Below are 56,533 nucleotides of genomic sequence, written 5' to 3' on the forward strand. Positions count from 1 at the left end.
ACAAGCAGGGGGCGGAAGTGGGCCAAGACTTGATAAGCGACCCGGACGCGGTCGCCGCGCTCGAGCGTGCGGACGCGCTGCACACGGCGCTCTCGCACATCGTGCTGGAGGGCGGCGACCTCGACGCGATCGCCGAGTCGGTGGGCGCCGCGCTCGGGTGCGGCGTCGTCTTCACCTCGACCGACGGACGGGAGCGCGCGGCGCACCTCGACGAGGCGCAGCGCGCCGCGCTCGGCGCGGCCGAGCTGCTCGACCCGACCGGTCGCCTGCGCGTGGAGCGGATCGACCCGGACGGCACCAGGGTCGGCGACGGGGAGGCACTGGTGCGCCGCGTCGTCGCGGCCGGTGTCGACCTGGCCCGCATTATCGCGGTCCGCCCGGACGGCAGGATCCACTCCTCCGACGTGCACGCGCTGGAGCGCGCGGCGATCGTCGCCGCGCTGCTCGTGACCCGCGTCGAGGCGATCACGGCCGTGGAGAACAAGTACCGCGGCGACTTCCTGCGTGACGTGTTCCTCGGCCGCGCCGGGGAGCAGGACTACGTCTCGGAGCACGCGCAGGCCTTCGGCTGGCAGCTCGACCGTCCGGTGCTGGTGGTCGTGGCGGTGCTCGACCCCGAGGCGATGGCCGCGCTCGAGCCCGACCCGGAGGACCGTCGCGCCTGGCAGGACCGGTTCGCCCACGCGTGGCGACAGGTGTCCGCGGCCGCCGACGGCTCGATCGCCTCCGTGGCGTTCAGCCGGGAGGTGGTCACGCTCGTCCCCGTCGATCCCGCGGCGCCGCCGACCGACGCCCACCTGGCGGTCGACCGCATCATCGACGGCGTGCGCGGCGACCGTGGCGGCGGCCGGATCGCGTTCTCCGCCGGGGTGAGCCGGGTCGCGCAAGGTCTCGTGGAGCTGCCCGAGGCGTTCCGCCAGGCGCAGCGCGCGGTCGAGATCGGACGTCGGGTCCACGGCGGGGGATCGGTGACGAGGTTCGACCAGCTCGGCCTGCACCGCCTGCTCGCGCTCGTGCCCGACGGGTCCGAGCTGACGGCGTTCGCCGCCGACGTGCTCGGCCCGCTCGCGGAGCGGACGCCCGAGGCCGCCGACCTGCGCGAGACGCTGCAGGTGCTGCTCGACACCAACTTCAACGTCGCGGAGGCCGCCCGCGCGCAGTTCTTCCACTACAACACGATGCGCTACCGCGTCGGCAAGCTGCAGCGGATCCTCGGCCCGGTCGCCACCGACCCGCACCTTCGCCTCGACGTGGCCGTGGCGCTGCGGGCGCTGGAGATCGTGGGCTGACGGGTGCCGGGCTGGCGTACGGCCGGGCGCGGTTCACCCCCGGGCCCTCCGGGTCACCGTGGCCTCCTGCCGGGTAGTCCAGTGACGGATGGTTGCCCGACTGCGGTAGTCCAGTGGCGAATGGCTGTGCGACGGGCCGCAGGACAACCGTTCGTCACTGGACTATCCCGACGGGGCGCACCCCGAACCACTGCTCGGCCCCGAACTCCTCGAAGCGCTCGACCTCGGCGAACCCCAGCCGCCCGGCGAGGGCGACCGAGCGCGCGTTGGCGACCTGGGTGCACAGGACCGCCGGCTCGCCGAGGTGCTCGTCGGACCATGCCAGCAGCGCGGCGCAGGACTCGCGGGCGTACCCGTGCCCCCACGCGCTGACGGGGAGCAGGTAGCTGAGCTCGAGGGCCGGGCCGTCCACCGGTGACCGACCCGGCCGACCGGGCTCGCGCCGGCTGAGGCCGACCCAGCCCACGAACCGCCCGTCGAGGTCGGCGACCAGCTGTCCGGGCTGGTCGGCCGGGACCTGCGGCATGGTCCGCGCCATCTCGTCCCGGTCGCGCGCCCCGCCGAGGTGGCGGTTGACGTCGGGGTCGGCCGCGAGGTCGAGGAAGGACTCCCGATCCGCAGCCGTCGGCGGCCGCAGGACCAGGCGCTCGGTGCGGAGGGGAGGGGGCGGCCAGCCGTCGACGATGAGAGGCAGACCCATGCACCCAAGGCTAGTGACGGCGCGAACGCGCCCAAGAACTTGTCATCGAACCCGGCGTTCCTTCGGCAAGTGTCGCCAGTGAGGGTGTGAGATGGGCCGCACTAGTTTGAGGCATCTCGGGTACTCACCCCCCTTGCGAATCTGGAGGCCTGGTCATGTCGATGTTCAAGTGGGAAGTGGTCGATCCCGGACCGGGTGAGGCCGTCGCGCCGCAGCAGCGGCTGGCCTGGGGCAAGACCGTGGGCCTCGGCGCGCAGCACGTCGTGGCCATGTTCGGCGCCACCTTCGTCTTCCCGATCGTCATGGGGTTGAACGCCAACCTCGCGATCATGATGAGCGGCATCGCGACGATCTGCTTCCTCCTGATCGTCAAGGGCAAGGTCCCCAGCTACCTCGGCACCAGCGCCTCGTTCGTCGGCGGCGCGGCCGCGATCTACGCGCAGGGCGGCGGCCCGGCCGACGTCACCGGCGCGATCATGGTGTCCGGCATCGTCCTCGCCCTCGTCGGTGTGGCGATCCACTTCGCCGGTCCCGGCTTCGTCAACAGCCTGCTGCCGCCCGTCGTCACCGGCGGTGTGGTGCTCCTCATCGGCTTCAACCTCGCCCGCGTGGCGACCGGCATCTACATGCCGGCCGACCGCTGGGTCGCCCTCATCACGATGTTCGCCGTGATCCTGATGGCCGTCGGCCTGAAGGGCTTCCTGGGCCGGATCGCGATCTTCCTCGGCCTCGTCTTCGGCTTCGTCCTCTCGCTCCTCTTCGACGCCATCGGCGTCGGTGGTGTCGAGGGCGACCGCGTCGACTGGACCAACGTCAAGGCCGCCGACTGGTTCGGCTTCCCGCCGCACACCGCCGAGGGCCTCGTCGGCAACCAGAGCCCGTTCGGCGGGGCCAACAACCTCGCCGAGGTGGGCTGGCACCTGCCCAACCTCTCCCTCACCTTCACCCTGCTCGCCCTGCCCGCCGTGATCGCGCTGGTCGCAGAGAACATGGGCCACGTCAAGGCGGTGTCCGGCATGACCGGCCAGGACCTCGACCCCGTGATGGGCAAGGCGGTCGCGGCCGACGGTGTCGGCACCACCATCGCGTCGTTCGTCGGCGGCTCGCCGACCACCACCTACGCGGAGAACATCGGCGTCATGGCGGCGACGCGGGTCTACTCCACCGCGGCCTACTTCGTGGCGGCGATCGTGGCGATCCTGTTCGGCTTCGTGCCCAAGTTCGGCGCGCTCGTCGCGACCACGCCCAGTGGCGTGCTGGGCGGCATCACGCTCGTGCTCTACGGCATGATCGGCCTGCTCGGCGCGAAGATCTGGGTCGAGAACCAGGTCAACTTCGCCAACCCCGTCAACCTGGTCCCGGTGGCGGCCGGCCTGACGATGGGCATCGGCCTCGCCGACAACGCGTTCTTCAACGTGACCTCAGACTTCCCGCTCGGCGGCATCGCCATGGGCACGCTGATCATCGTCGTGGGCTACCACCTGGCGCGTACGGTCGCTCGTGCCGCCGGCACCGACCACGACGGCGGTGCGGTGCTCGCCGTCGGCGACGAGGGCGCCCACCGGACGACAGACGAGACGAAGTAGCCCCATGAAGCCAGCACCCTTCGCCTACCTGCGACCGTCCACCCTCGAGGAAGCACTCGCGGCGCTCGCGGACACGCAGGGGGCGAAGGTGCTGGCCGGCGGCCAGTCGCTCGTCCCGCTGCTCTCGATGCGCCTGGCCGCACCGTCGACCCTCGTCGACATCAACGGGCTCCCCGACCTCGACGGCATCGCCGCTGACGCCGCCGGGGTCCGGATCGGGGCCCTCGCCCGCCACGCCGACGTGCTCGCCTCGGCCGAGGCGTCCGCCTCCCAGCCGCTCATCGGGATGGCCCTGAGCCACGTCGCGCACCCGACGATCCGCAACCGGGGCACCACCGTCGGCTCGATCGTCCACGCCGACGCCGCGGCCGAGATGCCGATGGTGCTCCGCCTGCTCGACGGCACGGTCGACGTCGCGTCGGTGCGCGGGCGCCGCACGGTCCCCGCCGCCGACCTCTTCGCCGGCCCGCTCGAGTCGACGCTGGCCCACGACGAGGTGGCCGTCGAGGCGTTCTTCCCGGCGCTCGCGCCCGGCGGCGGCGTCGCCTTCTCCGAGGTCGCCCGCCGCCACGGCGACTACGCCCTCGTCGGCGTCGCCGCCCTCGTCGACACCGAGGGGGGAGAGGTCACCCGCGCGCGGATCGGCTTCGTGTCGGTCAGCGACGTCCCGACGGTCGTCGACGTCTCCGACGCGCTCGACGACCCCGCCGGAGCGGCGCTCGCCGAGCTCGAGCCGGCCGACGACATTCACGCGACCGCCGCCTACCGCGCGCACCTGGTCAAGGTGCTCACCCCGCGGGTGCTGGCCGACGCGATCCACCACGCCCGCGAGAGGACAGGTGCATGATCACGCAGCCCGAGGAGCTCCACGACGTCCGCCTGCAGGTCAACGGCTCGGTCCACGAGGTACGCGTGCCCGCCCGCCGCCTGCTGTCCGACGCGCTGCGCCACGACTGCGGGCTCACCGGCACGCACGTCGGCTGCGAGCACGGCGTGTGCGGCGCCTGCACCGTCCTGGTGGACGGCAGGCCGGTGCGCTCGTGCCTGATGTTCGCGGTCTCGGCCGTCGAGTCCGAGATCACCACGGTCGAGGGGCTGACCGAGGACGACGGGACCCTGTCGCCGGTGCAGCAGGCGTTCTCCGACTGCCACGGCCTGCAGTGCGGCTTCTGCACGCCCGGCTTCCTCACCACCATCACCGCCGGCCTGCGCGAGAACCCCGAGCCGTCCGAGGACGAGGCGCGGGAGATGATCGCCGGCAACCTCTGCCGCTGCACGGGCTACCAGAACATCGTGAAGTCGGTGCTGCGCGCCGCCGAGATCGAGCGAGAGATCGAGCGCGAGAGCGGGGAGCAGGTCCAGTGACCACCAAGATGTTCGGCGCCAAGGTCCCGCGCGTGGAGGACCAGCGGTTCCTGCGTGGCCAGGGCCGCTACGTCGACGACCTCCTCACCGACGACCCACGGCTGCTGCACTCCGCCGTGCTGCGCTCGCCGCACGCGCACGCCCGCATCCTCGACATCGACGTCTCCGACGTGCTCGACGTCGAGGGTGTCGTCGCCGTCTGGACGTGGGACGACCTCACCGGCCCGATGGCCGAGCCGCTGCCGCTGCTCATCCCGCACCCGACGCTCACCCACGGCCGCACGCAGTACGCCCTCGCCAAGGGCGAGGTGAACTACGTCGGCGAGGCGATCGCGTTCGTGGTCGCCGTCGACCGCTACGTCGCCGAGGACGCCGTCTCGCGGATCCGCGTCGACTACGAGTACCTCGAGCCCGTCGTCGGGATCCCGGCCGCCCGCGCGGCCAGGACCGCGGTGCACCCCGACGTGCCCGACAACGTCGGCGCCCGGATGACGCAGGAGAACGGCGACGCCCGTGCCGCCATCGCGGCGGCGCCGCACACCCTCAGCCTCGACCTCGACATCGAGCGTTCGGCCTGCACGCCGATGGAGGGCCGGGGCACCGTCGCACGGTGGGACCCCGACACCTCGCGGCTCACGGTGTGGAGCTCGACGCAGACGAGCACCGGCGTCCGCGGATGCGTGGCCGCCAAGCTCGGCCTCGACCTCGCCAAGGTCGACGTGATCACCCCCGACGTCGGTGGTGGGTTCGGCGTCAAGGTCGTCCACCCGTGGCCCGAGGAGCTGCTGGTCCCGCTGGCGTCGATGACGCTCGGCCGGCCGGTGAAGTTCACCGAGGACCGGCGCGAGCACTTCATCTCCTCGGCGCACGAGCGCGCCCAGGAGCACCACGTGGAGGTCGGCTTCGACGACGACGGCCGGGTGCTCGGCCTCGACGTGGAGTTCTGGCACGACCACGGGGCCTACACGCCCTACGGCCTGATCGTCCCGATCATCACCTCGACCCAGCTGCTCGGCCCCTACAAGCCGCAGAGCTACCGGGTCACGTTCGAGTCGGTCTACACCAACACCGTCATCGTCACGCCCTACCGCGGCGCCGGTCGTCCGCAGGGCTGCTTCGTCATGGAGCGCACGATGGACGCGATCGCGGCCTACCTCGGCAAGGACCGCACCGAGGTCCGCTCCGCCAACTTCATCCAGCCCGACGAGTTCCCCTACGAGCACGGACTGGTCTTCCAGGACGGCCGCGAGCTGACCTACGACTCGGGCGACTACCCCGCCTCGCTCGCCAAGCTCAAGGAGCTGGTCGGCTGGGACGAGTTCGAGGACTTCCGCGCCGAGATGGCCGCCCAGGGGCGCCGGGTCGGCATCGGCCTGGCCTGCTACGTCGAGGGCACCGGCGTCGGTCCCTACGAGGGCGCCCACGTGCACATCGAGACGTCCGGCAAGGTCAAGGCCTCGATCGGCCTCACCACCCAGGGCCAGGGCCACCAGACGGCGTTCGCGCAGATCGTCGCCGACACCCTCGGGGTGCGGTTCGAGGACGTCGAGGTGGTCACCGGCGACACCCGGAAGATGCCCTACTCCGTCGGTACGTTCGCCTCCCGCGCCGCGGTCATGAGCGGCTCGGCCGTCCACCTCGCCGCGCTGCGGGCGAAGGAGAAGGCGCTGCGCATCGCGGCCGAGGCCCTCGAGGCGGCCGAGGACGACCTGGAGATCGCGGACGGGGTGGTGTCGGTCAAGGGCACCGACGCCTCGATCGACCTCGGCACGGTCGCGGTGCTCTCCAACCCGCTGCGCTACGCCTTCGACGAGGCGTCCAAGGCGGCCACCCAGTTCCGCGTCGGCGACCCCGGCAAGCCGCCGGTCGCCGAGGGCGACGAGCCGGGGCTCGAGGGCAAGGACTTCTACTCCCCGCCCCGCTCGACCTTCGCCAACGGCATGCACGCCGTGATCGTCGAGACCGACCCCGACACCGCCGAGATCACGATCCTCAAGTACGCCGTCGTCCACGACTGCGGCCACCTCATCAACCCGATGATCGTCGAGGGCCAGATCCACGGCGGTGTCGCGCAGGGCGTCGGCGGCGCGCTCTACGAGCGGATGGCCTACGACGAGTCGGGCCAGCTGCTCAACGCGTCGTTCATGGACTTCCTGATGCCCTACGTCACCGAGGTGCCGACGACCATCGACATCGACCACCTCGAGACGCCGTCGCCGCTCAACCCGCTCGGCATCAAGGGCGCCGGCGAGGCGGGCGTGATCCCGTCGGCCGCCGTCTTCGCCGCCGCGATCGAGGACGCCGAGGGCTTCCCGATCACCGCGATGCCCATCTCGCCGTCGGAGCTCTTCGCCCTGCGCCTCGAGCACGCCGACCTCCCCGCCGAAGCCCTGTCTGAGGAGACCCGATGAAGTTCACCGGAGACAACGTCCTGGCCGCCCCCGTCGAGAAGGCCTGGGACGCCCTGCTGGACCCGGCCGTCCTGGTCCGCACCATCCCCGGGTGCGAGCGGCTCGAGGCGACCGGCGAGAACGCGTACGCCATGACCGTCACCGCGGGAGTCGCCTCGATCAAGGGGACGTACGCCGGCTCCTGCGTGCTGACCGACCTGGTCGAGCACGAGTCGCTGGTGATGAAGCTCGACGGCGCCGGCGCCCCCGGCACCATCGGTGCGACGGTCCACGTGCGCTTCACGCCCGAGGGCGACTCGACGCGGGTCTCCTACGACGCCGACGCGGTCGTCGGCGGGATGATCGGCGGCGTCGGCCAGCGCATGCTGACCAGCGTCTCGCGCCGGATGGCCGGCGAGTTCTTCGGCAACGTCGACGCCGCGATCGCGGGCGGCGGGGCGGCCGCGCCGGCTCCCGCCGGCGCACCGGCGCCCGCGTCCACCTCCGAGCCCGGCGCCCCGGCGAGCCCGGGCCAGGTCTTCACCGCGCCCGCCAGGCAGGCCGCGACCGGGCCGGGCCAGGACTTCCTCGTCGGCATCGCCGTGGGCGCCGGCCTCGTCGCGCTCGGCGTGCTGCTCGGTCGCCGCCGGTGAGCGACCTGACGGTCGACTCCACCGCTCGCGCGCAGGCTGCGGCTGTCCGTTCCGGCGAGATCTCGGCGACCGAGCTGCTCGAGCTGCACCTCGACCGGATCGAGGAGCGCAACCCCGAGCTCAACGCGATCGTCTCGCTCGACCCCGAGCGGGCCCGTGCGTGGGCAGCGGTCGCCGACCAGGCCCAGGCCTCCGGCGAGGACACCGGTCCGCTGCACGGTCTGCCGTTCGCGGTCAAGGACACCCACGCCTTGAAGGGCTGGCCGCACACCTTCGGCTCGCCGGTCTTCGCCGACCACGTCGCCGACCACGACGAGCTGCTCGTCGAACGGCTGCGGGCCTCAGGCGTCGTGTTCGTCGGCAAGACCAACGTGCCGGAGTTCGCCGCCGGCTCCCACACGTTCAACAAGGTCTTCGGGGTCACCCGCAACCCGGTCGACCCGTCCCGCTCGGCCGGCGGGTCGAGCGGGGGAGCGGCGTGCGCGCTGGCCTCCGGGATGGTGCCGCTGGCCGACGGCTCCGACATGGGTGGCTCGCTGCGCAACCCCGCGTCCTTCTGCGGCGTGGTCGGCATGCGTCCCTCGCTGGGCCGGGTGCCGGAGTGGCCGCTGTACAACCAGTGGGAGACGACCTCGGTCGGGGGCCCCATGGCCCGCAACGTCGGCGACCTGGCGCTGCTCCTGTCCGTGCTCGCGGGGCCCGACCCCCGCGCGCCCCACGCGCTCGGCGACCCGGGGTCGACCTTCGCCGGCCCGCTCGCGCCCGCACCCCTGGCCGGCCTCCGGATCGCCTGCTCGGTCGACCTCGGGGGCGCCCTCGTGGTCGACCACGAGGTGGCGGACGTCGTACGCACCACGGTTGCGCGCCTGTCCGACGCGGGTGCGGCGGTGGCGGAGGCGGCGCCCGACCTCTCGCTGGCCGACGACACCTTCCGCACGCTCCGCGCGTGGCACTTCCAGGCCAAGCTGGGCAGGCTGCTCGCCGAGCACCCGACGTCGTTCAAGCCCTCGCTCGAGGCCAACATCCGTGCGGGCGAGTCCCTCACCGGTGCCGACGTGGCGCGGGCCTACACGCAGCGGACCTCGCTGTCGGAGACGATGCGGTTGTTCTTCGCCGACCACGACGTCCTGCTCCTGCCGACCTCGCAGGTGCCGCCCTTCCCGGTCGAGCAGGAGTTCCCCGAGACCATCAACGGCCAGGAGATGCCCGACTACCTGGCCTGGATGCGCTCGGCGTACTTCATCACCGTCACCGGCTGTCCCGCGATCTCGGTCCCGGCGGGCCGGACCGCCGACGGCCTGCCCGCCGGGGTCCAGCTGGTCGCGCGGCACGGCGCGGACCGTCAGCTGCTCGAGGTGGCCGCCGCGGTGGAGGAGCTGCTTGCGCGCTGACGAGGCTGACGGGGGCTGTCAGAGCTGCCAGCGCAAGGGCTTGCGGTTGCTCGCCGTCACGTGGTCGGAGACCGGATCGCCACCGCTGAGGTCCATGGACCGCGCAGTCCACCGGAGCACGGTCGCGTCCTCCTCGATCCGGGCGAGGCCCACCGCCGCGCGGTAGCTCGTCTCGCCGACCTGCGCCACAGGCGCCCTGCGGCACGCCCGAGGGCCGCGGAAGTCGTCCGTGGTGTCGCTGCAGATCGAGCCCCGCAGCCTGCCGTCGATGGTGGAGATCGTGACGACGCGCGAGGTCCGCCGGCCCGTGACGAAGTGCACCGACAGGCCGCCCGGCCCGACCAGGCTGGCGGGCACGTTCCGGACGGTCCTGGAGATGGTCACGCGCGCCACTGTAAGAGGTCCGACCGTGGTGCCCAGCGATCCCCGCAGCTCCCGGTCCTGGTCTCGCCGGAAGGATCCCGGATCGGTGGGACGGGCGCGCTCGCTAGTCTCCGCGGCATGGGGGAGAAGCAGGAACGTGAGGCGTTCGACCGGCGGCACGCGGCCGAGGTCGTCGAGATCACCGTCCTCACCGGCACCACCGTCGGCGGTGCCGGCAAGGCGGGTGGCGACCTGCTGTGGACGCCCTCGGCCGACGTGATCGCCCATGTGGACGAACGCGGTGAGCTGCAGGTGGCACAGGGCCGGCTCAGCTGGCTCGCCACGGACGACCAGCGCGTCGGCTGGATCCACGACCTCCGCGCCCACACCCAGTACGTCGTCCGCGTCCGCCGCGCCGCCCCGGACCCCACCGAGTACGTGAGGTACGGACAGCCCGTTCCCGACCTGACCGGGCACTTCGCGCTCGACGAGGTGGTCGCGCGCGACGTCCACGTCCCCGAGCTCGACGAGCGCCTGGCCCGCTGGCTGACGCCGGTCGTCGTCCGTACCGACCTCGGCGAGCTCGGGCTCGAGCGCGCGTACGGCCACTACTCCGGTGAGGTCGACTGGGCCGGCACACCGGTCCAGGTGCTCCTCGACGTCGACGAGAGCGTGAGCGAGGGTGAGGAGACCTGCGCGGCCGCCCTGGCCCGGCTGACGTCGTACGCCGTCGACGCAGCGGGCACCGACGCGCGCTGGCGGGCGTACGCAGCGAGCACCCTCGTCGACCTCGCGAACGACTGGCAGCGCGACGGGGACGACGCGCCCGACGGGCCGGTGACGCCCGAGTCGTTCGTGCGGCGCATCGAGCTCAGGGAGCTCAGCATCGCGTCGGACGGGTCCGCGACCGCCTACTACGCGGACGGCGACCTCTTCTGGGGACACGTCATCCTCGTGGAGGTCGAGACCGACGGGTCGACGACCGACGCCTACATCGCCGGCTGAGCAGCCGGGCCCGGCACCCGGGTGCGGCGCGGGTGCTTCGGGTGTGGCCGACACGGTGCCACGATGCGGCCGTGACCACGGAACCGTCGTACCCGCCGTCGACCGCTCCCGGGCACGCGGTGCTGCCCGGCGCGATCTGGGCGTTCGGTGCGTCCTTCGTCGCGGAGGGCGTGCTGCACGTGCTCCTGCGCGGCGTGAAGGACGACCCGGTCTCCCTCGCGGGATCCGTCGTGCTGAGCGTGCTCGTCGTCACGTGGTTCGCGCACGGGGTGGTACGCGCCCGGGCGGTGCGCTTCTGGATCGTGGTCGTGCTCGTCGGACTCGGCCTGGTGCTCGGCACGGTCGGACTGATCGCCGAGCCGACGCCCGACGGGGTGGTCACCACCGCCTTCTCGGCGGCGCAGGCGGTCCTGCTGTGGCGGTACGCGCACTCGCCGTGGTTCGCCTGGCAGCGCTCGCGGCCGACAGGAGGGCCGCCGCTCGCCGGGATCCTCGCCCTGGCCGCGCTCGCCGGCGCGATGGGCGGCGTCACCGCGACGCCGGCAGCCACCGCGGAGCTCACGGTGCGGGTCGCGCCACCTCCGACGGCACCCTGACGTCGAACGCTGCTCGCGGGCAGGGTTTGCCGATGAATGAGCGTCTCGTCGGCAATCTCTGCCGTGGTCGCTGCTCGTGTCGACCAGTTGAATCGTCCCCATGACGCAGCGGCGGATCAGGATCGGCATCGACACCGGCGGCACCTTCACCGACGTGGTCGCCTTCGACGAGGACTCGGGCGAGCTCGTCACCACGAAGACGCCCAGCACGCCCGGCAACCCGGCCGACGGCTTCATCGCCGGCATCGAGAAGATCCTCGACATCGTCGGCGCCGAGGGGCGCGACATCAGTGCCGTCTCGCACGGCACGACCGTCGCCACCAACAAGCTGCTCGAGGGCAAGGTCGAGGCACTCGGCTTCATCACGACCGAGGGCTACGAGTTCATGCTCGAGATCGCCCGCCAGTCCGTGCCCGACGGCTACGGCAACTCCTACTTCTGGGTCAAGCCCGACCGGATCGTCCCGGCCGACCGGGTCCGCACCGTCGGCGGGCGCCTGGACTTCACCGGCGCCGAGATCCGGCCCTTCGACGAGGACGCCGCGGTCGCGGCCGCCCGGTGGTTCCGCGACCAGGGGATCTCCACGATCGGTGTCTGCCTGCTCCACGCCTACGCCAACGACGAGCACGAGCTGCGGATGCGCGAGATCCTCCGCCGCGAGCACCCCGACGCGGTCGTGTCCATCTCGAGCGAGGTGCTGCGCGAGTACCGCGAGTACGAGCGCTCCATGACGACGCTCGTCGATGCGGCCGTGAAGCCCAACGTGAGCCGCTACGTCACCAACATCTCCGACCGGCTGGTCAGCTTCACCGGCAGCGCCATCCCGTTCTACGTGATGAAGTCCAACGGCGGCGTGCTGTCGGCCGACGAGGTCGTCCACCAGCCGATCACCACCGTGTTGTCCGGACCGGCCGCGGGCGCGCTCGGTGCCGCGCTGATCGCCAAGGTCGCCGGCTTCCCGAAGATCCTCACCTGCGATGGGGGAGGAACCTCGACCGACGTCTCCGTCGTCCTCGACGGCGAGCCGACCCTCACCACCGAGGGCACGGTCGGCGCCTACCCGAGCAAGATCCCGATGATCGACGTGGTCACCGTGGGCGCGGGCGGGGGCTCCATCGCCTGGCTCTCGCCCGAGGGCACGCTCAAGGTCGGCCCGCACTCGGCCGGCGCCGACCCGGGCCCGCTCTGCTACGCCAAGGGCGGCACGCAGCCGACGATCACCGACGCCCACGTCACCCTGGGCCGGATCCCGCCCCACCTGCTCGGGGGCGAGATCCCGCTCGACGTCGACGCCGCGCGCGCGGGCATCGAGGACCTGGCCGGCAAGCTCGGCCTCGACTTCGAGCACTGCGCCACCGGCATCCTCGAGATCTCGGCGTGGAACCAGGCCAACGCCCTGCGCCAGGTCAGCGTCAAGCGGGGCCTGGACGTCCGCGACTTCATGCTCACCACGTTCGGCGGCTCCGGCTCGCTGCTGGCCTGCCGCCTCGTCGACATCCTCGACCTCGCCGGCGTGGTCGTGCCGCCCAACCCCGGCAACGTGAGCGCCTTCGGCCTGCTGACCGTCGACGTGAAGAACGACTACGTCCAGACCCACGTCGCCAAGCAGTCGGCCCTCGACCACGGCGTCGTCACCGGGATCTTCGACGACCTCACCGCGAAGGCTCGCGAGGCGCTGGCCAAGGAGGGCTTCGCCCCCGACGACCACCGCTTCCAGCGGACCATCGACGTGCGCTACGTCGGCCAGGCGTTCGAGGTGCGGGTCGCCGCCCCCGAGGGCGCGGTCGACGACGCCTACGTCGCGCAGGTCGCCGAGACCTTCCACGGCGAGCACCGCCAGCTCTACGGCTACGACTTCCGCGGCGACGCCACCCAGCAGGTGGAGTGGGTCAACCTCCGCGTGACCGGCATCGGCCCCATCACGCGTCCGGAGATCCAGACGCTCGGCACGGCCGACGGCGATGTCGAGCAGCGCGCCGTCCGCGGCACCCGCCCGGTCTGCTTCGACCCGGAGGTCGGCTACGTCGACACGCCCGTCATCTGGCGCCCGGACCTCGGGGCGGGCGACACCTTCGCCGGCCCCGTGATCGTCGAGGAGTTCGGCTCCACCATCCCCGTCCACCCCGGCTTCGAGGTCGTCGTCGACGACTGGGCCAACCTCGTGATCCGGAAGGAGTCGGCCCGATGAGCACCACGACCACCTCGACGACCGACGTCAGCACCCGCGCCGTCGACCCCGCCTACGTCACGGCCAGGCCGGTCAACCCGGCGGGCCTGCCCACGGCGTACGAGCACGGCGGCCGCCTCACGCCCGAGGGCACGAGCGTCGACCCGATCCTCGTCGAGATCGTCCAGGGCACCCTGGCGAGCGTCGAGATGGAGGTCGAGACGGCGATCGGACGCACGTCGCGCAGCCCGATGATCCGCGACGCGCACGACTTCCGTGCGGGCATCCACGACCGCCAGCTGCGCAAGCTCACGGGTCGCTCCTACAGCGCGCTCGTGCACCCGATCGTGCGCGACTACCCGATCGAGGAGATGCGCGAGGGCGACGTCTTCTTCCACAACGACGTCTACGAGTCCGAGGGCGGCATCGGCCACCTGCCCGACCTGTGCGTCACCGTGCCGGTCTTCCACGACGGCGAGGTGGTCGCCTTCGTGCAGGCCTTCGGCCACCACGACGACATCGGCGGCGCGGTGCCCGGCTCGATGCCCAGCAACGCGACGACCGTCTACGAGGAGGGGCTCGCCGTCCCGCCGATCAAGCTCTGGGACGCGGGCGTGCCCAACCGGTCGGCGCTGCGGATCATGACCCGCAACTCGCGCATGCCCGACAGCCTGGCCGCCGACCTCGACGCCGAGTGCTCCGCCTGCCTGATGGGAGCCCGCCGCCTCGGCGAGCTCTTCGAGCGCTACGGCCGCGACGCGATCGAGGCGTCGTTCGACGCGATCCTCGACGCCACGACCGAGACCTACCGTCGCGAGATCCTGTCCAAGATCCCCGACGGCACCTACGTCTGGGAGGACTACGCCGAGCACGACGGCGTCGACGACCCGCAGCTCCACACCCAGCGGATCACGCTGACCAAGGTGAGCGACGCCCCGGCCGACCCCGAGAACGGCCGTCCCGCCGGGCCCCGGCTGATCATCGACTTCACCGGCACCAGCGCGCAGGCCAAGGGCCCGATCAACCACTGCGGCGACTACGTCGGCGGCAACTTCCTCAAGAAGTGGCTCGCCCCCATCCTGCGCAACCTCGCCGACACCCCCGAGCGGATGGCCGAGCTCGACGTCAACGAGGGCATCGTGCCGCTCATCGAGATGCGCTTCCCCGAGAAGGGCACGCTCCTCACCCCGATCCACCCCGGGCCGACCAACGCCCGCACGTTCGTCATCCTGCGGCTCCTCGGCGTGCTCGCCGGCGTCGTGGCCAAGGCCGTCGACGGCAAGATGCCCGCCGACCAGGAGACCATCCGCTACACCGGTGTCTACGGCAAGGACCTCGACGGCAACGACTACCTCATGCGCGAGGTGCTCGGCGGGGGCTCCGGCGGCCGCTACTACGCCGACGGCGAGGACACCATCCACGTCGTCCCGGACTCGCGGAACCTGCCGACCGAGTTCACCGAGTCCCGCTTCCCGTTCATCGTCGAGCGCCTCGGCCTCGCCGTCGACTCCGGCGGCGCGGGGGAGTTCCGCGGCGGCCTCGGCTACGAGAAGCACATCCGGATGCTCAAGGACGCCCACTTCATGTCCATCGCCGACCGCTCGATCCTGGCCTGCTGGGGCGTGCGCGGCGGCAAGGCGGGCTCGCCCTTCGAGGTCGTCATCGACCCGGGCGGCCCCGACGAGCGCGAGGTCGACGCCCTCGCCGACGCCGAGGTCGTCAAGGCCGGCCAGGTGGTGCGCATCCGGACGACAGGTGGCGGCGGCTGGGGCGACCCGCTCGCCCGCGACCCCCGCAGCGTCGTGCGCGACGTGGTGTGGGGCAAGGTCTCGAGCGCCGCCGCGCTGCGCGACTACGGCGTGGTGCTCACCGGCTCGACCGAGACCGGCGACCTGGACTTCGACGCGGACGCGACCACCGCCGAGCGCGGCTCGCGTGCGGCCTGGAGCAAGGACGACGACCCGTTCTTCGACCGCGGTCCCGGCTACGCCAGCCTCGCGGACGGCGCGCCGTCCGCCGAGGTCGACCGGGTCTGACGGGGGCGACGACGGTGCGGGTCGCGGTGCTGGGAGGGCACGGCAAGACCGGCCGCGCCGTCGTCGGGGGTCTCGCCGCTCGGGGCACGGAGGCACTGCCGCTCGGCCGAGCCGACTGGCCCCGGCTGACGAGGACCGTGCGCGGGTGCGATGCGGCGTACGTCATCGCGCCCAACCTCCACCCCGACGAGCCGTCGTACGTCGCGGAGGCCCTCGCCGCGCTGTCGGAGGCGGGGGTCGGCCGGGTGGTCTACCACTCGGTGGCCTCGCCCTACGCCCCGGCGATGCCGCACCACCTCGGCAAGGCCGCGAGCGAGGACCTCGTCCGACGCTCCGGCCTCGACTGGACGATCCTCCAGCCGGGGGCGTACCTGCAGAACCTCGACCTCACCGGCCCGGTCGACGTGCCCTACTCCCTCGACGCGCGCTTCGGCTTCCTCGACCTGGCCGACCTCGGACGGGCCGCAGCGGCGGTGCTGACGCAGCCCGGCCACGTCGGAGCGACGTACGAGCTGGCCTCCCGCGCCGCCTCGGTGCGCGAGCTGGCCGACGAGGCGGGGGTACCCTCCCGTCGCGTCGACGACCCGCAGGTCCACCCGTGGCTGTCCGCGATGTTCGCCTACTACGACGACCACGGGCTGCCGGTCGGCACGCGCGTGCTCGACGTGCTGCTGGGGCGCAGCTAGCCGAGGAAGGCGACCAGCGCGATGACGCCGAGGACGAGCAGCAGGGCCGGCAGCAGGACGGGCAGGTCGCTGGTGTCGATGATCTTCGGGCGCTGGTAGTCCTCGCCGTACTTCTCGAGCCGTCGTCTGCTGGTCATGGGAACCCCCGTCGCGTCGCGTGCCGCCACGATAGGCGAGCGGTGCGATGATCGGCGGATGACCGGTCCCGGGACGTACGCCGAGATCGGCGAGGCCGCGTGGCGGTGGGTGCTCGACCAGGTGCGCTGGGACGACCACGGCCCGTGGATCCCGGTCTCCGTGCCGCACGAGGGCGCCGCGCCTGAGGACGACCGCGACGGGATGCACAGCGGGATCGGCGGCCTGGCGCACGTGCTGGCCGAGGTCCGCGAGGCGCGCGCGTGGACCGGTGAGGAGGAGCGGCTCGCGGAGGGCATCGCCGCGCGGATCCGCGGCAACCTCGCCACCACGACGGTGTACTCCTACTTCGACGGCCTCGTCAGCGACCTCGGCGTCCTGTCGGCGCTGCGGGTCGACGGGTCGGCCGAGGCCGTCGCCCGGCTGGCCGCGCTCGCGACCGACGACGGGTGGGAGCAGCCGTGGCTCGAGTCACCGCCGTACGCCCCGCACGCCCGGATCAACGACGCCACCCTCGGCACCGCCGGCAACCTCCTCGGCGCCGTGTGGGCCCGCCGCGCCGGCACGCCGGGCGCCGAGGCACTGGCCCAGCGCGCGGCCGACCTGCTCCTCGCGGAGGGCGAGCCCACGCGGGCGGGCACCGACTGGCCGTTCGTGCCGCGCCGCTTCACACGGGACCTCGCACCCGAGCGCCGCGACCGGCAGATGCCCAACTGGTCGCACGGACTCGCCGGCATCGCCGCCTCGCTCGCCGTCGCCGGCGCAGAGCTCGGGCGTGCCGACCTGGTCGCGGCGGCCCGGAGCGGCGCCGAGCACCTCGTCACGCTGGGGGACACGCGCGACGGGGGGTTCGTCGTGCCCCACTTCATCCCCGCGCTCGAGGGCCACGACGAGGTGACCTACACCTGGTGCCACGGTCCCGTGGGCACGTCGCTGCTCTTCACCGCGCTGGAGCGCGCGGGCGTCGACGAGGTGGCGGGGGAGTCGCCCGCCCAGTGGCAGCGGCGCTGCCTGCACAGCCTGCGCACCTCCGGCATCCCCGAGCGCCTGCGCCCGGGATTCTGGGACAACGACGGCCGGTGCTGCGGGACCGCCGGGGTCGGCGACGTGGTCCTCGACGCCTGGCAGCTGCGCGGGGTGGAGGACGACCTCGTGTTCGCGCAGGTGCTCGGCGACGCCCTGCTCGAGCGTGCCGTGGTCGAGGGGACAGGGGCGTACTGGCGCTTCACCGAGCACCGCGACGCGGACCCGCTCCTCCCGCCCGGCGTCGGCTGGATGCAGGGCGCCGCGGGCATCGCGGCCTACCTCCTGCGCCTGGGTCGTGTGCTCCGCGACGGGCGTACGGCCCCCGCGGTCGCGCGCCTCGACACCTGGTGGAACCTCCCCTGAGACCGCGCTACGAGGTGAGCGCGTCCGGGTCCAGGTCGGCGCTGACCACCTCGAAGTGGTCGGCGTGGAGGTCCTTGTCGACCAGCAGGTCGTCGTCGCCGGGGTAGAACCTGGCCACCTCCGGGTCGTCGCCGGCGAAGGCCCGGATCGCGTCCATCGACTCCCACAGGGACACGGTGGTGACCTCGACGAGACCGTCCCGGTCGCGTCGCAGCACGTAGGCCCCGCGGTTGCCGGGTGTCTCGCGGTACTCACGCACGCCGGTGCCGGCCTGGTGCTCGAGGTACCGGTCCGCGTCCTCGGGCCGGACGGCGCCTCGCCACGTGCGCATGATCATGGGTCCTCCTCGTGGTGGTCAGGGCTCGATCAGGCCGGCCCGGATGGCGTACCTGGTCAGCTCGACGCGGTCGCGCATGCCGAGCTTGCCGAGGATGTTCGCGCGGTGCCCCTCGACGGTCTTCAGCGCGATGTGGAGGTCGCGGGCGATCTCGCGTGACGACCGACCCTCGGCGATGAGCTTGATGACCTGGTCCTCCCGCGCGGTGAGCACCGAGGCCGGCACCCGCTCGCCGCGGCGCAGGCGGTCGAGGTAGTCGCGCACCAGCGTGCTCTCCGCGCCGGGGTAGAGGAACGTCTCGCCGCGCATCGCGGCCCGGCACGCGCCGACGAGGTCCTCGTCGGCGACGGACTTGAGGACGTAGCCGCTGGCGCCGGCCTTGAGCGCGCCGAAGAAGTACTGCTCGTTGTCGTGCATGGACAGCATGAGGATCCGGGGCGGGTTGCGCCGCTGCGCGATCTCCGCCGCCGCCTGGAGGCCGGTCATCCGGGGCATCGCGATGTCGAGCACGACGAGGTCGACCTCGGTGTCGCGGACCCGCTCCACGGCCTCGACCCCGTCGGCGGCCTCCGCGACGACGGTGAGGTCGGGCTCCTGCTCGAGGATGAGGCGGACCCCGCGGCGCACGAGGGTGTGGTCGTCGGCGAGCAGGATCCGGATCGGCCGGCTCATGCGGCGCCGTCCACGGGCACCTTGAGGCGCACGGTCGTGCCGTGCCGCGGCTGGCTGATCACCGACAGCTCCGCGCGGACCAGCGCGGCGCGCTCGCGCATCCCCATCAACCCGGAACCCTCGTCCAGGCCGGCGAAGCCGCGCCCGTCGTCACGTACCTCGAGGACCACCGACTCGCCCAGCCGCTGCAGCGACAGCTCGACCTCGGCGGCGTCGGCATGGCGCGCCGCGTTGGTGAGGGCCTCCTGTGCGACCCGGTAGACGACCACCTCCGCCTCGGGGGTGAGGGTGGGCAGTCCGGGCGCGAACGAACGGCGTACGGACGCCTGGCTGTGGTCGGCGAACTCGGTCGCCAGTGCGGCGAGCGCGCTCGCCAGACCGAGGTCCTCGAGCACCCCCGGGCGCAGCCGGCGGGCCACCCGGCGTACGTCGTCGAGTCCCGCGCGGGCGCTCTCGCGCACGGCCGCCAGCTCGGGCACCAGCCCGGGTGGCGCCTGGTTCTCCACCTGCTTGAGCCCGAGCAGCACGACGGTCAGGCTCTGGCCCACCTCGTCGTGGAGCTCCTGGGCGATGCGGTGGCGCTCCGCCTCCTGCGCGGCGAGGGCCCGGGCGTCACCGGCGCGGCGCTCCTCCGCGAGGCGCAGCAGCAGCCCGTTGACGCCCTCGGCGATGCCGCGCACCGCCCCCGACCCCTCCTCGGGCAGGTGGGTCGGCTCGAGGTGCTCGATGCCCTCGAGCCGGGAGATCAGCCGCTGCAGCGGGGCGAGGGCCCACCGCAGGAGCAGGGCGTTGGTCCCCAGCATCAGCAGCAGCCCCAGCCCGACGACCACGACCTCCGACGGCACCGGGTCGGCGGACACGCGCGCGGGGGAGAGCACCAGCGCCAGCGCGCCCACCACGAAGACGACGCCGTTGATCAGGCAGATCGTCCAGAAGAGGGGGAGGTGCTGGGGCAACCGCATGGGTCCAGCCTCCCACCCCCGGGTGCCGGGGCCGCGGTCCCCAGATGGGGTCCGGCCCCCATGTCGTGCGCCGGGGCGCCGCCGAAGACTGGTGGCATGCCGCCCCCGGACGAGAACACCACCGTCGACCCGACCGGTGCGTCGTGGGTCGTCTGGCTGGTCATCGTCGGCCCGAGCCTGATCTTCGCGACCTTCGTGTGCCTGCGCCGCGTCGGTCCCGGCGAGCTCGTGGCGGTCGTGCGACGGGGGCGCGTCGTGCGGTCGCGACGCAACGGGCTCATCGCCCGGTGGCCCGTCCTCGAGCGGTTCGAGCCCCTCCCGACCGGCAGCCGGGTGCTGCCGCTCGTCGTGCGCTCGCGCACCCGTGACGGCGTCGACGTGATCGCCCTCGCGGACCTGACGATCGAGGTGCACGACGTCGAGCCGGGTACGCCGCACGTCCCGCTCGCGGAAACCGTCCGGGTCGCGGAGGACACGGTGGCCGGTGCGGTCGGGCAGCTGGAGGTGTGCACGCTCGTGGACGACCTCGAGGCGCTCGAGTCGCGCTGGCCCGACCAGGTCACCCGGCTGCTGCCGCGCGGCACCGAGGCCACCGCCCTGGCCGTCACCGAGGTCGAGGCCCGGCTCACCGGTGGTGCCGCATGAGCGAGACGCCCTACCTCCTCGAGGTCGCCGTGTCGGTGGCCCTCGTCGCCGCCGCCATCGGCTTCGCGATCGGGCTGGCGATCGGCCGCGGCCGGCAGCCGCGCTGGCAGGAGAAGGGCAGCTTCGTGCACAAGGTGTCGATCGGCTTCGCCACGCTCGACCGGCTCGACGCGGTGCTGCTGCGGTTCGAGGTCGAGCCGGCGTCGCGCCTGCGCGGCGTCGAGGTCGGCGAGCTCCGGCTGCCGGCGGGGTCGGCCGTGGCCATCCTCGCGCGCGGCAAGGAGGTGATCGTCCCCCAGGACCGCAGCGTGCTGCGCGCCGGTGACCAGGTCCTCGTCGTCGCCGCGCTCGGCCAGGTGACCGAGGTCGAGGAACGCCTGCGCGCCGTCAGCCGTTACGGCCGGCTCGCGAGCTGGGCCGAGGACATGGACGGGGAGTCCGGCTCCGCCCGTGCGTTCGGCGTGCGGCGGGCGAAGGTCGGCACGGCGTGATCCTCACCTCGGCCGCGCTCGCGGTCTTCATCGTCGCCTACGCCCTCATCGCGACCGAGCGCGTCCACCGTGTGGCCGCCGCCCTCGGTGGTGTCGCGGGCATGGTCGTGATCGGGCTCGTCGACGCGGAGACGGCGTTCTTCCACGAGCACACCGGCGTGGACTGGAACGTCATCTTCCTGCTCTTCGGGATGATGATCATCGTCGGCGTGCTCAAGCAGACCGGGCTCTTCGAGTTCCTGGCGCTGTGGGCCGCGCAGAAGTCCGGTGGTCGTCCCTACAAGCTGCTCGTGCTGCTGATCCTCATCACGGCGGCGGTCTCGCCGATCCTCGACAACGTCACCTGCGTGCTGCTCGTCGCCCCCGTGACGCTCTCGGTCTGCCGCAGGCTCGGCCTGCCACCCGCGCCGTACCTCATCTCCCTGATCCTCGCCTCCAACATCGGCGGGATGTCGACCCTCATCGGCGACCCGCCCAACATCATCATCGGCAGCCGGGCGGGCCTGAGCTTCACCGACTTCCTGGTCCACTCCCTGCCGCTGACCATCATCCTGCTCGTCCTGTTCGTCGTGATGGCGCGGTGGCTGTTCCGCAAGGACATGCGCCACGAGGTCGACGTGCACGGCCTCGACGACCTGCGCCCGACGGACGCGCTGACCAACGTCCGGATGCTGCGCAAGTGCCTGGTCGTGCTGGTCCTGGTGATGATCGCCTTCGGTCTGCACACGGTGCTGCACCTCGACCCGTCGGTCGTGGCGATGATGGGAGCCGGCCTGATGGTGCTCGTGTCGCGCACCGAGCCCGAGGAGTTCCTCGAGGAGGTCGAGTGGGACACCCTCGCGTTCTTCATGGCGCTCTTCGTGCTCGTCGGCGCGCTCGTCCAGGTCGGCGTCATCGGCGCGATCAGCGAGTGGGCGGCCGAGGCCATGGGCGGGCGGGAGCTGCTCGGCGCCACCGCGCTGCTCTTCGGCTCCGGCATCATCGGCGCCTTCGTCGACAACATCCCCTACACGACGGCGACCGTGCCGGTCGTGGAGGAGATGGTGGCCAGCACGGCGACCTCGGGGGCCGACAGCCCGCTGTGGTGGGCCTTCGTCTTCGGCGCCGACCTCGGCGGCAACGCGACGGCCGTCGCCGCGGGCGCCAACGTCGTGGTGCTCGGCATCGCGGCCAAGGCGGGGGAGCCGATCAGCTTCTGGGGCTTCACCAAGTACGGCGTCGTCGTGACGGTGATGACGCTGCTCGTGGCGTGGCTGTACGTCTACCTGCGCTACTTCGCCCTCGCCTGACCTGCGGTAGACAGTCCCCATGCGCACGCTCGTCACCGGCGGCACCCGCGGCATCGGCGCGGCCGTCGCCCTCCGCCTCGCCACCGACGGGCACGACCTCGTGCTCGGCTACGCCCGCGACGACGAGGCTGCCGCGCGGGCAGCAGAGGCGTGCCGCCGCCGGGGGGTCGCCTGCACGACCGTCCGGGCCGACCTCATGACCGACGCCGGCGTCGACGAGCTCTTCGCCGCCACCGGCGACCTGACCGGTGTCGTCAACAACGCCGGGGCGACGCTCCACATCGGCCCCCTCGCCGAGACCCCGCCCGACGTCGTACGCAGGACGGTCGACCTCAACCTCACCTCGGCGCTCCTGGTCGCGCGGGCCGCGGTCCTCGCCATGGGCCGCTCCCACGGTGGTGCCGGGGGCGTCCTGGTCAACATCAGCTCGGGCGCCGCCACGCTGGGCTCGCCGGGGGAGTACGTCCAGTACGCCGCCGCGAAGGCCGGCGTCGACGCGCTCACCACCGGCCTCGCCCAGGAGGTCGCCCGCGAAGGCGTGCGCGTGGTCGGCGTGGCACCCGGGATCATCGACACGACCATCCACGCCGACGCGGGCGAGCCCGGCCGGGTCGAGCGGGTGGGCCCGCTCGTGCCGCTCGGGCGTGCCGGCACTCCCGAGGAGGTCGCCGGCGCGGTCGCGTGGCTGCTGTCGGACGAGGCGTCGTACGTCACCGGCACGACGCTGCGCGTCGCGGGCGGTCGCTAGCGCGCGATCGACAACACCTGCCCGCTGCAGGCCATCAGCCTGACAACAATTGCCGGTGGGACGGGTGCCGTGGGTCACTACGGTGAGCGCATGAGGGTCCTGCTCGCGCTCGGCGGCAACGCCATGACGAACGCCGACGGTCGTGCGCGACCGGAGGACCAGATCTCGGCCGCGCAGGTCGCGATGGCCGCGGTCGCCGGCCTGCTCGAGCACGACCACGACGTGGTCGTCACCCACGGCAACGGCCCCCAGGTGGGCAACCTGCTCGTCAAGAACGAGCTGGCCGCGGGCGTCGTCCCGCCCGTGCCCCTCGACTGGTGCGGCGCCCAGACCCAGGCCACCCTCGGCTTCGTCCTGATGGACGCGCTCGACGGTGAGCTCGCCGCGCGCGGCATCGACCGGCGCAGCGCCGCCCTGGTCACCCGCACCCTCGTCGACGCCGACGACGCGGGCTTCGTCCGCCCCACCAAGCCCATCGGCCGTCACCTGCCGGAGGCCGAGGCCAGGGTGCTCGTCGGCCACGGCGAGACCTGGGAGGACCGCGGCGAGAAGGGCTGGCGCCGGGTCGTCGCCTCGCCCGAGCCGCGCGAGATCCTCGACGCCCCCGCCGTGCTCGCGCTCATCGAGGCCGGCTTCGTGGTGGTCGCCAACGGCGGTGGCGGGATCCCGCACGTACGCCGTCCCGACGGCTCCCTCGCCGGCGTCGAGGCGGTCATCGACAAGGACCTCGGGGCCGCCCTGCTCGCGCAGACCACCCGCGCCGACGTGCTCGTCGTCGCCACCGACGTCCCCCACGCCGTGATCCGCTGGGGGCAGCCCGACGCCGAGCCCCTCGGCCGCGTCACCGTCGAGGAGCTGCGACGCCACGCCGCCGACGGCCACTTCGCCTCCGGGTCGATGGGCCCCAAGGTCGACGCGGTCTGCCGCTTCGTCGAGGCCACCGGCGGCACCGGCGTCATCACGAGCCTCGACCAGATCACCGCCGCCGTCGCAGGCGACGCCGGCACCGTCGTCGTACCCCAGTAAGTCACCCGAAAGGAAGCCCATGCCCAGCGCCATCGAAGTACGCAAGGTCCCCATCCACTCCGTGGCCGACGCCTCCGAGCTCACCAAGCTCGTCGACGAGGGCGTCATCGCGGCCGACCGCGTCTTCGCGATCATCGGCAAGACCGAGGGCAACGGCGGCGTCAACGACTACACGCGCATCATCGCCGACCGCGCCTTCCGCGAGGCGCTCGTCGCGAAGGGCGCCGACCCCGAGCAGGTCAAGGGCGTCCCGATCGTGTGGTCGGGCGGCACCGACGGCGTCATCAGCCCCCACGCCACCATCTTCGCCACCACCGACGTCCCCGAGGACGACCCCTCGCGCGAGGAGATGCGGCTCACCGCCGGCTTCGCGATGAGCGAGCCGATCCTGCCCGAGGAGATCGGCTACACCGCGATGATCGAGAAGGTCGCCGCCGGCGTGAAGGTCGCGATGGAGCGCGCGGGGATCACCGACCCGGCCGACGTGCACTACGTGCAGACCAAGACCCCGCTGCTGACGATCCACACCATCCGCGACGCCAAGGCGCGCGGCAAGAGCGTGTGGACCGAGCACACCCACGAGTCGATGGACCTCTCCAACGGCGTCACCGGCCTCGGCATCGCCGTCGCGCTCGGCGAGATCGAGATGCCGACCGACGCCGACGTCATGCACAACCGCGAGCTCTACTCCTCGGTCGCCTCGTGCTCCTCGGGCGTCGAGCTCGACCAGGCCCAGATCGTCGTCGTCGGCAACGCGAAGGGCGTCGGCGGCCGCTACCGCATCGGTCACTCGGTGATGAAGGACGCGCTCGACGCCGACGGCATCTGGGAGGCCATCGCCTCGGCCGGGCTCGACCTGCCGGAGCGTCCGCGCACCAGCGACCTCGAGGGCAGGCTCGTCAACGTCTTCCTCAAGTGCGAGGCCAGCCAGGACGGCATGGTCCGCGGGCGCCGCAACGCGATGCTCGACGACTCCGACGTGCACTGGCACCGCCAGATCAAGTCCTGCGTCGGCGGCGTGACCGCCGCGGTCACCGGCGACCCGGCGGTCTTCGTGTCCGTCTCGGCCGCCCACCAGGGTCCCGAGGGCGGCGGCCCGGTGGCCGCCATCGTCGACCTCGGCTGACGACACGCGTACGCCCTCGCGCGGGGCCGGCAGCGCACTGTCGGTCCCGCGTGATGGGGTGTCCTGCGTGAGCACGACGACCACCCGCTACCGCCTGGTGCAGCCCGACCGCTCGGTCGTGGTGCCCGAGCTCGATGAGCACCAGCAGCGGGTCGTCGACCACGAGGGCGGCCCCCTGCTCGTCCTCGCCGGTCCGGGCACCGGCAAGACCACGACCCTGGTCGAGGCGATCGTCGACCGCATCGAGCGGCGCGGCGCCTCGCCCGACTCGGTGCTCGCGCTGACCTTCTCCCGCAAGGCCGCCGAGCAGCTGCGCGACCGCGTGACGGCACGGGTCGCGCGGACGACCTCCACCGGCTCCTGCTCGACCTTCCACTCCTTCGCCTACGCCCTGGTCCGGAAGTACGCCCCCGCCGAGCTCTACGAGGGCGCCATCCGCCTGCTCTCGGCCCCCGAGGCCGACGTGGTGCTTCGCGAGCTGTTGCGCGACAACCCCGAGTCCGTCGTCTGGCCCGAGCCGCTGCGCCGGGCCGCCGGCACCCGCGGCTTCGTGCGTGAGGTCCAGGCCGTCCTGGCCCGCGCGCGGGAGAAGGGGCTCGACCCCTCCGGCCTGCGCGCCCTCGGCATCGAGCACGACCTGCCCGAGCTCGTGGCCGCCGGGCTGTTCCTCGAGCAGTACCTCACGGTCCTCGACAACCTCGGCGCGACCGACTACTCCGACCTCATCCGCCGGGCCGTCATCGAGGCCGAGGCCCACCGCGACGAGCTGCGCGCCCGGTGGCGCCACGTCTTCGTCGACGAGTACCAGGACACCGACCCCGGCCAGGTCGCGCTGCTGCGCGCGCTGGCCGGCGACGGCCGCGACCTGACGGTGGTCGGCGACCCGCACCAGTCGATCTACGGCTTCCGCGGCGCCGACGTCCGCGGGATCCTCGACTTCCCGGCGAGCTTCCCGACGGTCGGCGGCGCTCCTGCCCCGGTGGTCGTGCTCCAGCGCACCCGCCGCTTCGGGCCGCGCATCCTGCTCGCCGCCGGGCGCGTCGCCCAGCGCCTCACCCTCACCGGCAGCATCGACGCCGGCGCCCGCGAGGCGTTCCTCGCCCCCGAGGCGGTCCCCGGTCCGCAGGGCGCGGGTCGCGTCGAGGTCGTCACCTACGACACCGAGCGGGCCGAGGCCGAGCGGCTCGCCGACCTGCTGCGCCGCGCGCACCTCGAGGACGGCATCGCGTGGGACCGGATGGCCGTCCTCGTGCGATCCGGGCGGACCAGCATCCCGCCGCTGCGCCGGGCCCTCGCCGCGGCGGGCGTGCCGGTCGAGGTCGCCTCCGACGACCTGCCGCTGGTCCGCGACCCTGCGGTCGTGCCCCTGCTCGACGGGCTCCGCGCAGTGGTCAACCTCGACAACGACGACCCGGACTCTCCCGACTTCCTCGACCCGGGTCGGATCGAGTCCCTGCTCCTGTCGCCGCTCGGCGGGCTCGACGCCTCCGACCTGCGCGCCCTCGTACGCCGTCTCCGCACCCGCGAGAAGGACGTGCCCGACGCGTCGGCGCGGCGCACCTCCCGGGAGCTGCTGCGGCTCGCCGTCGTCGAGGCGGGCTTCCTCGACGACGTCGAGGGACCCGACGTCGAGCGTGCGGTCGCGCTCGCGGCGCTGCTGCGCGAGGGCGCCCGGATGCTCGAGGACAGCGCGGGCGTGGAGGAGATCCTCTGGCACCTCTGGTCCTCGACCGGCTGGCCGCAGCGGCTCCGGCGTCAGGTCGACCTGGGTGGTGCGGCGACCCGACGCGCGCACCGCGACCTCGACGCGATCGTCGCCCTCTTCGACCTGGCGTCGCGCGCGGTCGACCAGCGCGACCACGTCGGTGTCGCGGCGTTCTTCGCGAGCGTGGTCGCCCAGCAGCTCCCCGCCGACACCCTGGCCGAGCAGGGCGTGCGCGGCTCGGCCGTGCGCCTGCTCACCGCCCACCGCTCCAAGGGCCTCGAGTGGGACCTCGTGGTCGTCGCCCACGTCCAGCAGGAGGGCTGGCCCGACCTGCGGCGCCGGACCACCCTGCTCGGGGCCGACCGCATCGGCGTCGACGCCTCCGGCCACCCCGACCTGGTCCCGCCGGTCAGCGCGCGGGCCCTGCTGATGGAGGAGCGCCGGCTGTTCTACGTCGCGTGCACCCGCGCGCGCCGACGCCTCGTGGTCAGTGCCGTGCGGTCGCCCGACGACGACGGCGAGCAGCCGTCGCGGTTCCTCGATGAGCTCGGCGTCACCATCGACCACCAAGACGGTCGCCCCGCGCGGCCGCTGTCCCTGGGCGGGCTCGTCGCCGAGCTGCGCCGCACGGCCGCCGACCCGGCCACCAGCCCCGCCCTGCGCGAGGCCGCAGCCCGGCGCCTGGCCGCCCTGGCCGCCGAGGAGGTCGACGGACGCCAGCTCGTGCCGGCCGCCGACCCGTCGACCTGGTGGGGCACTCGCAGCTCGACCCGCTCGGTCGAGCCGATCCGCGACCCGGAGCGCCCCGTGCCCATCTCGGCCAGCATGCTCGAGTCGATCCTGGTCTGCCCGGCCCAGTGGTTCTTCGAGCGCGAGGCCGGGGGAGTCTCGGCGGTCCACCAGTCCGCCAACCTCGGGCAGGTCCTGCACGCCCTCGCCGAGCGCGTGGCCGTCGGGGAGCTGCCGGCCGAGGTCGAGCCGCTGATGGCCGAGGTCGAGGCGATCTGGGACCGGCTCGCCTTCCGCACCCCCTGGTCCCGCCAGCGCGAGCTCGCGCGGATCCGCAAGGCCGTCGCGCGCTTCGTGCAGTGGCACCTCGACAACCCTCGCCAGTTCCTCGCCGCCGAGGAGCGCTTCCAGAGCACGGTCGACGTCGACGGCCGGCCCGTCCGGCTCACCGGCTTCGCCGACCGGCTCGAGATCGACGACGCCGGCCGGGTCGTCGTGGTCGACTTCAAGAGCGCCCGCACGGCCCCGACCGGACCCGCCGTCGCCGGCAACCTCCAGCTCGCCCTCTACCAGTACGCCGTCGACGCCGGCGCCATCGACGAGGCCGCCGGCCGCCCGGTGGCCTCCGGCGGTGCCGAGCTCGTCCAGCTCGGCATCGACGACGACTCCGCGACCGCCCGGGTGCAGGCCCAGCCCCCGCACGCCGAGGCGGGGCCCGAGCGCACGATCCTGCGCGCCGGGCTGGCGCGCGCCGCCGACCTGGTGCGCTCCGAGACCTTCCCCGCGACGGCCGGTCCGCACTGCCGCGACTGCCCGTTCGTCGCGATCTGCCCGGCGAAGGGCGCAGGGAGCGTGACCGTCCAGTGACCCAGCAGACCGGCCAGACCCACCGCACCGACCAGGACGTACGGGCCTTCCGGCCCGTCCGGCTCGACTCTCCGGAGGACCTGCGCGCCCTCATGGGGGCCACCCACGCCGCCAGCGCCGAGCAGTGGGCCGCCATCACCTCGCCGCTGCGCCCCACCGTGGTGGTCGCCGGCGCCGGCAGCGGCAAGACCACCCTGATGGCGCAGCGGGTCGTGTGGCTCGTCGCGACCGGCCGGGTCCGCCCCGAGGAGGTCCTCGGCCTGACCTTCACCACCAAGGCCGCCGCCGAGCTGCGCCACCGGGTCACCGCCGCCCTCGGTGCCGCGGGCCTGCTCGACCGGTCCGTCGTCGCCGAGGGGGAGGACGTCCTCGAACCGACCGTCGCGACCTACCACGCCTACGCCGCCAACCTCCTCGCCGACCACGGCCTGCGGATCGGCCACGAGCCCGACACCCGCGTCGTCTCCGACGCCTCGCGCTACCAGCTCGGTGCGCGGGTGATCGAGCGGTTCACGGGTCACATCGAGCTGCTGACCGACCACCCCGCGACCGCCATCCAGAACCTGCTGGCCCTCGACGGGGCGATGAGCGAGCACCTCGTCGACCCCGCCGACGTGCGGCGCGTCGACGACGACGCCCGCCGCGGGTTCGAGCGGGCGATCGCGGAGGAGCAGGCAGGCAAGGCCCGCAAGACCTACCTCGAGGGGCCGGTAAAGGCGATCAACGCGATCGACCGGCGCGCGGAGCTGCTCCAGCTCGTCGAGGGCTACCGCAGGCTCAAGGCCGACCTCGGCCTGATGGACTTCGGCGACCAGATCGCCCTGGCCGCGCGACTCGTCGAGGACCAGCCGGAGGTGGGAGAGCTCGAGCGGTCGCGCTTCAAGGTCGTCCTCCTCGACGAGTACCAGGACACCTCGGTCGCGCAGGCCACGATGCTCGCGCGGCTGTTCTCCGGGCCCGACGACGACCACGGCCTCGGCCACCCCGTCATGGCCGTCGGCGACCCCAACCAGGCCATCTACGGCTGGCGCGGGGCCTCGGTGTCCAACATCCTCAACTTCGCCGACACCTTCCCCGCGGCGGACGGCGAGCCGGGTCGGCTCCCGCTCACCGTCAACCGGCGCTCGGACCGGCGCATCCTCGACGTCGCCAACCGGCTGGCCGAGCCCCTGCTCGAGGCCTACGGCGACAAGGTGGCGCGCCTCGTCGCTGCGGACGGCGCCCCCGACGGACGCGTCGAGACCCACGTCCTCGAGCGCGCGGTCGACGAGCTCGCGTGGCTGGCCGCGGAGGTGCAGCGGACGCACGAGGCCGGCACCGCGTGGTCCGACATCGGCGTGTTGAGCCGCGACAACTCCCAGGCCGAGGAGGTCTACGACACCCTCACCTCGGCCAGCATCCCGGTGGAGATCGTCGGGCTGTCGGGACTCATCCGCCTGCCCGAGGTGGCCGAGGTGGTCGCCACCCTGACGCTGCTCCACGACGTCACCGCCAACTCCTCGATGCTCACCCTGCTGACCGGGCCGCGCTGGGCGATCGGCCCACGCGACCTGCGCCTGCTCGCCGAGAGGGCCGCCGAGATCGCGGGCGCCCGCGGTCGCCGGGAGACCGCCACGATCGCCGACCAGCTCCTGCAGATCGCCGACGGCATCGACGCCTCGGAGCTCCCCGCACTCAGCGACGCCGTCGAGTCACCCGGTGAGGCGGCCTACTCCCGCGAGGCGCTCGACCGGTTCGCCCTGCTCGCCTCCGAGCTGCGCCGGCTCCGCAGCAACGTCGGCGACCCGCTCCTCGACGTCGTGCGCCGCATCATCGACACCACGGGCGTCGACGTCGAGCTGGCCTCGGCGACCTCGCAGGCCGCCTCCGCCCGCCGCGACAACCTCGACCTCTTCGTCAAGGCCGTCGCCGAGTTCCAGTCCGTCGACGGCGACGTGACGCTGCCCGCCCTGCTGGCCTACCTCACCGCGGAGGACGACCAGGGCAACGGCCTCGACGTCGCCACCCCGACGGCCGCCGACTCGGTCAAGCTCCTGACGGTCCACCGGGCCAAGGGCCTCGAGTGGTCCTCGGTCTACTGCGTCGGCGTCGGCGAGACCCGCTTCCCCAGCAACCGCTCCCGCACCCTGTGGACCTCGTCGCCCGCGGTGCTCCCCGCGCCGCTGCGCGGCGACCGCGCGGACCAGCCGCAGCTCGCCGGGCACGACAAGGCCGCGCTCGACGCCTACCGCGCCGCGACCAAGGCCCACGACGCCGAGGAGGAGCTGCGCCTGGGCTACGTCGCCTACACCCGCGCCGCCCATCACCTCAGCGTGACGTCGTACGTCTGGGGCCAGCGCTCCACACCCTTCGGCCCCTCCGACTACCAGCGCGTGGTGCGCGACCAGCTCGAGGAGTGGGGCCAGCCGGTCGAGCGGTGGATCGACAAGCCGCCGGCCAAGTCGCCCAACCCCAACGACGACGTCGACACCTCGCGCCCCTGGCCGGTCCCCGAGGTGGGGGAGGAGGCCAGGCGCCGCATCGTCGCAGCGGAGCTTGTCCGCACCGTCGACCGCACCGCGGCCGACGAGGGCCTCGACATGGTCGAGGCCGCGCGCGTCGGCGAGTGGGACGAGGACCTCGCCCAGCTCCTCGCCGAGGCTCGCGCCGAGCGCGCCACCGTCGTCGACCTCCCGCTCCCCAGCAGCCTGTCGGCGACCTCGCTCGCCCGGCTGCGCGACGACCCCGAGGCCTTCGCCCGCGACCTCGCGCGGCCGATGCCGCGCCCGCCCGCACCGGCAGCCCGGTTCGGCACGGCCTTCCACGCGTGGGTCGAGGAGCGCTTCGGCCAGCAGGCGCTCATCGAGCCCGACGAGCTGCCCGGTCGTGCCGACGCCGGCATCGACGACGAGGCCGACCTCGGCGAGGTGGTGAAGCGGTTCGAGGACGGACCGTTCGGCGACCGCGCCCCGCACGCCGTCGAGGCGCCCTTCGCCCTCGTCCTCGGCGGCCAGGTCGTCCGTGGCCGCATCGACGCGGTCTACGCCGAGCCCGCCGACGCAGAGGGCGGCTACCTGGTGGTCGACTGGAAGACCAGCCGCCACGAGACGTCCGACCCGCTCCAGCTCGCCCTCTACCGCCTCGCGTGGGCCGAGCTGACCGGTACGCCGCTGGAGCAGGTGCGGGCGGTCTTCCACTACGTCCGGTCCGGACGCACCGTCGCGCCGGCCGACCTGCCCGGGCGCGCGGAGCTCGAGAAGCTGCTGGCGGTCTGACGCCCCGGCGGTGCGTGAGACACGTTCTGCGCGCCCGGAACCTGCCTCACGCACCGGGCGTTCGCCGAGCGGTGCGTGAGACACGTTTTGCACGCGCAGAACCTGCCCCACGCACCGGGCGTACGCCGAGCGGTGCGTGACCCACGTTCCGAGCCCCCGAAATGTGGCTCACTCACCGCCGAGCGGTGCGTGAGACATGTTTCCCACCCGCAGAACCTGCCTCACGCACCGCCCGGCCGCGGGCGGGGCGGGGCGGGGCGCAACGCCTCAGCGCAGCGCCGCCGTGAGCGCGATCTCGACCATCTCCCCGAAGGTCTGCTCCCGCTCCTGCGAGGTGGTCTCCTCACCGGTGACGATGTGGTCGGAGACGGTGCAGATCGCGAGCGCGCGGCGCTTGTGCTTCGCGGCCAGCGTGTAGAGCGCGCTGGCCTCCATCTCGACCGCGAGCACGCCGTACTTCACCATCTCGCCGAGCAGTTCGGGCCGCGCGGGGTAGAACGAGTCGCTGGAGAAGATCAACCCCACGTGGAAGGGCGAGCCTCCCTCGCGCGCCTCTGCGGCCTCGACCGCGCCGCGCAGCAGGCCGAAGTCGGCGACGGGGGCGTAGTCGATGCCGTGGAAGGCGATGCGGTTCATCGAGGAGTCGGTGCACGCGCCGGACGCGATGATCACGTCCCGGACGGCGACGTCCTGGGTGACGGCGCCACACGACCCGACGCGGACGATCGAGCGGACGTCGTAGTCGGTGAACAGCTCGTTGACGTAGATCGACATCGACGGCTGGCCCATGCCGGAGCCCTGCACCGAGACCGGCTGGCCGCTCCACGTGCCGGTGTAGCCGTACATCCCGCGGACCTCGCTGTAGCACCTCGCGTCGTCGAGGAAGGTCTCCGCGATCCACCGCGCCCGCAGGGGGTCGCCGGGCAGCAGGACGGTGGGGGCGATGTCGCCGGGCTGGGCGCCGATGTGCGTGCTCACGACGCCCAGCCTAGGTGCTGCACCACCCGTGGATAGCCTGAGCCGGTGAGCTCTGAGCGCCTCCTGCCGCACGTCGCCCTGTCCGCCCACGCGCACAACCGGATGGGCCTGCGACGTACGAACGACGCGTGGCTCGCCGCGCAGATGAGCGACCCGACGACGCGGGTCCTCGTGGTCGCCGGCAACCGGCTCCGCCCGGTCGACGGCGCGCTCGCGTGGGTCTCGCCCGCGGACGCACCGGACGGCCGGCTCGTGCTCCTCGGAGAGCTGGACGGCGTCGTGCACCTCGCTGTGGTCGTCGATCCGGAGGAGGCGCCGGGGGACCCCGAGGAGTGGGTGCCGCTGCGTTCGGTCCTCACCCTGCTCGCCGCGGGGGCGCCGGGGCAGGCGCCGCTGCTCATGCACGCCATCGGGCTCGCCGAGTGGCACCACGCCACGCGGTTCTGCCCCCGCTGCGGCGGCACGCTCGTGACCCGGGCGGCCGGCCACGAGCTGCGGTGCACGCAGTGCGACCGCGCCCAGTTCCCCCGGACCGACCCCGCCGTGATCATGGCGATCACCCACGGCGAGGGTGACGACGAGGCGATCCTGCTCGCCCGCAACGCCGCCTGGCCCGACGGCCGCTGGTCGACGCTCGCCGGGTTCTGCGAGCCGGGCGAGACCCTCGAGGACGCCGTGCGCCGGGAGGTCGACGAGGAGGTCGGCGTGGAGGTCGGCGAGCTGGCCTACTTCGGCAGCCAGCCGTGGCCGCTGCCGGCGAGCCTGATGCTGGGCTTCACCGGCAGGGCGCTGACCACCGAGATCGACGTCGACGGCGCGGAGATCGCCGAGGCCCGCTGGTGGACGCGCACCGACTTCGAGGCCGCCGCCCGCTCGGGCGAGCTGGTGGTGCCGCGCGGGATCTCGATCTCGTCGTCGCTGATCGAGACGTGGTTCGGCAGGCCGCTGGACGGGCCCGGCTGGGACTAGGCGCTCAGTCGCAGGTGTCGCAGATGCCCGTCGCGGGCAGCGCGATGAAGCACCGCGGGCACAGGGTCACCGGCTTGTCGCTGGCGGCCACCCGCGCCGGACGGGTCGCGCGCGGCGTGCTGCTCCCGGTGCTGCGCGGCGTGGACGTACGCGGGGCGCGGGCGCGGGTGCCGGGCACGCGCTCCGTGGGCGGGGAGTCGTCGCGGATGTCGAAGCCGAGGCGTACGAGCGCCTTGCTCGCGCCGGCACCCCCGCCGGGGACGTCGGCCGGTGTGAGGGTGCGACCGGTCGCCAGGCCGTGGGCGATGCCCATGATCGCGGCGGCGTCGTACTCGCGGCCCCCGTGCAGCAGCACGTGCGTCGACACGCCCCCGCGGACGAGCATGTAGTTGGACCCTCCGGCCTTGTCCCACGTCTCGATCGCGGTGAGGACGTGGGGCCGGTCGACCGAGTTCAGCAGTGACACGACGTCAGGCTAACCCGCGTGCTGGCGCCGCTCACGCGAGGGCGGCCAGCTTCTCCTTGACCTGCGCGACCGACGGGTTGGTCAGCGTGCTCCCGTCGGTGAACAGCAGCGTCGGGACCGTCTGGTTGCCGCCGTTGGCCTGCTCGACGGTGAACGCCGCCTCCGGCTCCTGCTCGATGTCGACGATCGAGAACTCGATGCCCTCGCGGTCGAGCTGGCTCTTGAGGCGGTGGCAGTAGCCGCACCACGGGGTGGTGAACATCGTGAAGGTCATGGGATGGAGTGTCCCCTCCGGCGTCTAGTCTGGGAAACGGGTGGTCAACCCCCTCAACCACGACCTCGCAGGAGTTGTTCCGTTGCTCGAAGCGCTCGACCCCGAGCAGCGACAGGTGGCCGAGGCCCTGCGCGGGCCGGTCCGCGTCCTCGCCGGTGCCGGCACCGGCAAGACCCGCGCGATCACGCACCGCATCGCCCACGGTGTCGCGCAAGGGGTGTACGCGCCGACCGAGGTGCTGGCGCTGTCGTTCACCACCCGCGCCGCCGGTGAGATGCGCGAGCGGCTCCGCTCACTGGGTGCCCCCGGGGTGCAGGCGCGTACGTTCCACTCGGCCGCCCTGCGCCAGCTGCGCTTCTTCTGGCCCCGCGTGCACAACCGCGACCTGCCGGAGCTCGTCGAGTCCAAGCTCGGGATGATCGCCCTCGCCGCGCGCCGCCAGCGCCTCGGAGTCGACCAGGCCACGCTGCGCGACCTGGCCAGCGAGATCGAGTGGGCCAAGGTCTCCAACGTCGCCCCCGACACCTACGCCGCGATCTCGCGTGCCCGCGGTCGCGCGGTCTCCGGGCTTGAGCCCGAGGTGGTGGCCCGCGCCTTCGAGGCCTACGAGGAGGTCAAGCGCGGACAGGGCCGGATGGACATGGAGGACGTCCTCCTCTTCGGCGCCGGCCTCCTCGCCGACAACGAGGCCGTCGCGGCCCAGGTGCGACGGCAGTACAAGTGGTTCGTCGTCGACGAGTTCCAGGACGTCTCCCCGCTCCAGCACGCGCTCCTCGACCTGTGGCTGGGTGGGCGCGACGAGCTCTGCGTGGTCGGGGACCCGGCGCAGACGATCTACTCCTTCGCGGGTGCCGACGCGCGCTACCTGCGCGAGTTCACCCAGCGGTTCCCGTCCGCCACCAGCGTCGAGCTGGTCCGCAACTACCGCTCGACGCCCGAGGTCGTCGCCGCCGCCAACCAGCTCCTCGACGGCACTCCCAGCAAGGGCGTCGACCTCGTCGCCCAGCGACCCTCCGGCGCTCGCATCGGCTACCGCGAGGCCACCGACGAGGTCGCCGAGGCCGACGCCGTCGCCGACCGGGTGGCCGCGTTGCGCGCGCAGGGCACACCGGCCAGCCGGATGGCGGTCCTGCTGCGCATCAACGCCCAGTCCGAGCGCTTCGAGGAGGCGTTCGCGGCGCGCGGCATCCCCTACGTCGTACGCGGTGCGGCACGCTTCTTCGACCGGCCCGAGGTGCGCCAGGCGATCACCCTCGTCCGGGGAGCCGCCCGCAGCGGCGAGGCCGGGGGCCCGGTCGCCGAGGCCGTGCTGGCCGTCCTGTCGCAGATGGGCCACAGCACCGAGCCGCCGGAGGGCAGGGGAGAGGTGCGCAACCGCTGGGAGTCGCTGCAGGCCCTGGTCGACCTCGCCGCGGACTTCGGCCGCGAGCGCCCCGAGGCCTCGGTGGGCGACCTCGTCGACGACCTCGACCGGCGTGCCAGCGAGCAGCACGCGCCGGTGGCCGACGCCGTCACGCTGGCGACGATCCACTCGGCCAAGGGGCTGGAGTGGGACGCCGTCTTCGTGGCCGGCATGCACGAGAAGATGATGCCGATCTCGCAGGCCCACACGCCCGCCGAGGTCGAGGAGGAGCGGCGGCTCCTCTACGTCGCGATGACACGCGCCCGCGACGAGCTGACGGTGTCGTGGGCGACCGCACGCGAGCCCGGCGGCCGGGCCAACCGGGGGAGCTCGCCGTTCCTCGCGGCCATGCTCGACGGGGTGCCGGGTGTCTCCGGCCAGCGACGCGAGCGCAGCAAGCGCAACCGGGCGGCGATGCACTGTCGTGAGTGCGGCAAGCCGCTGGCCAACTCCCGCGAGAAGAAGACCGGCCGCTGCGCCGACTGCCCCGCCTCCTACGACGAGGCGCTGTTCGAGCGGCTGCGCGAGTGGCGCCTGGCGCGCGCGACGGAGGACAGCGTCCCGGCCTTCGTCGTCTTCACCGACGCCACCCTCCAGCTCATCGCCGAGCACGTCCCGTCCGACGAGCGCGGCCTGCGCGCGATCAGCGGTGTGGGCCCCGGGAAGATCGCGAAGTACGGCGACGACGTCCTCGCACTGGTCGCCGGCGGCGCGGTGGACCAGACCACCTGAGGCAGTCCAAGACACGCCGGCACACGCTGCTCCCACGCGTGGAACGGCACGTCCGGGCGGCGTCCGGAGCGTCCGAGAGGCGCCGTGGACGTGGTGCGGAAAGAATTTCGTGTAATACCCAGAAAATCGTTTGCCCCTGACGCGCGTGCGGGTCTAACGTTCCTCTCACAACCCACGCGCACTGCGATCCCTGACAAGGATCCGCGCCCGACGCCCCGAAGGAGGTGGCCCCCATGGAGAACTACACGATGACGATGACGGCCTGGACGCCGTCCTTCGGCATGTCCACCCTCGGCCACACCTGCGCGCGCCTGCGTGCCTTCGGTGCTGGCGTGGTGGCTGTCCAGGGCGACGCCGCCGCCATCGTTCGCATCAAGGGCGATTTCCCGGGTTCTCCTGCCTGGAGTCCGTCGACTTAGGTCATCACACCTACATCGGCAGCCTCCAGGCCGCGGAACCCGAACCCCGGGATCCGCGGCCTTTCTGATTTTCCGAGCGTCATCAAACCCGCGATCAGGTCAATGAGTAGGAGGTGAACACATGACCATCAGCGTTCTCGACCGCAACCGAGCTGCCGACAAGACCGAGCTGGAGCCGCAGGCCCCGCTCGGAGCCCTGCACGATGCAGCTGCCGGAGTGGATGAGGAGTTGCTGCCCTGCCGCGTCAACGACGCAGAGCTGTGGTTTGCCGAGTCCCCCGCGGACGTGGAGCACGCCAAGGCCCTCTGCATCGACTGCCCCGTGCAGGCGCTGTGCCTCGACGGAGCCCTCGAGCGGCGTGAGCCGTGGGGCGTCTGGGGAGGCGAGCTCTTCCTCCAGGGCGTGGTGATCCCGCGCAAGCGGCCGCGAGGCCGGCCCCGCAAGTCCGAGCAGACCGTCCAGGTCGCCTAGGTCGGACAGCACCGCAAGGACGGGCCGCCGCCACGGCGTGACCGCGAACTCATCTCCTCCGAGGAAACACAGGAACTACTTCGATGAAGACCTACCGGAACGGAAGCAACGACATGAATCTCATGCATGAAGAACTCGCTCGCGCGCAAATGACCGCGCGCCTGGGAGAGGCGCACGAACTGCGACGCGGCCACCAGCTGGCCCTGGCCCGTCGTATGAGCCGCAAGGCCGAGCAGGCCGCGCAGCAGGCGCGTCTCGCCCTCGCTCGCGCGATCTGATCCGTCCCCCTCGGGGGAGGCTCTCACCCTGATCGCGGGTGAGCAACACCCACGAGCCGGTACGTCGTCACGGTGACGACGTACCGGCTCGCTGGCATTTCCGCGCGCTAGGCTCGCGTCATGGAGCTCGTGACGTGCGACTTCTGCGGCACCCAGGCGCCCGAGGCGGAGACCCTGACCTGGAGCACCGCCGTCGAGCGCGGCCGGAAGCAGGTCTTCTGCGACACCTGCTCACGCGCCCACCTGCGGGCGATGGAGGGCAAGCTCGACTCCGAGTGGTGGTGACCGCGCGGTCTCACGCCGTCTCGAACCAGTCGCAGCCGCAGTAGGGGTGCCGTTCCCACCGTCGCGCGGTCGGCACCGGCTGGTGGTCGAAACACCACGAGGTGCACCACGAGTGCGGCGCCTCACCGCGTCCCCATGCGCCGAGGTCGCGCGCCGCGGCGCCGGCGGCGAGGGCCAGCAGCGGGAGGGGTACGCCACCCGGGACGGCAGCGGCGCCGTCGTCGAGCACCCCCGCGGCGACGCAACGCGCGCACGGCCCGATGCCGGGTGCGGCCCACGGGCCCACCTCGACGGCGTACGGGCGCACCGCGACGAGCAGGTGGGGGAGCGAGTCGACGCTCCAGCCGTCGACCACGTCGGAGACCCGGCGGCCGGGCGTGACGGCGATGCCCACCGGGGCGGCGTCGTCGAGGGAGACGCCGGCCGCGCCCAGCGCCCGGCGTACGGGCTCGCGCCAGGCGTCCGGGCAGTCGAGCTGTGCGCGGACCGGGCGGGCGTAGGCGTCTGCGGTCATGGTCCGACGCTGCCACGCGGGCGGCGGGGGCAGCGGGTCGTCCACAGGGGTTCTCCGGTGGGACGGCCGGAAATGCGAGCGGCGGCGCCACCCCGCAGGGGTGACGCCGCCGCTGTCAGCTCGACTGTCAGCTCACGGGGTGAGGCTCACGCCTTGCCGAGGATGCGGTTCAGGTTGGTACCGCAGACCGGGCAGACGCCCTTGGCCATCTTGGTGCCCTTGTCGTTGACCTTGATCTCGCCCTCCGCCTCGCGCTTCTCCTTGCACTTGACGCAGTAGAACTCACCGCTCCAGGTCTCCGCCATGACGGCCTCCTTGCTCGTATTTCTTGGTCGTCGCGACGGGGAATCTCTCGGGGAAGCCCGCCGGGGAGCAACGACGGTTGTCGGCGCTCCGTCGGAGACCCTACGCCACGCGTGGGCCACGCTCACGCACCACACGCGCTGAGCGTGAATCCAGATGCATCCACGCTCAGCCGGATCAGTACCCTCGGGCCATGCCAGACACCTCCGCACAGACCTCCGCACCGGCGTCTCCGACCCTCTCCCACCTGCGCCTCGAGCGCCCGTCGGAGGGGGTCGCGCTGCTCACCCTCGACAACCCCGACATGCGCAACGCGATGAGCGAGGAGATGACCTCGTCGTGGGTCGCGGCCGTCGACGCGCTCGCGGCCGACCCGTCGGTGCGCGCCGTCGTCGTGACGGGGGAGGGATCGGCGTTCTGCAGCGGCGGCAACACGTCGTGGATCGCGAGCGAGCCGGATGCGACGGTGGACCACCTGCGCGCGCGGATGCTGCCGTTCTACCGCGCCTGGCTGTCGATCCGCCGGCTCGAGGTGCCCACGATCGCCGCGGTGAACGGCCACGCGATCGGCGCCGGGCTGTGCCTCGCGCTCGCGTGCGACATCCGCTACGCCGCGCGGGGCGCCAAGCTCGGCCTGCCGTTCAACAAGCTCGGCATGCACGCCGGCATGGCCGGCACCTACCTCCTGCCCAACGTCGTCGGCCCCGCGCACGCGCGCGACCTCCTGCTCACCGGGCGCGTCGTCGAGGCCGACGAGGCGCTCCGGCTGGGCATGGTCTCGCGCGTCATCGAGCCTGCCGGTTTCCTCGACGAGGTCCTCGCCACGGCCGCCGACGTCGCGGCGACGGCGCCGATCGCGGCCCGGCTCACCAAGGTCGCGCTCGCCGACGGCGGACACGCCGACTTCGACGCCGCGCTGCAGTGGGAGGCGCTCGCCCAGCCGTTGACGCTCGCGACCGCCGACCTCCAGGAGGGCATCCGCGCCGCACAGGAGAAGCGGGCGCCGGAGTTCCGAGGCCGCTGAGCTCCGGCCGGACCCGCGCGCGGCAGGAGCGGTGGGAGCGGTGGGGGCGAGGGGGAACGGAGAAGGGGCCCCGCAGCCCGCGACGCCTGCCTTCCCCTGCTGACGTCGAGGAGCCGTGGGGCCCTTCTGGGGCGCCACGCTAGGGACTGCGCCGAGCCTCGGTCAACAGCGTCGCGTCCACCCCTGTGGACAGACCTGTGGATGCGGTGGGGACGCGCGGAGGCCGGCCGTGGAGAGCGCCGTCCGCGGTGGGGGCGCCCTGTGTGCGACACGCCCGGCGCTCGCGTCGTACTGTGCCCATGACCAGCGGGTTCGGGCGGGTCCGCCCTGTGGAGGAGAAGAAGTTGGACGAGAACGGCGCCGACGGCATCCCCGCGCGGGGGCCGGTCGCCACGCTGCGACGGATCGCGTTCCTCATGGAGCGTCAGCGCGAGGAGACGCGCCGCATCGAGGCCTTCCGCAACGCCGCCCGCACGATCCTGCCGCTGCCGGAGGAGGAGGTACGCCGGCGCGCGGAGGAGGGCACCCTCACCGAGCTGACCGGTATCGGCCCGAGCACGGCGGCCGTGATCACCGACGCGTGCCGTGGCATCGTCCCCGAGCGTCTCGTCAAGCTCGAGGCGACCTCCGGGCCCCTGGCCGCCGGTGGCGAGGACCTCCGGGCGCTGCTGCGCGGCGACCTGCACTCGCACTCGGACTGGTCGGACGGCGGGTCCCCGCTCGAGGAGATGGCGATGACCGCCATGGAGCTCGGCCACGACTACCTCGTGCTCACCGACCACAGCCCGCGCCTGCGGGTGGCCAACGGGCTGAGCGCGGAGCGGCTGGCGCGCCAGCTCGGGGTGGTCGACGCGGTCAACGAGCACCTGGGTGGGAGCTTCACGCTGCTCAAGGGGATCGAGGTCGACATCCTCGACGACGGGTCGCTCGACCAGACGCCGGAGATGCTGGGCCGGCTCGACGTCCGTGTCGCCTCGGTGCACTCCAAGCTGCGGATGGACTCCGCTCCGATGACCCGGCGGATGATCGGCGCGGTCCGCGACCCGCACACCAACGTGCTCGGCCACTGCACGGGCCGGCTGGTGACCGGCGGTCGGGGCACCCGCCCGCAGAGCGAGTTCGACGCCCGGGCCGTCTTCACCGCCTGCGCGGAGGAGGGGGTCGCCGTGGAGATCAACTCCCGTCCCGAGCGCCGGGACCCCCCGACGCGGCTGCTGGAGCTCGCGCGCGACCTCGGCTGCCTGTTCTCGATCGACTCCGACGCGCACGCGCCCGGGCAGCTCGACATGCTCGACCACGGCGCTGCGCGGGCGACCGAGGCGGGGATCGACCCCGACCGGATCGTCAACACCTGGGAGCGCGACCGGCTCCTGGCATGGGCGTCCTCCCGGCTCTGACCAGCGCGTTCAGCGCGTCGCCGTGGGTGGCGAGGGCTAGGTTGCCAGCATGAGCAGCGTGTCCGGTACGCCCGACGTGGAGGTGCGTCGCTCGCGCCGCCGCCGGCGCACCGTCTCGGCCTACCGCGACGGCGACCGGATCATCGTGCTCATCCCGGCGTCGATGAGCAAGCGCGACGAGGCCACCTGGGTCGCCGACATGGTGGCCCGCGTCCAGCGCCAGGAGAAGCGCAAGGTGCGCTCCGACGACGACCTCGTCGCGCGGGCGGCCAAGCTCAACGACCTCTACCTCGGAGGCCTCGCGGTCCCGGCGTCGGTGCGGTGGGTCGGCAACCAGAACGCCCGCTGGGGGTCCTGCACGCCGGGGGACCGGACGATCCGCCTGAGCGACCGGCTGCAGCACATGCCGGCCTGGGTCGTGGACTACGTCCTCGTCCACGAGCTCGCCCACCTGCTCGAGGCCGGTCACACGCCCGCGTTCTGGGGGTGGGTCGACCGCTATCCCAGGGCCGAGAAGGCCAAGGGCTACCTCGAGGGCTACTCGGCGGCCGCGCGCCTCGAGCCGCCGCCGGGCGACGACGACGACTGACCCGGCCCCCGGCCCCGAACCCGCTCGAGCGCCGCGTCGATGAGGGCGTACATGTCCTCGAACGTCTCGGGCAGCGCATCGGCCGGCCACCAGCGGACGTCGAGGGACTCCTCGCTCGTGACGTGGGAGTCGTCGGGCTCGGCGGTGGCGAGGAAGCGGACGTCGAGGTGGTGCACGGTGCCGCGGGGTGAGCAGAAGTCGACCGCGTGCGCGTCCAGCGACAGCGGCTCGGGGTCGAAGTCGAAGGTCGCGAGGCCCGACTCCTCGACGAGCTCGCGGCGCGCGCCGTCGGCCAGCGAGTCGTCGTCGGGCTCGAGGTGCCCGCCGAAGGCGAGCCAGGCGCCCGCCTTGCGGTGGTGGTTCAGCAGCACGGCGTCACCGGCGGGCGACACGACGATCGCACCGGCCGTCAGGTGGTCGGGGAAGCAGGCCTTGGCGAGGCCGTCGGGGTGCGCCTCGAGGTGGGCGACGTAGCGCTCGCGCAGCGCAGCCTGCTCCCGCGTGGGCGGCTGCCACGCCGTGAGGGTGCGCAGCGCGCTCGCGTGCGGGTCGCTCACTCCGCCGCGCGGGGGCCGTCGGGGCCGCCGTCGGAACCGCCGTCCAGCAGGTCGCGCAGCCCGGCGTCGAACTCCTCCTCGGACAGCTCGCCCGGGGCGACCGAGTCCTCCCGGAAGCCCAGCGGGTCGTCGAGGTCCTGCGCGGTGGGCAGCAGGTGCGGCGACATCCACACGCCGTCGCGGGCCTCCGTGCCCTGGCGGGTGCGCAGCGAGCCCCACAGGGTGGAGGCGTCGCGCAGCCGGCGCGGGCGCAGCTCGAGGCCGACGAGGGTGGCGAAGGTCTGCTCGGCCGGACCGCCGGCGGCGCGGCGACGGCGTACGGTCTCCTGCAGCTTGGCTGCGGCCGGCATCCGCTCGGCCGTGGCCTGGCTGACGACCTCGTCGACCCAGCCCTCGACGAGCGCGAGGGTCACCTCGAGCTTCTCGAGCGCAGCCTTCTGGGCGGGGGAGGGCTCCGGGTCGAACAGGCCCCCCGCGAGCGCGTCCTGCATCGCCTGGGGGTTGGACATGTCGACGTCGCGGAGCTTCGCCTCCATGCCGGAGGTGTCGAAGTCCATGCCGGCGCCGTACTCGGAGACGGCGCCGATGAGGTGGTCGCGCAGCCACGGGACGCCGGCGAACAGGCGCTGGTGGGCGGCCTCGCGGAGCGCGAGGTAGAGCAGGACGTCGTCGGTGCTGACGTCGGGCAGCTCGGCGGCGAAGGCCGTCACGTTGGTCGGGAGGAGCGCCGCCTTGCCGATCGGGCCGAGCGGCAGACCGATGTCGGAGGCGCTCAGCACGTCGCCGGCCAGGGCGCCGAGGCCGCTGCCGACCTGGGAGGCGACCATCGCGCCGCTGGCCTTGCCGAGCATCGCCATGAGCGGTCCGGCGAGCTGCTTCATCTCCTCGGGCATCGCCTGCCCGAGGGCCTGGGTCGCGGAGCCCGCGATGGGCTCGACGAGGACCTTCCAGACGGGGATGGTCTCCACGATCCACTCCGCGCGCGACCAGGCGGCGGTGGTGGTGACGCCGGAGGGGAACTCGGTCGTGGTGTCGAGCCAGTGGTCGGCGAGGCGTACGGCGTCGGCGACGGCGTTCGACTGCGCGGGGCTGACGGCGGGGTCGGGCTCCTGGGCCGCCGCGCGGCGGGCGAGATCGGTGACGGTCTCCCAGTTGACCGGGCCGTCGTGGGGCGCGAACAGCGACTGCATCTGCGACATCAGCGCGTTGAGGTCGGGCATGCCGCCGCCGGCGCCGAAACCGCCCATCTGCGAGAAGATCTGCTCGAAGGGCGTGCCCTTGAACGGGTTGCTGTCATCGGGGCCCTGGCCCGGCTGGCCCGGGCCTCCGGGGGTGTCACTCATGGCCCCCACGGTACCGGCCGGTCCTACACTCGACCGGGTGACCGACGCCCAGCCCGATGCCCGGCCCGAGGCAGTGCGCCTCGTCGACATCCGCGACACGCCCCTCGACGTCGCTGAGGTCCTCGCGGCGCTCGACGACGACGGCGCCGGCGGCCTGACGCTGTTCGTCGGGCAGGTGCGCGACCACGACGGCGGCAAGGGCGTGACGGCGCTCGACTACTCGGCCCACCCGACCGCCCTCGCCCGGCTGGACGACGTGTGCCGCCGTGTCGCCGCGGCGCACGACGTGCGCGGCGTGGCCGCGGTCCACCGGGTCGGCCAGCTCGTCATCGGCGACCTCGCCGTCGTGGTGGCCACGACGGCCGCCCACCGCGGCGACGCGTTCGCGGCGTCGCGCGACCTGATCGACACGCTCAAGGCGGAGGTGCCGATCTGGAAGCACCAGGTCTTCGACGACCACACCGAGGAGTGGGTCGGCACGCCGTAGGACCTCCGCCCGCCCGGTGCCGGGGCGCCCTACGCTCGAGGCGTGGAGATCCTGCTGTGGCTCGTGCCGTCCGTCGCCGTGACGGTCCTGGCGATGGCGTGGGTGTCGTGGGCCGGGCGCGACGGGCGCGGCGAGGTGGACCGCGACGTCGCGGTGGAGCGCCTCGGCAGGGCGCTCGCCAAGGACCTGCCAGCGGGCACGCGGCGTACGCCCCCTCCTGCCCGCGACCGCAGCACCGGCATCGCCGTACGGCCCAGCCACGGGCCCCGCGCGGGGTAGCCCCGGCAGCGGTTGCCCTCATTTGAGAGAGTTGCGCCCATGAGTCAGCGGACCAGGGCGGGGCTGATCGCACTGTGCCTGCTGGCCGTGCTGTGGGGGACCGCCTTTTTCGTGCCGCTGCCCTACGTCACCTACTACCCCGGACCGACCGTCGACATCCTCGGCACGGCCGACGGTGAGGAGACGGTGCAGGTCACCGGGCACCAGGCCTACTACGACGACGGCGAGCTCCGGATGACGACCGTCTACGTGAGCACGCCCCAGGAGGACGTCACCCTCCCCGACCTCCTCCGTGCCTACTTCGACCCCGACGCCGCGGTGTGGCCGCGCTCCTCGATCTATGCCCCCGACGAGACCGACGAGTCCAGCGACCGCGAGTCCGCGGTCGCGATGGTCTCCTCGCAGGACACCGCGATCGCCGCCGCGCTGACCGAGCTGGGCGAGGACGTCGACCCGATCGTCGAGGTCCTCGACGTGACGCCCGGCCTGCCCGCCGAGGGCGAGCTCGAGGTCCGCGACGTGCTCGTCGAGGTCGACGGCACGGCGGTCGAGGAGCCCCAGGACGTCGTCGACGCCGTCGACGCCGTCGACGCCGCGACCGAGGGGCAGCCGATCACGTTCGTGGTGCGCCGCGGCGAGAAGGAACGCACCGTCCAGATCACCCCGGAGCGCGTGGGCGAGGACCTGCGGGTCGGGATCACGCCGGGAGTCGGCTTCGACTTCCCGTTCCAGGTGAGCGTCAACATCGCCGACAACATCGGCGGCCCCAGCGCCGGCCTGATGATGTCGCTGGCGATCTACGACACCCTCACCCCGGGGTCGATGACCGACGGCGCCGACATCGCCGGCACCGGCACGATCACGCCCGGCGGCGAGGTCGGCCCGATCGGCGGCATCCAGCAGAAGATCGCGGCCGCCCGCGACGCCGGCGCCGAGCTGTTCTTCGTGCCCGCCGACAACTGCGACGGCATCGGGGGAGTGGACCCCGGCAGCATGCGGCTCGCCAGGGCCACCACGATGCACGCCGCCGTCGAGACCCTGGCCGACTGGGTCGCCGACCCCGACGCCGACCTGCCCACCTGTGAGGACGCCTCGTCATGACCGACTTCCCCGCGGACCCCGCGCTGCCCCAGGACGCCCAGGTCCTCCCGGAGGACCCCGCACTCGCCACGGCCGTGCTCGAGATCGAGGCGCACGTCGCGCAGGGCGGCTGGGACCAGCCCGCGCGCCTGTACGCCCTCGTGGACACCGCCGCGCTCGTCGCGCAGGAGCCGGCGCTGGCCGCCGCGATGTCGATCGACGGGCCCGGGGAGGACGGCTCCTTCACGCCGGTCGAGCAGGACGCGCTGCCGGTCGGGCAGGCCCTCGAGGAGGCGCTGCACACGATCGCGTGGCCCGACAGCGTCGCCGGGTGTGCCGCCGTGATCGAGCGCCTCGTGCTGCCCCCCGGCACCGACGACGACATCCCCGACGACCCCACCTCGGCCGAGCTGTTCGCCCGCGAGCACCCGGACCGCCAGGAGGTCCGGATGGTCGCGGGCGTCACGCGCGCCGGCGCCTCCTACTGCGCGCTGCGACTGCGCGCCCACGACGACGAGCAGTCCGTGGTCAACGGCACCGAGCTGGTGCCGGGACTCCTGCAGCTGCTCCACGCCACGCTGACCGACCCCAACGACCCACCGCACGACACGTCCGACCCCACCCACGAGAACTCCTGAGCAGGCGCCGGCATGAGCAATCCCTTCGACCGACCCAACGGCCCCCAGGGCCCCGACGGCCCGCAGCGGCCAGGAGGCCCCGGCGGTCCGGCCGGTCCCGGCGCCCAGCGCCCGGCCACCGCGTCGCGGCGACCCGGGGCGCTGGTCATCACCGCGATCATCCTGATCGTCGGCTTCATGCTGCTCAGCGGCTTCGCGTCCTTCTGGACCGAGCGCCTCTGGTTCGGCTCGGTGGGCTACCAGGAGGTCTTCACGACCCTGCTGCTCACCCGCGTCGGGCTGTTCCTCGTCTTCGCCGGGCTGATGGCCGCGACCGTCGCGGTGTCGATGGCGATGGCCTACCGCTTCCGCCCCGTCCTGTGGCCCGGCATGCCGGGCATGCCCGACGACGGGATGGACCGCTACCGCGAGCTGCTGGCGCCCCGGATGGGCTGGGTGATCGCCGCCGCGTCGATCGTCATGGGCCTCTTCGCCGGTGCCTCGGCGTCCGGCCAGTGGCGCAGCTACTCCCTGTGGCAGCACGGCAGCGAGTTCGGCACGACCGACCCCTACTTCAACAAGGACGTCGGCTTCTACGTCTTCGACCTCCCGTTCTGGCACTACGTCGTCGACTACGTCATGGCGCTGGCCGTGGTCGGCCTGATCGCGTCGCTGCTGATGAACTACCTGTTCGGGGGCATCCGACTCTCCGGGCGCCCCGGCGAGCGGCTGACCAGCGCCGCGCAGATCCAGGTGTCGGCGCTGCTCGCGATGTTCGTGATCGCGAAGGCCGTCGACTACTGGCTCGACCGGTTCGACCTGGTCACCAACTCCGGCTCGATCTTCACCGGGATGAACTACACGGCCGACAACGCGGTGCTTCCCGCGAAGGAGATCCTCGCCGGCATCGCGATCGTCTGCGGGCTGCTCTTCCTCGCCAACATCTGGCGGCGCACCTGGCTGCTGCCGTCGGTCGGCGTGGCGCTGTTCGCCCTCTCGGCGATCATCCTCGGCCTGATCGTGCCCACGCTCGTCCAGGCGATCCGGGTGAACCCCAACGTGCCCGACCGCGAGGGCCCGTACATCAAGGAGAACATCGACGCCACGCGGGCGGCCTACCAGCTCGACCAGATCGACGTCCGCGACGTCGCGAGCACCGGCGCCACCGCCGACGGCCGGCTCGAGGCGCTGGACGGCATCACCGAGGGCATCCCGCTCGTCGACCCGCAGATCGTGAGCGAGATCTTCGAGCAGCAGCAGCAGGTGCGCGCCTACTACTCGGTGCCCAACGTGCTCGACGTCGACCGCTACGAGATCGACGGCAAGGACCGCGCCGTGGTGCTCGGCGTGCGCGAGCTCGACCAGAGCGGCCTCGCGGAGAGCGACCAGAACTGGTCGAACCTGCACACCGCCTACACCCACGGCAACGGCATCATCGCCGCCTACGCCAACCAGCGCCCCGAGGACGACTCGGCGCAGCAGAGCGGCATCCAGTGGGCCGAGGGCCAGGAGGCCGACGAGAACGCGCTGACCGAGCTCGCCGGCCCCGACGGCTACGAGACGCGCGTCTACTTCGGCGAGTCGAGCCCGTCCTACAGCATCGTCGGCCTCGACCCGGACTCCGGCGAGGCGCGGGAGTTCGACCTGCCGCGCGGCGACCGCAGCGACGAGGAGGTCGCGACGACGTACGACGGCAAGGCGGGCGTGCCGATCGGCAACCTGTTCAACCAGCTCCTGTACGCCGTGCGCTACAGCGAGCCGAACTTCCTGCTGTCGAGCCGGGTGCACGAGAACTCCAAGATCCTCTACGACCGCAACCCGCGCACGATGGTCGAGAAGGTCGCCCCGTGGCTGACCGTGGACTCCGACCCCTACCCGGCCATGATCGACGGCCGGATCCAGTGGATCCTCGACGGCTACACCGTCACCGACAAGTACCCGCTGTCGCAGCGCGAGTCGCTCGAGGAGATGACCGACGACTCCCTGCAGGAGAACACCGGCTTCCAGACGCTGCCGACCGACGAGGTCAACTACCTCCGCAACTCGGTGAAGGCCACGGTCGACGCCTACGACGGCACGGTGACCCTCTACGAGTGGGACGAGCAGGACCCGATCCTCAAGGCGTGGAAGGAGGTCTTCCCGGGCGTCGTGCAGCCCAAGGACGACATCCCCGACTCGCTGCGCGAGCACCTGCGCTACCCCGAGGACCTCTTCAAGGCCCAGCGCTACCAGTTCCAGCGCTACCACGAGACCTCCGCGTCGGCGTGGTTCGAGGGCTCGAGCCGGTGGGAGGTGCCGAGCGACCCGCAGAGCACGACCCGCCTGCAGCCGCCGTACCGTCTGTTCACCGACACCGGCGAGGGCGAGACCTGGTCGCTGACGTCGGTCTACGTGCCGCGGCGCAAGGAGAACAACCTCGCCGCCTACATGGCCGTCAACAGCGACGCGGCGAGCGACGAGTACGGCAAGATCTCGGTGCTGCAGCTGCCCAACGAGCCCAGCGGCGGCCCGCTGCAGATCGCGAACACGTTCGCGACCAACGAGGACGTCAGCCAGGCGCTGCTGCCCTACACCACCGGTGACGCCGACCGGGTGCCCGGCAATCTGCTGACGCTGCCGATCGGTGACACGTTCATGTACGTGCAGCCGGTCTACACGCGCCGCGACGGTGAGTCGAACTTCCCGATCCTGCGCTTCGTCCTGGTCTCCTACGAGAACCGTGTCGGCATCGGCACGACCCTCGTCAGCGCCATCGAGGACGCCCTCGACGGCGGGTCCGGCGACTCGACCGAGGAGCCCACGGAGGAGCCGACCGAGGAGCCGACGGAGGAGCCGACCGAGGAGCCGACCGAGGAGCCGACCGAGGAGCCGACGGGCAACGCGCAGCAGCAGGTGGCCCAGCTCCTGCAGCAGGCCGAGCAGAAGTTCGCCGACGCCGACGAGGCCCAGCGCCAGGGCGACACGGTGCGCTGGGCGCGGCTGATGGAGGAGGCCCGCGCGCTCATCGAGGAGGCCGTACGAGTGGCTGGTTGACCCCGATTTGGGAACGGCCCGACCACCCCTGTAATGTTCTGTTCACCGACGCGGGGTGGAGCAGCTCGGTAGCTCGCTGGGCTCATAACCCAGAGGTCGCAGGTTCAAATCCTGCCCCCGCTACAAGATGACGAAGGCCCGGACCATCAGGTCCGGGCCTTCGTCGTTCACGCGGGCGGGGCCCCGGGTGCTCAGCGCACGACGAGGTCGGCCCCGGGCTCGGGTGCCGGCTCCTCCACCCGCGCTCCGCTGCGCTCGGCGCCGATGCCGGCGAACACCACGAAGAGGATGCCGAGGACTGCCATGCTGTTGGGCGCCTGGCCGAGCGCGAGGAAGCCGATCACCAGCGCGAAGGCCGGCTCCAGCGCCATCAGCGTGCCGAAGGCGCCGGTGGTCAGGCGTCGCAGCGCCATCAGCTCCAGCGTGAACGGCACGACGGGGAGCAGGATCGCCAGGCCGAGGCCGTACAGCAGGAGCCCGGGCGTCAGGTGGTCGACGACGCCCGGTCCGGCGACGAGGGTCGCCACGGCGCCGGCCACGGGCATCGAGATCGCGAGGCCGCCCAGTCCGCTGACCGCGTCCCCGACGCGCTGCGTCAGCAGGATGTACGCCGCCCAGCAGACCGCGGCACCCAGCGCGTACGCGACCCCCACCGGGTCGGAGGCGCCCGTCCACGGCTGGGTCAGGCAGAGCACCCCGACGGCGGCGACGCCGGCCCAGGCCCGACCGACGCCGCGGCTGCGCCAGACCGCGACGGCGAGGGGGCCGAGGAACTCCAGGGCGCTGGCGGTGCCGAGCGGCAGCCGGGCGACGGCTGCCATGAACAGCACGGTCACGCCCGCCGTGACGACTCCCAGCGCGGCAGCGGACCACAAGGCCTCGCGGCTGTAGTGCGAGAGCCGCGGCCGCACCAGGACCAGGAGCAGCACCCCAGCCCAGGCCAGGCGGAGCCACGCGGCACCGGACGAACCGATGTCGTCGATGAGTCCGACGGAGGCGGCCAGGCCGAGCTGGACGCAGAGCATCGAGGCGATCGCCATGGAGGTGCCGACACGGGCGGGGGAGCGGGGCATGGCTCCAGCAGAGGGGACTGTCACCGTTCGCGTCCACGTGAGATTGCTGGACATGATGTTCAGGAAATTGCAACAATCGCACGGTGGACGTGCACCGCCTCCGGATGCTCCTCGAGCTCTCGCGCCTGGGCTCCATGCGCGAGGTCGCCGACACCCTCGGGACGACCACGTCGAGCGTCTCGCAGGGGATCGCCGCCCTCGCTCACGAGGTGCGCACGCCCCTCGTCGAGCCGGACGGACGGCGCGTGCGGCTCACGCCGGCGGGTCGTCGGCTCGCCGACCACGCCGTGACGATCCTCGCGGCGGTCGAGTCCGCGCGGCTCGACCTGGACCCGACGTCGGAGCCGACGGGTGTGCTCCGGGTCGCGGGGTTCGCCTCGGCGATCCGCCGGTCGCTGCTGCCGGTCGTGGAGGACCTCCGTCGTACGCACCCGGGCATCGCGGTGCAGGTCCACGAGTACGAGCCCGTCGAGGCCTTCGACCTGCTGGCGCGCGACGACGTCGACCTCGCGCTGGTCTACGACTACGACCTCGCGCCCGCGGAGTGGCGGGCCGACCACGACGTCGTGCCGCTGTGGGAGCTCGAGTGGGGGATCGGGGTGCCGACGCGGGACCGGCACCTGGGCCTGGCCGACCTGGCCGACCGCGACTGGATCGTGAACTCGCGCAACACCGCCGACGAGGACGCGCTGCGCACCCTGGCCTCCCGCGCCGGCTTCGTCCCGCGGGTGGTGCACCGCATCGACTCGCTCGAGCTGGTCGACGACCTCGTCGTCGCGGGTCGAGGCGTCGGCCTGCTGCCGCGCGGGCGCGCGTCACGGCGCGGGGTGAGCGTCGTACGCCTGCGCGACCCGGAGGTCAGGCTGCGGGCCTACGCCGTGACCCGTCGCGGCCGGGACAGCTGGCCCCCGCTGCGGGCCGTGCTGGAACGGCTCGCGCCCGGGTGAGACCGGTGGTGGCCCGGCCTCAGCGCACCAGGCTGTTGCCGTGGACCGCGGCCAGGCGGGCCTTGACGCTGAGCAGCGTCTCGATGATGAGGTCCTCGCGGCCGTTGTCGAGGCGGCTGATCGGCACCGCGACGCTGAGCGCGTCGACGGCCTGGTTCGTGAAGGGGAGCGCGACGCCGAAGCAGCGCACGCCCATGCAGGACTCCTCGCTCTCGGTCGCGTAGCCCTGGACGACGGCGCGGTCGATGATCTCCAGCACCGCGTCCTTGTCGGTGGTGGTGTTGGGCGTGATCGCGTTGATGTGCTCTGGCACCATGCTGCGGCGCCTCTCGACCGGGAGCTCGGCGAGCAGGGCTCGGCCCAGGGAGGTGGCGTACGCCGGGAGCCGGCGACCGACGGCCGAGTGCATGCGCAGCGGGTGGATCGACTCGCGCTTCGCGGTGTAGATGACGTCGGAGCCGTCGAGCCGGCCGAGGTGCACCGTCTCCTCCGTGGCGGCGGCGACCTCGTCGAGCACGGACGCGGCGCGGGCCAGGACCGGGTCGCCGTCGAGGTAGGCCGAGCTCACCACGAGGGAGTGGATGCCGAGCTGGTAGACGCTGCCGGTCGGGTCGGTCTGCAGCCAGCCGCGGTCGGTCATCGTGCGCAGGAGCGCGTGCAGGCTGCTCTTGGGGATGTTGAGGCGCGTCGAGAGCTGGAGCTGGGTGCCCGGCCCGTTGGCCGCGATCTCGTCGAGCAGGTCGAGGGCGCGCGCCGCCGACTTCACTGGCCCGGCCGCGGTGGGAGCGGCGATCTGGATCTGCGACATGGGTGGACTCCTCCGTAGGTGGGGGCCCCCGGACGCCCCGCTTCCCACATCGTAGCGCAGTTCGCATACATGGACACGCGTTCAATCCCTTGACCAGTGATCGCCGTCACGTATAAAGTCGAACTCAGTTCACATAGACGAACGCAGTTCATAACACGAGGAGTGTTCCCACCATGCAGGTTCGATACTCGACGTCTCCGACCAGTGCGGAGACTGCCACCACGGCGGACCTGCGCGACAGCTTCCTGGTCGAGGGACTCTTCGTCACCGGCGAGGTCAACGCGACCTACACGCACGAGGACCGCATGGTCATCGGCGGTGCCGTGCCGGGCACGGGCCAGCTCGACCTGCCCGCCTTCGCCGACGTCCTCGGCACCGAGACCCACCTCGCGCGCCGCGAGCTCGGCGTCATCAACGTCGGCGGTGCCGGCCACGTCCTGGTCGACGGCGAGAAGTTCGAGCTCGAGCACCTCGACGGGCTCTACGTCGGCCGGGGGAGCGAGGTCGCCTTCGCCGGTGCCGAGGCCGCGTTCTACTTCGTGTCCGCGTCCGCCCACGCGACGTACCCCACCTCCCTGCTGAGCCACCAGGAGGTCGAGCCGGTCGCGCTCGGCTCCGCCGAGGCCGCCAACGAGCGCAACCTCTTCCGCTACGTGTGGGGCCAGGACGTCGAGACCTCGGTGCTGCAGTTCGGCGTGACCGTGATCGCCGACGGCTCGGTGTGGAACACCTTCCCGCCGCACCTGCACGCCCGACGCACCGAGGTCTACTGCTACGTCGACCTCGCCGAGGAGGACCGGGTCTTCCACTTCATGGGCCAGCCCGGCCACACCCGCCACCTGGTCCTGCGCAACCGCGAGGCGGTCATCTCGCCGCCGTGGTCGATCCACGCCGGCGCCGGCACCGGCTCGTACGCCTTCATCTGGGCCATGGCCGGCGAGAACAACTGCTACACCGACCTCACGCCCGTCGCGGTGGAGGACCTGTGACCTCCTCTCCCTTCGACCTCACCGGCCGCACCGCGGTCGTGACCGGCGCGAGCCGGGGGATCGGCCGCGCCATCGCGCTCGGGCTGTCCCGCGCCGGCGCCGAGCTGGTGCTGGTCGGTCGGCCGGGCAGCAACGACTCCACCCGCGAGGCGGTCGTCGACCTCGGCGGCACGGTCGACGTCGTCGACCTCGACATGGGCGACCTCGACGCCGTGCAGCGCGTGGGCGGCGAGCTCGCCGCGTCGCGTGCGGTCGACGTCCTCGTCAACAACGCGGGCGTCATCGACCGGCAGGACACCGTCGACCTCGACCACGCCGACTGGCAGCGGGTGCTCGACGTCAACCTCAACGGCGTCTTCCTGCTGAGCCAGCAGGTCGGCCGGACGATGGTCGACCGGGGGCACGGCAAGATCGTCAGCATCGCGAGCCTGCTCACCTTCCAGGGCGGCATCCGCGTCGCGTCGTACGCCGCCAGCAAGCACGCCGTGGCCGGCATGACCAAGGCGCTGGCCAACGAGTGGGGCCCGCGCGGCGTCCAGGTCAACGCGATCGCGCCCGGCTACATCGCCACCGACAACACCACCGCGCTCCGCGAGGACCCCGACCGCGCGCGCTCGATCCTCGAGCGGATCCCCGCCGGCCGGTGGGGAGACGCCGACGACATCGCCGGCGCCGCCGTCTTCCTCAGCTCGCGGGCCGCCGACTACGTCAACGGCCACGTCCTGGTCGTCGACGGCGGCTGGATGGCCCGCTGACCCCCGCTTCCCCCTGCAGGACCGCACCACCGCACCACACCACAGCACCACGCAGCAGGACACGCACCACCCGCGTCACCCACTCGGGGCACCACCTGACCCAGAGTCAGACCCACCGCCGGACACCGGCACTCGAAGAGAATGAGGATCGACCATGAAGTTCACCTCTCGACCGACCGCAGTCGTGATCGGCCTGACCCTGGCCGCTGCCGCCCTCGCCGGCTGCAGCGAGGAGGCGTCCGGTGGCGGCGGCGGTGGCTCCGAGGCCGGAGCCTGCGCGCCCGAGGACGTCACCCTGGTGGGCCAGGTGCGCAACGAGTCCAACCCCTACGAGGCGTCGTGGCTCGACGGCGGCGACGCGTTCGCCGAGCAGGTCGGCCTCAGCCAGCAGCGCCTGACCTACGACGGCGACTCGACCAAGCAGCAGGAGCAGATCACCCAGCTCCTCGCCGGCGACACCGACTGCCTCGTGATGAACATCCTCCCCAACGGCGACTCCGACACCCTCCCGATCGTGGAGGGTGCCCAGGAGGCCGGCGCCTACCTCGTCACCCAGTGGAACAAGCCGGCCGACGTCGACGTCACCGACTACAGCCAGTGGCTGAGCCACATCACCTACGACGGCGTCGACTCCGGCCAGCAGATCGGCGACGCGCTCGCCGAGGCCATCGGCGGCTCGGGCGGCATCATCGCGCTGCAGGGCATCCTGGACACCGGCGCCGCGAAGGACCGGTTCGCCGGACTGGAGGCGTCGCTGGAGGCCAACCCCGACGTCGAGCTCCTCGACCAGCAGACCGCCAACTTCTCGCGCGACGAGGCCCTCGCGGTCACCAAGACACTGCTCACCAAGCACGGTGACGACATCAAGGGCATCTGGGCGGCCAACGACGACATGGCCCTCGGCGCGCTCGCCGCGCTCGAGCAGGCCGGCCGCGACGACGTCGCGGTCGTCGGCATCGACGCCGTGCCGGACGCGCTGACCGCCATCGAGGACGGCACCATGACCGCGACCGTCTCCTCCGACGGCCCGTGGCAGGGCGGCATCGGCCTGGCCATCGGCTACTGCGTGGCCACCGGCGAGCTCGCCGCCGACGACATCTCCGACGAGGACCGTGCCTGGTTCGCCGAGCAGTTCCTCATCACCGGTGACAACGTCGCCGACTTCGCCTCCCCGGCGGTGGACGAGGCCGACTTCGAGTGCGGCAACCTCTTCAGCCGGTCGCAGGGCGCGATCTCGTGACCATGACATCCCCCGCCCAGGCCGACACCGAGGACGTGATCGCGCCACGCCCCCAGCCTCGGCGGGGGGTGTCGCTCCGGGACGCAGGTCCCCCGATCGCACTGGTGGTCATCATCGGCATCTTCGCGGTGCTGAGCAGTGACTTCCGCACGGTCGGCAACGTGCAGAACATCATGGACGCGGCGGCCGTGCTCGCCGTCGCGACCTGCGGCATCAGCTTCGTGCTGATGATGGGGTCGATCGACCTCTCCGTCCCCGGCGTCATGGGTGCCTCCGCGATCGCGGTGGCCCTCCTGGTCGCCAACAACCGCAACGGCAACGACCTGGGACTCCTCGGGGTCCTCGTCGCGATCCTGCTCGGCGCTGCCCTCGGCTGCCTGAGCGGGGTCGCGCTGGTCGGCCTCAAGGTCCCCTCCTTCATGACCACGCTGGGCGTCTCGGCCGTCGGGCTGGGCGTCGCGACGCTGATGTTCGCCGGTGTCCAGCCGAACATCTCCGACGAGATGCTGCGCGGCTGGGCGGTCAACCGCTTCCTCGGGCTGGCGTACCTCACCTGGATCGCGATGGCCTGCGTCCTCGTCGGCTGGCTGGTGCAGCGCTACTCGCGCCTGGGCCGCTACGCGTACGCCATCGGCGGCGCCGAGGAGGTGCTCGCGCTGTCGGGGGTGAAGGTGGCCCCCTACAAGGTCGCCGTGTTCACCCTCGCCGGCTCGTTCTACGCGCTGGCGGGCGTGATGGTGACCAGCCAGCTCAGCGCCGGCCTCGTCCAGGCGGGCGCGGGGTACGACTTCCGTGCCATCACCGCCGCGGTCGTGGGCGGCACCCTGCTCACGGGCGGCCGCGGGGGAGTGCTGCACTCCGCCGTCGGCGTCCTCCTCGTCACCGTGCTCATCAACGGCCTCGTCCAGGTCGGGGTCAGCCCCTACTGGCAGGGCGGTGTCCAGGGACTCATCGTCGTCGCGGCCGTGTCGGCCGCGGTCATCCCCCAGCGTCGTAGGAACCAGGTGACGAAGTGACCATCCCTCTCACGGAGCACCCCGAGACGGGGGCGACCGGACCGGTCCACGCACTCGAGGTGCGCGGCCTGGTCAAGCACTACCCGGGCGTCAAGGCGCTCGACGGCGTCGACCTGGTCGTGCGCCAGAACGAGGTGCTGGGCCTCGCCGGCGAGAACGGTGCCGGCAAGTCCACGCTGCTCAAGGCGCTGGTCGGGCTGGTCCGCCCCGACGCCGGCGAGATCTGGGTGCGCGGCGAGAAGGTCCGGCTCAAGAGCGTCGTCGACGCCGCCGACCACGGCATCGGCATGGTGTTCCAGGAGCAGTCGCTGGTCCCCAACCTTACCGCCGCCGAGAACATCGTCCTGGGCAGCGAGGGACCGGGCGTGCGCCGCGGCATCTACCGCTGGGACACGATGCGCAGGCTCGCCCAGGAGCAGCTCGACAAGATCGGCTCCCACATCGACCCGCTCGCGCGGACCGACTCGCTCAGCTTCGCCGAGCGCCAGATGGTGGAGATCGCCAAGGTGCTCCGCATCGAGGAGCGCACGTCGAACCCGCCCGTGATCATCCTCGACGAGCCCACCTCGGTGCTGGAGTCGAAGGAGATCGAGACCCTCTTCACC

At 72.7% G+C, this 56,533-nt stretch carries 56 protein-coding genes and 1 tRNA gene (1 of these 57 cut by a window edge); 42 read left to right on the top strand and 15 right to left on the bottom strand.

Features of this window, described 5'->3' with window-relative positions; all coding sequences use genetic code 11:
• Positions 1-29: 29 nt before the first annotated feature.
• Positions 30-1,289 (top strand): PucR family transcriptional regulator, encoded by a 1,260-nt coding sequence (locus F4692_RS13235; RefSeq protein WP_179620079.1) that lies wholly within the window; start codon positions 30-32, stop codon positions 1,287-1,289.
• Positions 1,290-1,443: 154 nt separating this feature from the next.
• Here F4692_RS13235 and F4692_RS13240 read toward each other — a convergent pair whose 3' ends face one another.
• Positions 1,444-1,989, bottom strand: a complete 546-nt coding sequence (locus tag F4692_RS13240; protein WP_179620080.1) for a GNAT family N-acetyltransferase — start codon at positions 1,987-1,989, stop codon at positions 1,444-1,446.
• Between the two features lie 155 nt (positions 1,990-2,144).
• Here F4692_RS13240 and F4692_RS13245 point away from each other — a divergent pair, with 155 nt between their 5' ends.
• The 6 genes from F4692_RS13245 to F4692_RS13270 are packed head-to-tail and all read left to right on the top strand — an operon-like array spanning position 2,145 to position 9,374.
• Positions 2,145-3,575, top strand: coding sequence for a uracil-xanthine permease family protein (locus tag F4692_RS13245; RefSeq protein WP_179620081.1), 1,431 nt, complete (start codon positions 2,145-2,147; stop codon positions 3,573-3,575).
• A 4-nt stretch (positions 3,576-3,579) separates the two neighbouring features.
• Positions 3,580-4,422: an FAD binding domain-containing protein gene (locus F4692_RS13250; RefSeq protein ID WP_179620082.1), complete on the top strand. Its 843-nt coding sequence runs from the start codon at positions 3,580-3,582 to the stop codon at positions 4,420-4,422.
• Complete coding sequence (locus F4692_RS13255; protein WP_179620083.1) at positions 4,419-4,940, top strand: (2Fe-2S)-binding protein; 522 nt, start codon at positions 4,419-4,421, stop codon at positions 4,938-4,940. Before F4692_RS13250 ends, F4692_RS13255 begins: the two co-directional genes overlap by 4 nt.
• On the top strand, positions 4,937-7,351 hold the full coding sequence (cutA, locus tag F4692_RS13260; protein WP_179620084.1) for an aerobic carbon-monoxide dehydrogenase large subunit: 2,415 nt from the start codon (positions 4,937-4,939) through the stop codon (positions 7,349-7,351). The genes F4692_RS13255 and cutA overlap by 4 nt, the downstream gene beginning before the upstream one ends.
• Entirely contained in the window at positions 7,348-7,983 is a 636-nt protein-coding gene (locus tag F4692_RS13265) for an SRPBCC family protein (RefSeq protein ID WP_179620085.1), read from the top strand. The genes cutA and F4692_RS13265 overlap by 4 nt, the downstream gene beginning before the upstream one ends.
• Positions 7,980-9,374, top strand: coding sequence for an amidase (locus F4692_RS13270; RefSeq protein WP_179620086.1), 1,395 nt, complete (start codon positions 7,980-7,982; stop codon positions 9,372-9,374). Before F4692_RS13265 ends, F4692_RS13270 begins: the two co-directional genes overlap by 4 nt.
• A gap of 18 nt (positions 9,375-9,392) precedes the next feature.
• On the opposite strand, the gene F4692_RS13275 is transcribed toward F4692_RS13270, so the two are convergent.
• Positions 9,393-9,758, bottom strand: a complete 366-nt coding sequence (locus F4692_RS13275; RefSeq protein ID WP_179620087.1) for a hypothetical protein — start codon at positions 9,756-9,758, stop codon at positions 9,393-9,395.
• 117 nt (positions 9,759-9,875) lie between these two features.
• Here F4692_RS13275 and F4692_RS13280 point away from each other — a divergent pair, with 117 nt between their 5' ends.
• From F4692_RS13280 to F4692_RS13300, 5 genes are all read left to right on the top strand, one after another.
• The gene (locus tag F4692_RS13280; protein WP_179620088.1) at positions 9,876-10,742 is read left to right on the top strand and encodes a DUF2262 domain-containing protein; all 867 of its coding nucleotides are present in this window, start codon (positions 9,876-9,878) and stop codon (positions 10,740-10,742) included.
• A gap of 71 nt (positions 10,743-10,813) precedes the next feature.
• Positions 10,814-11,338 carry a hypothetical protein gene (locus F4692_RS13285; protein WP_179620089.1) on the top strand — a complete coding sequence of 175 codons (525 nt, stop codon included), beginning with the start codon at positions 10,814-10,816 and terminating at the stop codon, positions 11,336-11,338.
• Between the two features lie 100 nt (positions 11,339-11,438).
• Positions 11,439-13,526, top strand: coding sequence for a hydantoinase/oxoprolinase family protein (locus F4692_RS13290; RefSeq protein ID WP_179620090.1), 2,088 nt, complete (start codon positions 11,439-11,441; stop codon positions 13,524-13,526).
• Complete coding sequence (locus F4692_RS13295) at positions 13,523-15,541, top strand: hydantoinase B/oxoprolinase family protein (RefSeq protein ID WP_179620091.1); 2,019 nt, start codon at positions 13,523-13,525, stop codon at positions 15,539-15,541. Before F4692_RS13290 ends, F4692_RS13295 begins: the two co-directional genes overlap by 4 nt.
• 14 nt (positions 15,542-15,555) lie before the next feature.
• Positions 15,556-16,227: an SDR family oxidoreductase gene (locus F4692_RS13300; protein WP_218858414.1), complete on the top strand. Its 672-nt coding sequence runs from the start codon at positions 15,556-15,558 to the stop codon at positions 16,225-16,227.
• Here the strand turns inward: F4692_RS13300 and F4692_RS13305 are convergent.
• Positions 16,224-16,364 carry a hypothetical protein gene (locus F4692_RS13305; RefSeq protein WP_179620092.1) on the bottom strand — a complete coding sequence of 47 codons (141 nt, stop codon included), beginning with the start codon at positions 16,362-16,364 and terminating at the stop codon, positions 16,224-16,226. The genes F4692_RS13300 and F4692_RS13305 overlap by 4 nt on opposite strands.
• Before the next feature lie 58 nt (positions 16,365-16,422).
• On the opposite strand from F4692_RS13305, the gene F4692_RS13310 reads away from it, so the two are divergent.
• A complete protein-coding gene (locus tag F4692_RS13310) occupies positions 16,423-17,751 on the top strand; it encodes a lanthionine synthetase LanC family protein (RefSeq protein ID WP_179620093.1) in 1,329 nt (442 codons plus the stop codon).
• Between the two features lie 7 nt (positions 17,752-17,758).
• On the opposite strand, the gene F4692_RS13315 is transcribed toward F4692_RS13310, so the two are convergent.
• From F4692_RS13315 to F4692_RS13325, 3 genes are read right to left on the bottom strand one after another with little or no spacing between them, the layout of a single operon-like run.
• Positions 17,759-18,088, bottom strand: a complete 330-nt coding sequence (locus tag F4692_RS13315) for an antibiotic biosynthesis monooxygenase family protein (RefSeq protein ID WP_179620094.1) — start codon at positions 18,086-18,088, stop codon at positions 17,759-17,761.
• Between the two features lie 18 nt (positions 18,089-18,106).
• The gene (locus F4692_RS13320; protein WP_179620095.1) at positions 18,107-18,760 is read right to left on the bottom strand and encodes a response regulator; all 654 of its coding nucleotides are present in this window, start codon (positions 18,758-18,760) and stop codon (positions 18,107-18,109) included.
• Entirely contained in the window at positions 18,757-19,722 is a 966-nt protein-coding gene (locus F4692_RS13325) for a sensor histidine kinase (protein ID WP_179620096.1), read from the bottom strand. Before F4692_RS13325 ends, F4692_RS13320 begins: the two co-directional genes overlap by 4 nt.
• Positions 19,723-19,818: 96 nt before the next feature.
• Between F4692_RS13325 and F4692_RS13330 the strand changes: the two genes are divergently transcribed.
• From F4692_RS13330 to F4692_RS13365, 8 genes are all read left to right on the top strand, one after another.
• Entirely contained in the window at positions 19,819-20,367 is a 549-nt protein-coding gene (locus F4692_RS13330; protein ID WP_179620097.1) for an SPFH domain-containing protein, read from the top strand.
• Positions 20,364-20,858: a TrkA C-terminal domain-containing protein gene (locus F4692_RS13335; RefSeq protein WP_179620098.1), complete on the top strand. Its 495-nt coding sequence runs from the start codon at positions 20,364-20,366 to the stop codon at positions 20,856-20,858. The genes F4692_RS13330 and F4692_RS13335 overlap by 4 nt, the downstream gene beginning before the upstream one ends.
• Positions 20,855-22,147, top strand: coding sequence for an ArsB/NhaD family transporter (locus tag F4692_RS13340; RefSeq protein ID WP_308645297.1), 1,293 nt, complete (start codon positions 20,855-20,857; stop codon positions 22,145-22,147). Before F4692_RS13335 ends, F4692_RS13340 begins: the two co-directional genes overlap by 4 nt.
• A gap of 19 nt (positions 22,148-22,166) precedes the next feature.
• The gene (locus F4692_RS13345) at positions 22,167-22,895 is read left to right on the top strand and encodes an SDR family oxidoreductase (RefSeq protein WP_179620099.1); all 729 of its coding nucleotides are present in this window, start codon (positions 22,167-22,169) and stop codon (positions 22,893-22,895) included.
• A gap of 90 nt (positions 22,896-22,985) precedes the next feature.
• A complete protein-coding gene (locus F4692_RS13350) occupies positions 22,986-23,921 on the top strand; it encodes a carbamate kinase (RefSeq protein ID WP_179620100.1) in 936 nt (311 codons plus the stop codon).
• Positions 23,922-23,940: 19 nt separating this feature from the next.
• Entirely contained in the window at positions 23,941-25,047 is a 1,107-nt protein-coding gene (gene bar / locus F4692_RS13355) for a barbiturase (RefSeq protein WP_179620101.1), read from the top strand.
• A gap of 67 nt (positions 25,048-25,114) precedes the next feature.
• Positions 25,115-28,348, top strand: a complete 3,234-nt coding sequence (locus F4692_RS13360) for an ATP-dependent helicase (RefSeq protein ID WP_179620102.1) — start codon at positions 25,115-25,117, stop codon at positions 28,346-28,348.
• Positions 28,345-31,602, top strand: coding sequence for a UvrD-helicase domain-containing protein (locus F4692_RS13365; RefSeq protein ID WP_308645298.1), 3,258 nt, complete (start codon positions 28,345-28,347; stop codon positions 31,600-31,602). Before F4692_RS13360 ends, F4692_RS13365 begins: the two co-directional genes overlap by 4 nt.
• Positions 31,603-31,869: 267 nt before the next feature.
• Here F4692_RS13365 and deoD read toward each other — a convergent pair whose 3' ends face one another.
• The gene (deoD, locus tag F4692_RS13370; RefSeq protein ID WP_179620103.1) at positions 31,870-32,580 is read right to left on the bottom strand and encodes a purine-nucleoside phosphorylase; all 711 of its coding nucleotides are present in this window, start codon (positions 32,578-32,580) and stop codon (positions 31,870-31,872) included.
• A gap of 45 nt (positions 32,581-32,625) precedes the next feature.
• On the opposite strand from deoD, the gene nudC reads away from it, so the two are divergent.
• Positions 32,626-33,549: an NAD(+) diphosphatase gene (gene nudC, locus F4692_RS13375; RefSeq protein WP_308645299.1), complete on the top strand. Its 924-nt coding sequence runs from the start codon at positions 32,626-32,628 to the stop codon at positions 33,547-33,549.
• Between the two features lie 4 nt (positions 33,550-33,553).
• Here nudC and F4692_RS13380 read toward each other — a convergent pair whose 3' ends face one another.
• Entirely contained in the window at positions 33,554-34,015 is a 462-nt protein-coding gene (locus F4692_RS13380) for a ScoMcrA-related endonuclease (RefSeq protein WP_179620104.1), read from the bottom strand.
• Between the two features lie 31 nt (positions 34,016-34,046).
• Positions 34,047-34,289, bottom strand: a complete 243-nt coding sequence (locus tag F4692_RS13385; RefSeq protein ID WP_179620105.1) for a mycoredoxin — start codon at positions 34,287-34,289, stop codon at positions 34,047-34,049.
• An 82-nt stretch (positions 34,290-34,371) separates the two neighbouring features.
• On the opposite strand from F4692_RS13385, the gene F4692_RS13390 reads away from it, so the two are divergent.
• The 5 genes from F4692_RS13390 to F4692_RS13410 all read left to right on the top strand — a co-directional run bounded on the left by F4692_RS13390 (position 34,372) and on the right by F4692_RS13410 (position 37,877).
• On the top strand, positions 34,372-36,423 hold the full coding sequence (locus F4692_RS13390) for an ATP-dependent DNA helicase UvrD2 (protein ID WP_218858415.1): 2,052 nt from the start codon (positions 34,372-34,374) through the stop codon (positions 36,421-36,423).
• Positions 36,424-36,656: 233 nt separating this feature from the next.
• Positions 36,657-36,842, top strand: coding sequence for a hypothetical protein (locus F4692_RS13395; protein WP_179620107.1), 186 nt, complete (start codon positions 36,657-36,659; stop codon positions 36,840-36,842).
• Between the two features lie 121 nt (positions 36,843-36,963).
• The gene (locus F4692_RS13400; protein WP_179620108.1) at positions 36,964-37,314 is read left to right on the top strand and encodes a WhiB family transcriptional regulator; all 351 of its coding nucleotides are present in this window, start codon (positions 36,964-36,966) and stop codon (positions 37,312-37,314) included.
• An 83-nt stretch (positions 37,315-37,397) separates the two neighbouring features.
• On the top strand, positions 37,398-37,592 hold the full coding sequence (locus F4692_RS13405) for a hypothetical protein (RefSeq protein ID WP_179620109.1): 195 nt from the start codon (positions 37,398-37,400) through the stop codon (positions 37,590-37,592).
• A 120-nt stretch (positions 37,593-37,712) separates the two neighbouring features.
• The gene (locus F4692_RS13410) at positions 37,713-37,877 is read left to right on the top strand and encodes a hypothetical protein (RefSeq protein WP_179620110.1); all 165 of its coding nucleotides are present in this window, start codon (positions 37,713-37,715) and stop codon (positions 37,875-37,877) included.
• 10 nt (positions 37,878-37,887) lie between these two features.
• On the opposite strand, the gene F4692_RS13415 is transcribed toward F4692_RS13410, so the two are convergent.
• Together F4692_RS13415 and F4692_RS13420 are read right to left on the bottom strand one after the other, a co-directional pair.
• The gene (locus tag F4692_RS13415; protein WP_179620111.1) at positions 37,888-38,391 is read right to left on the bottom strand and encodes a hypothetical protein; all 504 of its coding nucleotides are present in this window, start codon (positions 38,389-38,391) and stop codon (positions 37,888-37,890) included.
• Between the two features lie 146 nt (positions 38,392-38,537).
• Entirely contained in the window at positions 38,538-38,696 is a 159-nt protein-coding gene (locus tag F4692_RS13420) for a DUF5679 domain-containing protein (protein ID WP_090969683.1), read from the bottom strand.
• A gap of 191 nt (positions 38,697-38,887) precedes the next feature.
• Here F4692_RS13420 and F4692_RS13425 point away from each other — a divergent pair, with 191 nt between their 5' ends.
• The 3 genes from F4692_RS13425 to F4692_RS13435 all read left to right on the top strand — a co-directional run bounded on the left by F4692_RS13425 (position 38,888) and on the right by F4692_RS13435 (position 41,704).
• Positions 38,888-39,718: an enoyl-CoA hydratase/isomerase family protein gene (locus F4692_RS13425; protein WP_179620112.1), complete on the top strand. Its 831-nt coding sequence runs from the start codon at positions 38,888-38,890 to the stop codon at positions 39,716-39,718.
• A gap of 299 nt (positions 39,719-40,017) precedes the next feature.
• Positions 40,018-41,115 carry a PHP domain-containing protein gene (locus tag F4692_RS13430; protein ID WP_179620113.1) on the top strand — a complete coding sequence of 366 codons (1,098 nt, stop codon included), beginning with the start codon at positions 40,018-40,020 and terminating at the stop codon, positions 41,113-41,115.
• Positions 41,116-41,164: 49 nt separating this feature from the next.
• Entirely contained in the window at positions 41,165-41,704 is a 540-nt protein-coding gene (locus tag F4692_RS13435; protein ID WP_179620114.1) for a M48 metallopeptidase family protein, read from the top strand.
• On the opposite strand, the gene F4692_RS13440 is transcribed toward F4692_RS13435, so the two are convergent.
• Positions 41,653-42,261 carry an NUDIX hydrolase gene (locus tag F4692_RS13440; RefSeq protein ID WP_179620115.1) on the bottom strand — a complete coding sequence of 203 codons (609 nt, stop codon included), beginning with the start codon at positions 42,259-42,261 and terminating at the stop codon, positions 41,653-41,655. The genes F4692_RS13435 and F4692_RS13440 overlap by 52 nt on opposite strands.
• Positions 42,258-43,604 carry a zinc-dependent metalloprotease gene (locus F4692_RS13445; RefSeq protein WP_179620116.1) on the bottom strand — a complete coding sequence of 449 codons (1,347 nt, stop codon included), beginning with the start codon at positions 43,602-43,604 and terminating at the stop codon, positions 42,258-42,260. The genes F4692_RS13440 and F4692_RS13445 overlap by 4 nt, the downstream gene beginning before the upstream one ends.
• Before the next feature lie 37 nt (positions 43,605-43,641).
• Between F4692_RS13445 and F4692_RS13450 the strand changes: the two genes are divergently transcribed.
• From F4692_RS13450 to F4692_RS13475, 6 genes are all read left to right on the top strand, one after another.
• Entirely contained in the window at positions 43,642-44,091 is a 450-nt protein-coding gene (locus tag F4692_RS13450; protein WP_308645300.1) for a molybdenum cofactor biosynthesis protein MoaE, read from the top strand.
• Positions 44,092-44,133: 42 nt separating this feature from the next.
• A complete protein-coding gene (locus tag F4692_RS13455) occupies positions 44,134-44,370 on the top strand; it encodes a hypothetical protein (RefSeq protein ID WP_308645301.1) in 237 nt (78 codons plus the stop codon).
• 39 nt (positions 44,371-44,409) lie between these two features.
• Positions 44,410-45,471 carry a YlbL family protein gene (locus tag F4692_RS13460; RefSeq protein WP_179620118.1) on the top strand — a complete coding sequence of 354 codons (1,062 nt, stop codon included), beginning with the start codon at positions 44,410-44,412 and terminating at the stop codon, positions 45,469-45,471.
• Positions 45,468-46,088, top strand: coding sequence for a PPA1309 family protein (locus F4692_RS13465; RefSeq protein WP_218858416.1), 621 nt, complete (start codon positions 45,468-45,470; stop codon positions 46,086-46,088). Before F4692_RS13460 ends, F4692_RS13465 begins: the two co-directional genes overlap by 4 nt.
• Positions 46,089-46,100: 12 nt before the next feature.
• A complete protein-coding gene (locus tag F4692_RS13470) occupies positions 46,101-49,100 on the top strand; it encodes a UPF0182 family membrane protein (protein ID WP_179620119.1) in 3,000 nt (999 codons plus the stop codon).
• Between the two features lie 49 nt (positions 49,101-49,149).
• Positions 49,150-49,223: transfer RNA gene (locus F4692_RS13475), tRNA-Met, on the top strand.
• A 68-nt stretch (positions 49,224-49,291) separates the two neighbouring features.
• Here the strand turns inward: F4692_RS13475 and F4692_RS13480 are convergent.
• A complete protein-coding gene (locus F4692_RS13480) occupies positions 49,292-50,173 on the bottom strand; it encodes an EamA family transporter (RefSeq protein ID WP_179620120.1) in 882 nt (293 codons plus the stop codon).
• Positions 50,174-50,256: 83 nt separating this feature from the next.
• Between F4692_RS13480 and F4692_RS13485 the strand changes: the two genes are divergently transcribed.
• Positions 50,257-51,120, top strand: coding sequence for a LysR family transcriptional regulator (locus tag F4692_RS13485; RefSeq protein ID WP_179620121.1), 864 nt, complete (start codon positions 50,257-50,259; stop codon positions 51,118-51,120).
• Positions 51,121-51,139: 19 nt separating this feature from the next.
• Here F4692_RS13485 and F4692_RS13490 read toward each other — a convergent pair whose 3' ends face one another.
• Positions 51,140-51,928 (bottom strand): IclR family transcriptional regulator, encoded by a 789-nt coding sequence (locus tag F4692_RS13490; protein ID WP_179620122.1) that lies wholly within the window; start codon positions 51,926-51,928, stop codon positions 51,140-51,142.
• A gap of 173 nt (positions 51,929-52,101) precedes the next feature.
• Here F4692_RS13490 and kduI point away from each other — a divergent pair, with 173 nt between their 5' ends.
• The 5 genes from kduI to F4692_RS13515 all read left to right on the top strand — a co-directional run.
• Complete coding sequence (kduI, locus tag F4692_RS13495) at positions 52,102-52,917, top strand: 5-dehydro-4-deoxy-D-glucuronate isomerase (RefSeq protein WP_179620123.1); 816 nt, start codon at positions 52,102-52,104, stop codon at positions 52,915-52,917.
• Complete coding sequence (locus tag F4692_RS13500; RefSeq protein WP_179620124.1) at positions 52,914-53,672, top strand: SDR family oxidoreductase; 759 nt, start codon at positions 52,914-52,916, stop codon at positions 53,670-53,672. The genes kduI and F4692_RS13500 overlap by 4 nt, the downstream gene beginning before the upstream one ends.
• Before the next feature lie 154 nt (positions 53,673-53,826).
• The gene (locus F4692_RS13505; RefSeq protein ID WP_179620125.1) at positions 53,827-54,912 is read left to right on the top strand and encodes a sugar ABC transporter substrate-binding protein; all 1,086 of its coding nucleotides are present in this window, start codon (positions 53,827-53,829) and stop codon (positions 54,910-54,912) included.
• A 68-nt stretch (positions 54,913-54,980) separates the two neighbouring features.
• Positions 54,981-55,928, top strand: coding sequence for an ABC transporter permease (locus tag F4692_RS13510; RefSeq protein ID WP_179620126.1), 948 nt, complete (start codon positions 54,981-54,983; stop codon positions 55,926-55,928).
• A protein-coding gene (locus F4692_RS13515) for a sugar ABC transporter ATP-binding protein (RefSeq protein WP_179620127.1) crosses the window boundary here: on the top strand, positions 55,925-56,533 show its 5' end (the start). 954 nt of this gene lie beyond the right edge of the window; the window shows 609 of its 1,563 coding nt (coding positions 1-609); it begins with the start codon at positions 55,925-55,927; the stop codon falls past the right edge of the window. The genes F4692_RS13510 and F4692_RS13515 overlap by 4 nt, the downstream gene beginning before the upstream one ends.

It is taken from the genome of Nocardioides cavernae, assembly GCF_013410035.1.
In the GTDB taxonomy this organism is placed as follows: domain Bacteria; phylum Actinomycetota; class Actinomycetes; order Propionibacteriales; family Nocardioidaceae; genus Nocardioides; species Nocardioides cavernae_A.

Bases quoted from the DNA above. Each gene is read 5' to 3' on its own strand.
- F4692_RS13470 (WP_179620119.1), top strand. From the start codon at position 46,101: ATGAGCAATCCCTTCGACCGACCCAACGGCCCCCAGGGCCCCGACGGC.
- F4692_RS13280 (WP_179620088.1), top strand. From the start codon at position 9,876: ATGGGGGAGAAGCAGGAACGTGAGGCGTTCGACCGGCGGCACGCGGCC.
- F4692_RS13250 (WP_179620082.1), top strand. From the start codon at position 3,580: ATGAAGCCAGCACCCTTCGCCTACCTGCGACCGTCCACCCTCGAGGAA.
- F4692_RS13315 (WP_179620094.1), bottom strand. From the start codon at position 18,088: ATGATCATGCGCACGTGGCGAGGCGCCGTCCGGCCCGAGGACGCGGAC.
- F4692_RS13255 (WP_179620083.1), top strand. From the start codon at position 4,419: ATGATCACGCAGCCCGAGGAGCTCCACGACGTCCGCCTGCAGGTCAAC.
- F4692_RS13395 (WP_179620107.1), top strand. From the start codon at position 36,657: ATGGAGAACTACACGATGACGATGACGGCCTGGACGCCGTCCTTCGGC.
- F4692_RS13410 (WP_179620110.1), top strand. From the start codon at position 37,713: ATGGAGCTCGTGACGTGCGACTTCTGCGGCACCCAGGCGCCCGAGGCG.
- F4692_RS13335 (WP_179620098.1), top strand. From the start codon at position 20,364: ATGAGCGAGACGCCCTACCTCCTCGAGGTCGCCGTGTCGGTGGCCCTC.
- F4692_RS13325 (WP_179620096.1), bottom strand. From the start codon at position 19,722: ATGCGGTTGCCCCAGCACCTCCCCCTCTTCTGGACGATCTGCCTGATC.
- F4692_RS13460 (WP_179620118.1), top strand. From the start codon at position 44,410: ATGAGTCAGCGGACCAGGGCGGGGCTGATCGCACTGTGCCTGCTGGCC.
- F4692_RS13245 (WP_179620081.1), top strand. From the start codon at position 2,145: ATGTCGATGTTCAAGTGGGAAGTGGTCGATCCCGGACCGGGTGAGGCC.
- F4692_RS13490 (WP_179620122.1), bottom strand. From the start codon at position 51,928: ATGTCGCAGATCCAGATCGCCGCTCCCACCGCGGCCGGGCCAGTGAAG.
- F4692_RS13295 (WP_179620091.1), top strand. From the start codon at position 13,523: ATGAGCACCACGACCACCTCGACGACCGACGTCAGCACCCGCGCCGTC.
- F4692_RS13290 (WP_179620090.1), top strand. From the start codon at position 11,439: ATGACGCAGCGGCGGATCAGGATCGGCATCGACACCGGCGGCACCTTC.
- F4692_RS13415 (WP_179620111.1), bottom strand. From the start codon at position 38,391: ATGACCGCAGACGCCTACGCCCGCCCGGTCCGCGCACAGCTCGACTGC.
- F4692_RS13240 (WP_179620080.1), bottom strand. From the start codon at position 1,989: ATGGGTCTGCCTCTCATCGTCGACGGCTGGCCGCCCCCTCCCCTCCGC.
- F4692_RS13350 (WP_179620100.1), top strand. From the start codon at position 22,986: ATGAGGGTCCTGCTCGCGCTCGGCGGCAACGCCATGACGAACGCCGAC.
- F4692_RS13345 (WP_179620099.1), top strand. From the start codon at position 22,167: ATGCGCACGCTCGTCACCGGCGGCACCCGCGGCATCGGCGCGGCCGTC.
- F4692_RS13445 (WP_179620116.1), bottom strand. From the start codon at position 43,604: ATGAGTGACACCCCCGGAGGCCCGGGCCAGCCGGGCCAGGGCCCCGAT.
- F4692_RS13330 (WP_179620097.1), top strand. From the start codon at position 19,819: ATGCCGCCCCCGGACGAGAACACCACCGTCGACCCGACCGGTGCGTCG.
- F4692_RS13425 (WP_179620112.1), top strand. From the start codon at position 38,888: ATGCCAGACACCTCCGCACAGACCTCCGCACCGGCGTCTCCGACCCTC.
- F4692_RS13405 (WP_179620109.1), top strand. From the start codon at position 37,398: ATGAAGACCTACCGGAACGGAAGCAACGACATGAATCTCATGCATGAA.
- F4692_RS13465 (WP_218858416.1), top strand. From the start codon at position 45,468: ATGACCGACTTCCCCGCGGACCCCGCGCTGCCCCAGGACGCCCAGGTC.
- F4692_RS13265 (WP_179620085.1), top strand. From the start codon at position 7,348: ATGAAGTTCACCGGAGACAACGTCCTGGCCGCCCCCGTCGAGAAGGCC.
- F4692_RS13435 (WP_179620114.1), top strand. From the start codon at position 41,165: ATGAGCAGCGTGTCCGGTACGCCCGACGTGGAGGTGCGTCGCTCGCGC.
- bar (WP_179620101.1), top strand. From the start codon at position 23,941: ATGCCCAGCGCCATCGAAGTACGCAAGGTCCCCATCCACTCCGTGGCC.
- F4692_RS13320 (WP_179620095.1), bottom strand. From the start codon at position 18,760: ATGAGCCGGCCGATCCGGATCCTGCTCGCCGACGACCACACCCTCGTG.
- F4692_RS13310 (WP_179620093.1), top strand. From the start codon at position 16,423: ATGACCGGTCCCGGGACGTACGCCGAGATCGGCGAGGCCGCGTGGCGG.
- F4692_RS13420 (WP_090969683.1), bottom strand. From the start codon at position 38,696: ATGGCGGAGACCTGGAGCGGTGAGTTCTACTGCGTCAAGTGCAAGGAG.
- F4692_RS13305 (WP_179620092.1), bottom strand. From the start codon at position 16,364: ATGACCAGCAGACGACGGCTCGAGAAGTACGGCGAGGACTACCAGCGC.
- F4692_RS13400 (WP_179620108.1), top strand. From the start codon at position 36,964: ATGACCATCAGCGTTCTCGACCGCAACCGAGCTGCCGACAAGACCGAG.
- F4692_RS13430 (WP_179620113.1), top strand. From the start codon at position 40,018: ATGACCAGCGGGTTCGGGCGGGTCCGCCCTGTGGAGGAGAAGAAGTTG.
- F4692_RS13480 (WP_179620120.1), bottom strand. From the start codon at position 50,173: ATGCCCCGCTCCCCCGCCCGTGTCGGCACCTCCATGGCGATCGCCTCG.
- F4692_RS13385 (WP_179620105.1), bottom strand. From the start codon at position 34,289: ATGACCTTCACGATGTTCACCACCCCGTGGTGCGGCTACTGCCACCGC.
- F4692_RS13505 (WP_179620125.1), top strand. From the start codon at position 53,827: ATGAAGTTCACCTCTCGACCGACCGCAGTCGTGATCGGCCTGACCCTG.
- kduI (WP_179620123.1), top strand. From the start codon at position 52,102: ATGCAGGTTCGATACTCGACGTCTCCGACCAGTGCGGAGACTGCCACC.